Genomic DNA, 57,671 nt, shown 5'->3' on the forward strand with positions numbered 1-57,671 from the left:
TGCCAAACGCAGCGCAGGTTCGTTGGTGAAGACATTACTGGTATGCCAGAGAGTTTCCCCCTGCTGATGTAAAGCCTCAACCAGTTTAGGATGACAATGACCAAGAGCCGTCACTGCAATACCGCCAGCAAAATCAATGTATTCTTTGCCTTGCTGGTCCCATACACGGCTACCTTTCCCTTTTACCGGAATAAACTGCGCTGGTGCATAAACAGGCAAAATGACCTGATCAAATGTACTGCGATTTACTGCTAATTTATCTGCCATTGCGCGGTCCACCCTGATAAAAGATTTAGCTGCCAATTACTGACGCGTGAAAATATAATCACAAAATATGCATAAAAAATCACATGCAAGCAAACAAAAAAATCATTTTATGAAGGAGACTAACTCAACTGACTAATTTTTAAGGAAATTATCTAATAATTGATGACCCTGCTCACTGAGAATGCTTTCGGGATGGAACTGCACCCCCTCCAGCGGCAGCGTACGATGGCGAATGCCCATAATCTCATCCATCACCCCGTGTTGCTCTGTCCACGCCGTCAGCTCAAAACAATCGGGTAAAGAATCGGGGGCTATCACCAGAGAGTGATAGCGGGTTACCGTCAACGGTTGGTTAAGCCCACGAAAAACACCTTGACCGTTATGGCGAATTGCCGTGGTTTTGCCGTGCATCACTTGCCGCGCCCGCACAATACGCGCACCAAACGCCTGCCCCAAAGCCTGATGGCCCAGACACACTCCCAGTATGGGTAACTTACCGGCAAAATGACGAATAGCTGCGATAGAAATTCCAGCCTCGTTGGGGGTACAAGGGCCGGGGGAAATCACCAAATGAGTCGGTGATAAGTTTTCAATATCAGCCAGTTGTATTTCATCATTACGTTTCACTACCACCTCGGTGCCCAATTCACAAAAATATTGGTACAAGTTGTAGGTAAATGAGTCGTAATTATCGATCAATAACAGCATTTCATATCCAAAAAATGGTTAGCGTTTGCGCCCACCGGTAATTGACCCCAGAACTCCGCGCAAAATTTGCCGCCCCAGATCGCGAGCCATACTTTTGGCCGCCGTCTGGACGATACCATCACGCTTACCACCACGTGGGCCGGTTGAACCAAACAACAAATCATTCAGCCCATCCATCAAACCACCGCCCTCGTTTGCTGGTTGTTGAGGTGCCCCCGCGGGTCGGGAGGCTGATGTATCGCCTGCGGCGGCGTCACCCATGGTAGAGAAGCCGCCTGCGGATAACTTCTCATAAGCTGATTCGCGGTCCACCATTTCTTCGTAGCGACCATACAATGGCGAGTGATTAATGGCGTGATTTCGTGCTGCGGCATCCAATGCGCCCATTTTGGATTGCGGAGCAATCACCATAGCCCGTTCAACAACATTGGGCCGCCCTTTCTCATCAAGAAACGAAATGAGTGCTTCGCCAACACCAAGCTCGGTGATCACTTGTTCAGCACTGAATGCTGGATTGGCTCGCATGGTTTGTGCCGCAGCTTTCACCGCTTTTTGGTCTCGAGGGGTAAAAGCACGCAACGCATGCTGCACTCGGTTACCCAATTGCCCCAATATCTTATCAGGGATATCCAGTGGGTTTTGTGTCACGAAATAGATGCCAACCCCTTTTGAGCGAATTAGCCGCACCACTTGCTCGACTTTATCCACCAGCGCCGCAGGGGCATCAGTGAACAGCAAGTGGGCCTCGTCAAAGAAGAAGACCAACTTAGGCTTATCGACATCCCCCACTTCCGGCAATTGCTCGAAAAGTTCCGCCAGCAACCACAGCAGGAAAATGGCATACAGTTTGGGCTGATTGATGAGCCGGTCTGCCGCCAAAAGATTGATAACACCCTGCCCGTTGCCGTCAGTCTGCATTAAATCGTGAATATCCAGCATCGGTTCACCAAAGAATTGATTGGCACCCTGCTCTTCGAGGGTCAATAAACCGCGCTGAATAGCACCAATTGAGGCTGGCGTAATATTGCCGTATTGCGTGCGAAACTGTTTTGCATTGTCACCGACGTATTGCACGATAGCGCGCAAATCTTTCATGTCTAACAACAGTAGGCCGTTGTCGTCTGCAATCTTGAAGACCAGTTGCAATACACCGCTTTGCACTTCATTGAGATCAAGTAAACGCCCCAGCAGCAGTGGGCCGAGATCAGAAATGGTTGCCCGGATGGGGTGGCCTTTTTCAGCAAAAATATCCCAAGGCACAATAGGACATGCCTGTGGTTCCCAGTCAGTGATACCTATCGCGGCCAGCCGTGCTAGCAGTTTTTCTGACTCGACACCTTCCGCACCAATCCCAGATAAATCGCCTTTCACATCAGCCAGAAATACGGGTACGCCAATGCGAGAAAATTGCTCCGCCATTTTTTGTAAGGTAACGGTTTTACCTGTCCCCGTCGCTCCGGTAATCAAACCATGACGGTTTGCCAGTGCCGATAAAATGACTAAATCCTGTGCTGGTTGTGCTTTCGCGATAAGCAATGTTTCACTCATGGATCTTTACCCCAAGCTGAGTCAGATATTTGATTATAAGCAACCTATTTGGGCAGACGAGCTAATTTTCGGTGGGGATAGAATATTTACCCAAAGCCATTGGCGTTGCAGGTGGGCAGCAAGTGAACTTATCCCGATGAGCTTACAAACGTCAGTCATTCGGCTAAGTGGGCGTAGCTAACCCCCCGCAACGTCATGGACGAAGGATAATTTAGGGTAATACTTTTGCCGACAGAATAGTGATCGGCTTAACCGGCACATTCTGATACGGACCCACATTTTCGGTCTGAACCTGAGAGATTTTCTCTACTACGTCCATTCCCTTAACCACTTTGCCGAATACGGCATAACCAAAGTCACGCTGACCATGATCAAGGAAGGCGTTGTCCGCCACATTGATGAAGAACTGGCTGGTGGCGCTGTCTTTATCTGCGGTACGGGCCATAGAGATGGTGCCACGCAAATTGCGCAAGCCATTATCTGCTTCATTTTTGATGGGCGTTTTAGCAGTTTTCTGTTTGAAATCAGCCGTAAACCCGCCGCCCTGAACCATAAAGCCAGGAATGACACGGTGGAAAATGGTGTTGTTATAATAACCGTTGTTAACATAATCAACGAAGTTCTGTGTTGAAACCGGTGCCTTCTGGCTATTGAGCTCCAGCTCAATATTCCCAACTGACGTCGTTAATAACACATGAGGCTCACCGGCCGCTAAAGCAGCAGGCGCTACGGCGCTGAGGGAACAAAGGGCGATGAAGGTCACTAAAGTACGTTTGAACATTTACGGTTCCTTTCTGTGGGATGCGAACAGCGGAAAAGCGCTTTGATTCTAGAGAGCTACCCCGCTCAATGCCACCCATTTACGGATATTTACGTAACAGAATGCGCATTCTTGCTGAAAATCCGCAACTCAGGCAGATAAACAGTAAAACGGCGATTAATTAGCCAAAGTAAACCATATAGCTAATGACTGGCAGTAGTGAAATTCTGCGAGAGAGATCACGTCCTGCCTCTTTTTTTACCTCTTGCCTCACATTTTTGCGAGAAACATCGCATTTTGTTTCTGGTTAATCGTTAGTCTTCCAACCAAATGAGAGCGCTCTCATTTCTATTTTACCCATTTGGAGGCCTAAGATGAAAACCTTTAAAATTGCCATTATTGGTGGCGGCAGTAGCTATACCCCTGAGTTGGTTGATGGATTGATTCAACGTATTGACCAATTACCAGTCACCGAACTGGCTCTGGCTGATGTTGAGCTAGGTCGTCAAAAAGTGGAAATTATCGCGGCCCTAACGCGAAGAATGTTGGACCGCCATGGGTTGGATCAGGTGAAAGTCAGTGTTCACTTCTCCCTTGATACCGCTATCGAAGGGGCCAGTTTTGTTTTAACACAATTTCGTGTCGGCCAACTCCCTGCACGGGCAGCCGATGAGCGCTTGGGGCTAAAATATAATCTACTCGGCCAAGAAACTACGGGCGTAGGCGGCTTTGCCAAGGCGTTACGCACCATTCCGGTGATGCTCGATATCGCCGCACGCGTTGAAAAACTGGCCCCTGATGCTTGGATAATCAACTTCACCAATCCCGCCGGGATCGTGACTGAAGCGGTAACCCGCTATAGCAAAGCAAAAATCATCGGCCTGTGTAATGTGCCAATCAGCATGCACCATATGATTGCTAATTTACTGCAAGCACCGTATGAAGATATCCAACTGCGCTTTGCTGGCCTAAACCATATGGTCTGGGTGCATGAGGTTCTACAGCAGGGTAAGGATGTCACCGCCGATGTACTGGACATGCTGTGTGACGGTGCTTCGCTGACTATGAACAATATTAAAGAAGCGCCATGGCCGCCGGAGTTCCTGCGCGCAATGGGGGCGATTCCTTGCCCATACCATCGCTATTTTTACCAGACACAAGATATGCTGGCAGAAGAAAAGGCCGCCGCGGCTGAACGTGGTACGCGAGCAGAGCAAGTCATGCAAGTAGAAAAAGAGCTGTTTGACCTGTACGCTGACCCCCATCTGGACAGCAAACCTGAGCAACTGAGTTTCCGTGGCGGATCATTTTATTCCGAAGTCGCACTGGAACTTATTCGTGCAATTCATAATAATTTAGGTACGCAACTAGTTGTGAATACGACGAACCGGGGGGCGATTCGTGGCTTGTCTGATAGTTCAGTGGTAGAAACTAACTGTATTGTTGATGCGAAAGGTGCTCATCCACTCACTTTTGGCCCTTTACCGGTATCTATGCATGGACTCACTCAGCAAGTAAAAGCCTATGAACGTCTGACGATTGAAGCGGCTGTACATGGGGATCGCCGCAGTGCCTTGTTAGCGTTAGTGACTAATCCACTGATAGCTAACGCCAGTATTGCGCAACCGCTACTCGATGATGTTCTACAGGCAAATAAACCTTACTTGCCTCAGTTCACAGATCTGTAGCGATAAATTCATTATTGTGGCGGCTTTTATTTTTCACGGTCGCCTACGTTTCAACTTGGGAGTTAAAAATGGTAACACTGGAAGACGTCGCGGTATTAGCCGGGGTTTCCCGCGCTACGGTTTCCCGCGTGGTCAACGGTGATACCAATGTTAAAGCCCTGACTCGCGAAAAAGTCGAACAAGCCGTGGCAGTATTGGGATACACCCCCAATCCTGCTGCGCGCGCACTCGCTTCTAGCCAAAGCAATACGCTGGGGCTGGTGACCACCTCATATCGGGGGGGATTTTTTGGCGCACTGATGGATTTCGTGCAAACCGAAGCTGAATCTCAGGGTAAACAGTTGCTCGTGACTCAGGGGCGGGATAACGCAGATAAGGAGTGGCAGGCTATTCAGCGCCTGTATAACTTACGCTGCGACGGTTTAATTTTGCATGTCCGTTTTCTCAGTGACGAGAGATTACGCCAGCTCGCTACGGCTGGGCGGTCATTCGTCTTATTAGATAGGTTGGTTCCCGGCCTTGAAGCCCGTTGTGTCACTTTCGATCATCGTCGTGCCAGTCAAATGGCAACGCAGGTACTTATTGATGCTGGACACCGCCGCATTGCGTGCATCAGTGGTTCCGCCCAGCGCCATTCCAGTGAACTGCGTCGCCAAGGTTTTATTGACGCGATGCAATTGGCTGGTTTAGAACCTGTCGCCTGTGTGGAAGGGGTTTACGATCTGGAGAGTGGTCATCAGCGTGCTGATGAGATCCTTAAACAACCGCAACTGCCGACTGCCATTTATTGTTGTAACGAAGAAATGGCTATTGGTGCTTTGCTAGCGATTAATAAGCACCACTTGCAAGTGCCGCAAGATATTTCACTGCTTTGCTATGACAGTGGTGAGCGCGCCCCTTTTGTCAGCCCAGCATTAACCAGCTTGCATTTTCCCATCGTCGAAATGGCGCAATATGCCACACAATTACTGATTAACCCGCTCATTCCCCCCGTCAATTTCCCACCGGCCATCATCCAGCGCGATTCCGTTGCCCCACCTAAAATTTAAGGTGTTAATTTGTGACGCCTCACGATTATTCATAACTACATTTCATGTATTACATTAAAAGTTGGATGTAAATCACAAAAACTCACTATGCCTGTGCTAGGATCCGCGCCCTCAGTACTGAACTGGTTTGAACCCCATTTATGTATGTTCTTACTTATATTGTCTTAACACTATGCTGACACAGGCCCCATCTATGAATAACAGCAACCGCATTCGACTAACTTGGATCAGTTACTTTTCTTACGCCCTGACAGGTGCGTTAGTTATTGTCACCGGGATGGTGATGGGGAATATCGCAGAATATTTCAATCTGCCTATTGCCAGTATGAGTAACACATTTACGTTCCTTAACGCAGGTATCTTGATCTCTATTTTCCTCAATGCCTGGTTGATGGAAATCATTCCATTAAAGCGTCAGTTGGTGTTTGGTTTTATTCTGATGCTCATTGCCATTGCCGGATTGATGGTTGGCCATAGTCTGCTGGTCTTCTCCATCAGCATGTTTATCCTTGGGGTGGTCAGTGGGATCACCATGTCGATAGGCACCTTCTTGGTCACCCATATATATGAAGGCCGCCAACGCGGTTCACGCCTGCTGTTCACTGACTCATTTTTCAGCATGGCTGGGATGATTTTCCCGGTAGTAGCCGCCATGCTGCTGGCTCGCCATATTGAATGGTACTGGGTCTATGCATGTATTGGTTTACTGTATGTGGGGATTTTCGTGCTGACACTGTGCTCTGAATTCCCGGTTCTGGGCCATAAAGCTACTGACCAGAGCAAGCCTGTTGTGAAAGAGAAATGGGGCATTGGCGTACTGTTCCTGTCGATTGCCGCATTGTGTTATATCCTTGGACAACTCGGTTTCATCCAGTGGGTGCCTGAATACGCGACCAAAACCTTCAACATGGATATCAGCCAGGCAGGGCAATTGGTCAGTAATTTCTGGATCTCTTACATGATTGGGATGTGGGTATTCAGCTTTATCCTGCGCTTCTTCGACCTGCAACGTATCGTGACCATATTGGCGGCGCTGGCAACATTGGCGATGTATATGTTTGTCACTACCAATAACCCAGAACACCTGAGCTACTACATTCTGACGTTAGGTTTTGTCTCCAGTGCCATTTACACCACACTGATTACTCTGGGTTCACTGCAAACCAAGGTGTCTTCACCAAAACTGGTGAACTTCATTCTAACTTGCGGCACTGTTGGTACCATGCTCACTTTCGTGGTGACCGGCCCGATTGTGGCAAACAGTGGCGTTCATGCTGCACTGGCCACAGCCAATGGGCTGTATCTGACGGTATTTGTGATGTGTCTGATTCTTGGCTTCTTCACTAAACACCGCAGCCACGGTCACGTGACTCACTGATTGACCTGTTTTACTGCCCTACGATCCTTGTGGTTGTAGGGCACTCCCCGTCCTATTTGAAACTCATGTCTATTTGAAGTTAATGACTTCCTCTTGTCCCAAATATATTCGACTCTCTGCGGGTTGCGTCTTGGCGATCACCACACCATGACGAATTGAATAGCGTACTGGGACCTGCCGTCGTACCGCATCAAAACCACTGTCGGCGGGCAAAATAATCAGATTGGCGCTGTTGCCGGGTTGCACACCGTAATCCGATAAATTCAATGTTCTAGCACTGTGGGTGGTTATTAAATTCAGTCCATCATTGATTTGGCTGTATCCCATTAACTGGCAAATATGTAATCCCATATGTAGCACCTGCAACATATTGGCCGTGCCCAGTGGATACCACGGATCAAAGACATCGTCATGACCGAAACAGACATTAATCTCTGCCGCCAGCATCTCTTTAACTCGCGTAATACCGCGCCGCTTTGGATAAGTATCAAAGCGCCCTTGCAGATGAATGTTGACCAGCGGGTTAGCAACAAAGTTAATACCGGACATTTTCAACAAGCGGAATAATCGAGAAGCATAAGCGCCATTATAGGAATGCATTGCCGTGGTGTGGCTGGCGGTCACTCTCGCCCCCATGTTTTCCCGATGCGCCAATGCCGCCACGGTTTCAACAAAACGCGACTGTTCATCATCAATTTCATCACAATGCACATCCACCAGCCGCTGGTATTTTTGCGCCAGAGCAAAAGCAATGTGCAGTGATTCGACGCCATATTCGCGGGTAAATTCGAAGTGAGGAATGGCACCGACCACATCAGCACCCAGCCGCAGTGCTTCTTCCAGTAATGCCGCACCATCTGGATAGGAAAGAATTCCTTCTTGTGGGAACGCGACAATTTGCATATCGACCCACGGGCTGACTTCTTCTTTGACTTCCAGCATGGCACTCAGCGCCGTTAAGCTGGGATCTGACACATCCACATGGGTACGTACATGCTGAATTCCGTTGGCAATTTGCCATTTCAGTGTTTGCCATGCGCGCTGTTTAACATCTTCACGGGTCAGCATGGCTTTGCGCTCCGCCCAGCGCTCTATGCCCTCAAACAGAGTACCAGACTGGTTCCAACTTGGTTGCCCTGCGGTTTGGGTCGTATCCAGATGAATATGTGGCTCAATAAATGGCGGTAATGCCAACCCCCCCAATGCATCCAATACGCCAGTACCGCTAGCAAGCTGTTCCGGCTGTGGGGAAATGGCAGTAATCTTGCCGTCTGCAATGGCTATCTGCCATAACCCGACTTGCCCAACAAGACGCACATTATTGATTGTGGTGACTAAATGATGCTGTAAACATTGGCCCGCCATCGATGCCTCCAATATGAGTTAGTACTCTCGTCATCATAGATGAGTTATTGGCTTTAGCTTACCCCACTCACCGCAACTCGCCCGATTTTCTTTAAATAAAACACCATTTCAAAACTGAATCCATTCAGCTAAAGATGAGTAAAATCCGCAACTTATAAAAAACGTTAAAAATCATGCATCTACCACCTTAGAGGTATATAGGAGGCTAATTGATTTACATCAATAAATACGCTGTGTGGAAGATTAATGTGAGGGTAGAAAACTAAAATTTGAGGCAAAAATGAGCAAAGTCAAACTTGCCATCATCGGCAACGGTATGGTCGGCCACCGCTTTATTGAAGACCTATTGGATAAAGCAGATAAAGACCAATTTGAGATAACCGTATTTTGCGAAGAGCCACGCATCGCTTATGACCGGGTTCATCTTTCATCTTACTTTTCCCATCATACAGCTGAAGAACTGTCACTGGTTCGCGAAGGCTTTTATGAAAAACACGGTGTCAAAGTGCTGGTTGGTGAACGTGCCATTACCATCAACCGCACTGAGAAAGTTATCCATTCCAACAGCGGCCGTACTCTGTATTACGACAAGCTGATTATGGCAACGGGTTCTTACCCGTGGATCCCGCCCATTAAAGGTAGCGAGGGACAAGACTGCTTTGTCTATCGCACCATTGAAGATTTGAATGCCATCGAAGCTTGTACCCGCCGCAGTAAACGCGGGGCCGTCATTGGCGGCGGGCTGTTAGGGTTAGAGGCCGCAGGTGCGCTGAAAAGCTTGGGCGTTGAAACCCATGTGATTGAGTTTGCGCCCGTTTTAATGGCCGAACAGCTTGATCCGATGGGGGGCGACCAATTGCGCCAGAAAATTGAGCGCATGGGGGTGAAAGTCCACACCGGAAAAAATACCCAAGAGATTGTTCACTCGGGTAAAAACAGCCGCAAAACTATGCTGTTTGCCGATGGTACACAACTGGAAGTCGATTTCATCGTCTTCTCCACCGGTATTCGTCCACAAGACAAGCTGGCTCATCAATGCGGTTTAGCCACAGCACGCCGTGGTGGTATCGCCATTAATGACTATTGCCAGACTTCCGACCCAGATGTGTACGCCATTGGCGAATGTGCATCCTGGCAAGAACGCACTTTCGGGTTGGTCGCGCCAGGATACAAAATGGCACAAGTGACTGCCGACCATTTGCTGGGCCGCGAGAATGCTTTCCACGGTGCGGATATGAGCGCCAAACTGAAACTGCTGGGAGTTGATGTCGGCGGGATTGGTGATGCTCATGGCCGTACTGAAGGCGCCCGTAGCTATGTTTATCTGGATGAAAGTAAAGAAATTTATAAGCGTTTAGTGGTCAGTGCCGATAATAAGACCCTGTTAGGGGCCGTGCTGGTGGGTGATACCAGTGATTACGGCAATCTGCTGCAACTGGCTCTGAACAACATTGAGCTACCAGAAAACCCAGATAGCCTGATTTTACCCGCTCATGCTGGCAGCAAACCGGCGATGGGGGTTGATTCTCTGCCGGATACTGCACAAATTTGTTCCTGTTTTGACGTCACCAAAGGCGACATCATTCAAGCTATTGGTCAGGGCTGCCATACCGTTGCTGCGCTGAAATCCGCCACTAAAGCGGGTACGGGTTGCGGTGGCTGTATCCCACTGGTCACTCAAGTATTAAATGCAGAGCTTAGTAAACAAGGTATTGAAGTTAATCACCATTTATGTGAGCACTTCGCCTATTCTCGCCAAGAGCTATACCACCTGATTCGCGTCGAGGGGATTAAGAGCTTCGATGCTTTGCTGGAAAAATATGGCAAAGGTTACGGCTGCGAAGTGTGTAAACCGACCATCGGTTCGTTGCTGGCATCCTGCTGGAATGACTACATTTTAGCTCCGCAGCACATGCCATTGCAGGACACCAACGACAACTTCCTCGGCAATATCCAAAAAGACGGTACCTACTCGGTCATTCCGCGATCACCGGGCGGCGAGATCACGCCAGATGGCCTGTTAGCCATTGGCCGTATCGCCAAACAATACAATTTGTACACCAAACTGACCGGTTCTCAGCGAGTGGGGATGTTTGGCGCACAGAAAGATGACCTGCCGGCAATTTGGGCGCAACTGATTGAAGCGGGCTTTGAGACCGGGCATGCCTATGCCAAAGCATTGCGCATGGCGAAAACCTGTGTCGGTAGCACTTGGTGCCGCTATGGTGTGGGTGACAGCGTCGGCTTTGGTGTCGCGCTAGAGCATCGCTACAAAGGCATTCGTACACCACACAAAATGAAATTTGGGGTCTCTGGCTGTACCCGTGAATGTTCTGAAGCACAGGGTAAAGATGTGGGGATCATTGCTACCGAAAATGGCTGGAACCTGTATGTCTGCGGTAACGGTGGGATGAAGCCACGTCATGCGGACTTACTGGCGGCGGATCTCGATGAAGAGACTCTGATGCGCTACCTCGACCGCTTTATGATGTTCTATATCCGTACTGCCGATAAACTGCAACGCACCTCGGTTTGGCTGGAAAGCCTCGAAGGCGGTATTAACTACCTACGCGCCGTGATAATCGACGACAAACTGGGCATCAACGAGCAGTTAGAAACCGATATTGCCCGCCTGCGCGACAAAGTGACCTGCGAATGGAAAGCCACTGTCGAGAACCCTGCGGCACAAGTGCGTTTCGCCCACTTTATTAACAGCCCGCTACGCGACCCAAATGTACAAGTGGTGCGTGAGCGCGAACAACATCGCCCGGCACGCCCAGATGAACGCATCCCTGTCCGGGTACTGGAACTGGAGGATAACCTATGAGTCAGTGGATCCCACTTTGCCCATTAAACAACATTTTACCCGGTAGCGGTGTGTGTGGCCTGATTGGTGAGCATCAAGTCGCGGTTTTCCGCCCTTACGCTGACGAGCAGGTCTTCGCCATCAGCAATATCGACCCTTTTGCACAAGCTAGCGTGCTGTCTCGTGGGTTAATTGCCGAGCATCAAGGCGATTTATGGGTTGCCAGTCCACTGAAAAAGCAGCACTTCCGATTACATGATGGTTTGTGTATGGAAGATGAAACTCGCTCGGTTGCCCATTATGACGTGCGAGTCCGTGACGGCATTGTGCAAGTGAAATCCTGATAAATAACGGAAAAATCCAACTATAGCGGATTTAGACAACATAACTTTTGGACACATCCAATGTATAGCGACACCATCAATAAATGCGCGGCCAATGCGGCCCGAATCGTCAAACTGGCCAAAGAAAGCCCGTTAGGTTTTTGGATTGGCTCCGCCATGGCCGGTGCCTATGTTGGCCTTGGTATTATTCTGATTTTCACACTGGGTAACTTAATCGATCCCGCCTATCGTCCATTAGTGATGGGGGCAACTTTTGGTCTGGCGCTGACCTTGGTGATCATCGCCGGTTCTGAGTTATTCACCGGCCACACCATGTTCCTGACTTTCGGGGTTAAAGCCGGCACCATTAAATCCAGCCAGATGTGGGCGGTATTACCACAAACGTGGCTGGGGAACTTACTGGGTTCTGTTTTTGTCGCTCTGCTCTACTACTACGGTGGCGGCAGTTTACTTCCGGTTGACACTAGTTTGGTGCACACCGCCGCGCTGGCAAAAACCTCTGCGCCGGCTATGACCTTATTCTTCAAAGGTGTACTATGTAACTGGCTGGTTTGTCTGGCGATCTGGATGGCAATTCGTGTTGAAGGTGCAGCGAAATTTATCGCTATCTGGTGGTGTTTGCTGGCCTTTATTGCCTCTGGCTATGAACACTCCGTCGCCAACATGACCCTGTTCGCATTGTCTTGGTTTGGCAATCACAGCGAGGCTTACACCTTAAGTGGTATTGGCCACAACCTGCTGTGGGTCACGCTGGGGAACACCCTGTCTGGGGCTGTATTTATGGGGCTGGGCTACTGGTATGCCACCCCACGAGATCAGCGCCCACAACCTGCGGCAATCAATACACCACAGGCGGTTAAGCAGTAATAACTATGAATAACCAGCCCGCAGGGGCTGGTTTTGCCACACGCGGCCTTAACTTGAAGGATTGCCGATGGACTACTTCCCGATTTTCTGCCAACTGCAACACAAAGCCTGCCTGCTGGTCGGTGGTGGTGAAGTTGCTGAACGTAAAGCCCGCCTGCTGCTGGATGCGGGTGCCGCCGTCACCGTCAATGCTTGCGAATTTACACCGCAATTTTACGATTGGGCGGATGAGGGGAAACTTTCATTGGTTCATGGTGAGTTTTCGCCCGAACTGCTGGCTGAAAAGTGGCTGGTCATTGCGGCAACGGATCAAGTGGCCGTCAACGCATTAGTTTACCAAAGTGCCAACCAGCAGCGGGTATTTTGTAATGTGGTCGATGACCCCAAACGCACCAGCTTTATCATGCCGTCGATCATTGACCGCTCTCCTATCATGATTGCCATCTCTTCCGGCGGTAAAGCACCAGTATTGGCCCGACTACTGCGGGAAAAACTTGAAGCCATACTGCCACAACATTTGGGGCAACTGGCACAGTTGGCGGGCAATTTGCGCCAGCGTGTGAAACAACATTTTGCTGCAATGGTGGATCGACGCCGTTTTTGGGAAAAATTGCTAACCCATGACCGTTTGGCGCAATCACTGGCAAATGAGGATCAAGGACAAGTTGAGAAGCACATTGAGCAGTTATTTAACGCCCCACTGGCGGATCGTGGAGAAGTGGTGTTAGTTGGCGCGGGACCGGGCGATGCGGGTTTACTCACCTTGAAAGGTTTGCAGCAAATTCAGCAAGCCGATGTGGTGGTGTATGACCGGTTGGTTTCTGATGAAGTGATGAATCTGGTGCGCCGCGATGCCGAGCGGATTTTTGTTGGCAAATCATCGGGCCGCCACACTGTCCCTCAAGAGCAAATTAATCAAATTTTGTTGCAGCAAGCGCAGCAAGGAAAACGTGTGGTGCGCTTAAAAGGCGGCGACCCGTTTATTTTTGGTCGTGGTGGCGAGGAGTTGGAAACGCTAGCGAACGAGAATATTCCATTTTCAGTGGTTCCGGGCATCACCGCCGCTTCTGGCTGTTCTGCCTACAGTGGCATCCCACTGACTCACCGCGATCATGCACAAAGTGTACGGCTGATTACTGGCCACGCCAAGAAAGACAGTCAGTTAGATTGGGCTAATTTGGCGGCAGAAAAACAAACGCTGGTGTTCTATATGGGGCTATCGCAAGCCGGCGAGATCCAGCAGCAATTGATTCGACACGGCATGTCAGCCACAACACCGGTAGCGCTGGTTGAAAATGGTACTTCGCGACATCAGCGAGTTGTTAGTGGCGAACTGAGTCAATTGGCATTGCTTTCCCAGCAAGTGTGCAGCCCCAGCCTGATTATTGTTGGTAGCGTCGTCAGCTTACGTGAAAAACTGAATTGGTTTTCTAGTGCTGAACACGGTAAAGCCAAGGTAAAAGAAGCGGCTGAAAGCGTGGGTTAAGCGGAGTAAAGCAAGAAGGGGGAGTGCTCCCCCTTCAGATGATTTATTGACGAGCGCGTTTGACCTTACGGATGCGCGACAAAACCGATAGCTTCGTACACTTTCGCCAATGTATCTTGTGCTCGAGTACGTGCTTTCGCCGCCCCTTCACGCATCACTTCCTGCAAGAAGGCCTCGTCTTCACGATAAGTGTGATAACGCGCCTGCAACTCACTCAGCATGCCAGAAACCGCTTCAGCAACCGCACCTTTTAAATGACCATACATTTGGCCTTCAAACTGTGCTTCCAATTCAGTAATAGATTGGCCAGTTACACCAGACAGAATATCCAGCAAGTTAGAAACACCGGCTTTCTTCTCAGTGTCGTAGCGAATAACCGCGGGTTCGTCAGAATCGGTCATGGCGCGTTTAATCTTTTTCACGACTGACTTAGGATCTTCCAGTAATTCGATGACGTTATTACGGTTATCATCCGATTTAGACATTTTTTTGGTCGGATCCTGCAGCGACATTACTCGTGCACCGGCTTTAGGAATAAATGGCTCAGGAATTTTAAAGATATCGCCATACAGATTATTAAAGCGGTTGGCGATATCGCGGCTCAATTCCAGATGTTGTTTCTGGTCTTCACCTACCGGCACCTGATTAGTCTGATACAGCAAAATATCGGCCGCCATCAATACCGGGTAATCAAATAAACCGGCGTTAATGTTCTCAGCATAGCGAGCAGACTTATCTTTGAACTGGGTCATACGGCTCAATTCACCGAAATAGGTATAGCAATTCAGCGCCCAGCTCAGTTGAGAGTGCTCTGGCACATGAGATTGCACAAAAATGGTACTTTTCTTTGGATCAATGCCGCATGCCAGATAGAGAGCCAGAGTGTCTAAGGTTCTCTTTCTGAGTAATGCCGGATCTTGACGAGCAGTAATGGCATGCAGGTCAACGATGCAATAGATGCAATCATAATCATCTTGCATCTGTACCCACTGACGCAGTGCACCCATGTAATTGCCAATGGTCAATTCGCCGGACGGCTGCGCGCCGCTAAATACGATAGGCTTTATTGATTTATCGGATATAGCTGATTCAGTGGGTTTACTCATTTTATACTTCCTGATCTTTTAAAGATGACAGCCCGATGGCGGGCAACAGATCGGCAAAGTGATCCAGCACACAGTCCGGATGACTGGTGGCAATAGCTTCGCCGTAGTTATATCCATAGGTTAACCCAATACTTGGGCAACCCGCCGCCTGCGCGGCCATAATGTCATTACGCGAATCACCGACAAACAGCATTTCATGGGCGCGTAAGCCGAGTTTAGCCAATAACAAATACAGAGGGGCCGGATGGGGTTTCTTCACTACCACGTCGTCACCGCCGATAATGACGGAGAAATAATCGGCAATACCCAGTGACGCCAACAGCGGGGCAACAAACGGTGTAGGCTTATTGGTAATCAGCCCCATAGGCAAGCCAACGGCGGCCAGTTGTTCCAAGGTGGCTTTCACCTGTGGGAATAGCTGGCTTCCCTGCTCAACCGTCTTAGCATAATAATGGTCAAACAACTCGCGCATATGGGCAACCGCCTGCACATCTGGCTCACGGCCAGCCCAACGCAAAGCCCGCTCAACTAAGACATCAGCGCCATTACCAATCCAGGTCGACACCAAATCTTTACCGGCTGCCGGTAAGCCTTGGTGCTGCAACGCCATATCAATCGCACTGGCAAGACCCGGCGCACTATCGACTAACGTGCCATCTAGATCAAAAGCCACACCACGGATCGAATCAAATTTAGCCATTGGCAGACATCGCCAATTCACTGCGCATTGCATCAATGACCGCAGCATAATCTGGCTGATTAAAAATAGCGGATCCGGCGACAAACATATCCGCACCGGCGTCGGCTATTTGACGAATATTCTCTACCTTCACCCCGCCATCCACTTCTAAACGAATATCATAGCCGCTGTCATCAATGAGTTTACGCACTTGGCGTAACTTATTCAGCGTCTCGGGAATAAATGACTGCCCACCAAAACCTGGGTTTACCGACATCAACAAAATGACATCCAGCTTATCCATCACATAATCAAGATAGCTCAGAGGCGTGGCTGGGTTGAACACCAAGCCCGCCTTACAGCCACTCTCTTTGATGAGCTGCAAAGTGCGGTCAACATGTTCAGAGGCCTCTGGATGGAATGAAATATAGGTGGCTCCTGCTTTGGCAAAATCCGGGACAATACGGTCAACCGGTTTTACCATCAGATGCACATCAATCGGCGCAGTAATACCATAATCACGCAACGCCTTGCATACCATCGGGCCGATGGTCAGGTTAGGAACGTAATGATTGTCCATCACATCAAAATGCACAACATCAGCACCGGCGGCCAGCACCTTCTCAGTGTCTTCGCCCAAACGAGCAAAATCAGCTGACAGAATAGACGGGGCAATTAAAAACTTTTTCATCCGCTTCTCCAAACATGTCTCTTTGTTTTATGAAATGCCGGCAAAATTTAAATAATTAATTGATAAGTAATAACTTTATCATTATCTACGTTAGCTTTTTATTTCATAAATCATTGGGTTTGAATCTTTACCGAGCAGCAATATCCACTCAGCTATACAGCGCCAAAAGCTCGTTCACTTTACTACGGCCAAGGATATTACGGCTGATAGTACGACGCGCTTTGACCACATGCAGTGACGCCTGATGATACCAATCGCGCGTCAATTCTGTGTCGTGATTAGAAATCAGAACCGGGATCTTGTTCTCTGCAGAAAGCTGATAAGCAAGACGAGCCAGATTCTGTTGATCCGCAAGACCAAAATTATTGGTGTGATATGCCGTAAAATTAGCCGTCGCCGATAATGGCGCATACGGAGGATCGCAATAAACCACCGCCCCATGCACAGCTTTTAATAGCGTTTCCTGATAATGCTCACAAACAAAAACAGCATTTTGCGATTTTTCAGCAAACCAATACAGCTCTGACTCTGGGAAGTAAGGTCTTTTGTAACGACCAAAAGGCACATTGAATTCACCGCTCAAATTATAACGACACAGACCGTTATAACAATGGCGATTCAAGTAGAGAAATAATAATGCGCGGCGATAGGCATCGGTACTGGCGTTAAACTCTTGCCGCAGCAGGTAAAACTGTTCGGAATTATTGAAATCGCCAGTAAATAAAACGCGAGCATCCCGCACAAAATCATCGGTGCGGTCCTTCACGATATTGTAGAGGTTGATAAGATCGCTGTTGATATCGGCCAGTATGTAAGACTCATACTCAGTGTTAAGGAACACCGAACCCGCACCGACGAATGGCTCTATCAAGCAGTCTCCCGCTGGAAGATGGCGTCGTATGTCATCAACCAGCGGATATTTCCCACCAGCCCATTTTAAAAAAGCGCGGTTTTTCTTCATGCCGTCAGTTAGCTACTTAATAATTCAGAGCCGCAGATTGTACTCTGTTTCAGACAGCACATCAGCGCACAAATAAGAATGATTTATTTTTTAAGGTCTTGCTGTACTTGCTGTACAGGTTTAACCCACGGTTTTTTAGCCTGAACATCGGCTGGTAGTGTCGCAATCGCTCTTTTTGCCTCAGCAGAAGAAGCATAATTACCACTCACCAAGATGTACCAAGGCTTACCATCACGTTTAGTTTCATAGACATGATAGTCAGATAATTTTTGCTGCTTAGCATAGGCATTCAAGGTATCAGAACGTGATGCGCTGCTCAGTTGTATCGTAAAATGGCTACCCGGTGCATTTTTCAATGTACTGCTGCTACCCGTAGAACCCGATTTAGTGACCGCAGAGGCTGCCGGTGAAACTGCAGTTGTCGGCCCCTTATGACCAACAGTCGGTTGCTTGGTTGCTGTGGTGGCTTGTTTTTGCACTGGGTGAGTCGTTGCTTCCCGTGCCGTTGGCGCTTTCGCACCTTTCGAGCCAGAAACCGTTGCCGGTGCTGTCGGTAAGGTTGATACCTGACCGTCGTTCATGTTCTGAGACAAAGTATCGACTTGCCCTTGTGTCTGAGAAAGTGCATCAGACATGTTGCCCGGCAATTCAACACGCTGGGTCGGGCCATTTGCAGAAGACAGTGGCGCGGCCTCGGTCGGTGTCGGAGAGATAGGCGGAACACTAATATCTTGTGGCTGGGCTGTATTTCTCACGCCGTTGGCATCATGACCGTCGCTGGCATTGTTTGCCACACCGGGTTGTGTGTTGTTGCCGCTAGTGAGTGAAGCGGAATCTGACAGATTAATGTTTCTCGCCGCATCCACATTCGGATTCTGTTGGGATGCTTCATGCTCTGTCGGTGCCTTAAGCGCTGAACCGATGGCAATAATGATCAACAACAACACCAAAATGCCGATACCAATCATCATATGTTGGCGCGAAACCGCAAGCTTAGGCCCAGTCGAAGCACGACGGGCACGAGTAGGACGACGGTCACTGCTATCTGGCTTCAGATCGTCTTCCGGTTTTAAATCATCCATCTAAACCCTCCAACTAGAGGCAAAAGCCTACCGCCGTTATCACTGCGGCCCGGCTGATTGATTTTACTGGCTGCAAACGGGCTAGACCGCCCGTAGCAAAGGAATATGATGTTCTTATGATACAGCATCATAGAGCTTATGAGCATAGAACTTATAAACATTGAGTTATAAACATTGGGTTATAAACACAGGTTTATGAATACCGTCTTATGCCACTTCCTATTACTGGCAATCAGCTATCGACGCCAGCACTATATCATGTGCAATACCGCTACGGATTTCTGACTTCCCTATCGCCGTTGGCAGCACCAAACGAAGTTCGCCTGCCAACACTTTTTTATCTCGCATCATATGCGGCAGATAGGATTCTGGCGTCATTTCCTGCGGCCCACAGACGGGTAGACCGGCACGTAAAAGTAGTTTCTTGATACGCTCAATATCACCGGCAGAGAATTGGCCCAACCGGTAAGACGTATGCGCGGCCATCATCATGCCAGCAGCAACAGCTTCCCCGTGTAGCCATACGCCATAACCCATTTCGGCCTCAATGGCATGGCCATAAGTATGACCCAAATTGAGTAAAGCGCGCATTCCGCTCGTTTCATGTTCATCTGCGGCAACAACATCGGCTTTTAATTCGCAGCAACGGCGTATGCAGTAGGCTAAAGCCGACATATCTAGTGCGAGTAATGCGTCGATATTATCTTCTAACCACGAGAAGAAATCAGCGTCAAGAATGATACCGTATTTGATAACTTCAGCCAGCCCGGAAGCAAGCTCGCGTGGAGGGAGGGTTTTGAGACAATTAAGGTCAATCACCACCGATGCGGGCTGGTAGAAAGCACCAATCATGTTCTTGCCCAATGGATGGTTCACTGCGGTTTTACCACCGACAGAAGAATCCACTTGAGAAAGTAAGGTGGTAGGAACTTGAATAAAGCGAACACCGCGCTGATAACAAGCTGCGGCAAAACCGGTCAGGTCGCCTACTACACCGCCACCTAAGGCAACAAGCGTAGTATCACGACCGTGCGGTTTCTCCAGAAGGGCAGAAAATACCTGCTCCAGTACGCTGAGAGATTTATACTGTTCACCATCAGGTAAAATCACCTGATCGACTTTGATACCGCGTTGTTCCAACACCGTCCGGAGCGAATCCAGATAGAGTGGAGCCAGCGTTTGGTTAGTGACCAGCATGACTTGATCACCCGCTTTTAACGGCTCAAAAGAAGCCGGATTATCAAACAATCCAGCAGCTATCGTAATCGGGTAGCTACGCTCCCCTAACGTGACAGTAATCTTCTCCATGTCGCGCCCAGTAACCTTCTTAACTTACGCCCGCGGGCATTAGTAAAATGCTAAAATCAGTTACTTTCCAGCATGTTGATAATCTGGTTAGCAACAACTTTCGCGCTTTGATCGTCAGTGCGGATGGTGACATCTGCAATTTCTTCGTACAACGGATTACGTTCTCTTGCCAGTGCTTCTAACACTTCACGTGGAGGCGAATCAACCTGTAGCAACGGACGTTTTTTGTCACGCTGTGTCCGGGCCAACTGCTTCTCGATAGTGGTTTCTAAATACACCACAACGCCACGGGCTGACAAACGGTTACGGGTTTCTCTGGATTTAACAGAGCCACCACCGGTTGCCAGAACAATGCCTTGTTTTTCCGTCAGTTCATTAATCACTTTTTCTTCACGATCGCGGAAACCTTCTTCGCCTTCCACGTCGAATACCCAGCCCACGTCAGCTCCGGTACGTCGCTCAATTTCTTGATCAGAGTCGAAAAACTCCATATTGAGTTGCTGAGCTAACTGACGACCAATAGTGCTTTTGCCGGCACCCATAGGCCCAACCAGAAAGATATTGCGTTTCTCTGCCATGTTTTTGGTATTACTAAGACTATTCGTTAATGATAACCCGCCCCGCCAATCAAATTAGCGGCGGGACCTAAACTGAAACCTCATGAGCGATAGTGCGAGATCAGACTGAAAATTATCTCAGCACTTCTGGTAGTTTGGCAACCGAATAAATCGTTGTACACGTCGTGGGAGGGAAACCATACGTTTTTATCGGCGTATCAACGTTATTAAAAACCTCGGAGCTCAATTCGGTAACCCTTGTAAGCTAAATCTGACGCAGCGTCAAATTTAGAAGCCTCCTATCACACAAAAAGTTGCAGAAAGTCACCAAGATTGGTCTGTTTTTAGAAAACAGCACTTCGTCAGGCTCAAGCGCTGATTAACCTTGGCGTAATGAAAATGACTAACTCTCGCCGACTTTGTTGTTGAGCATCTTGTTTAAACAGTGCACCCAGCCAAGGGATCTCGGCCAAGAGTGGGACTTTATTCACACCTTGACTGCTTTTTTGCTGGAAAATCCCACCCAACACAATGGTTTCGCCATCTTTGACGGTGATTTGAGTTTTTATCTCCTGCTTATCTATTAATAATGTTTCACTATCACCTCGCTTCATTGCCATGCCCGGCATATTTTGGCTGATTTTCAAGTCTAGAGTAATTTTGCCATTACGCAGTATTTTCGGGGTAACTTCCATCCCCAGTACCGCCTCTTTAAATTCAGTCGTTGCCGCCCCTTTTTTACCCTTTGAGACGGTATAAGGGATATCGGAGCCTTGCTTGATACTGGCCGTTTGTTGATGTGACGTCACCAAGCGAGGGCTGGCAATAATATCGACCTGATTTTCTTGCTCTAATGCACTTAGCTCCAGCTCCAGCAACCGCCCACCGATGCGAGCGACATTGAATCCTACACTGACCGCGCTATTGGGTAGCGGCAAGTTGACATTAAAATCGCTCATTCTAAGTGAAGTATTCGGTTTCTCGTCCCCCATTCCCCAGCGCACACCCAGCTCTTGTAAGTTCTCACGGCTGATAGTCACAATATGGGCCGCTAACTGCACTTGCTGTAAAGGCAAATCCATTTCTAATAGCCAACTTTTCAATAATGCTAATGATGCGGGAGTATCGCGAATTAATAATGTATTTGTACGTTTATCTACCACCACACTACCCAGAGGAGAGAGTAGCCCTCCCTCGGCAAGATCTAAACTCTCGGCGACCTGTTCAGCATCGGCGTGTTGCAAGGCCATTGTCAGATTGCTTAGGGACTGCGGAGCCGCCTTTTGTTTATCTCGCAACTGCCTTTCTTCAATATCCTGTTCTGTGAACACCATCATCACCGCCCCCTCACGTTCAACTTTCAGGCGACTCATGCGTAAGACCGTAGCCAATGCTTGCTCCCAAGGGATATCAACGAGCCTCAAACTAAGATTGCCACCAACATCGGCCGCAATAACTAAATTCAATTGCCGATAATCAGCCAGTGCCTGCAACACCATAGAAACGGGTGCGTCCTGAAATGCTAAAGTCACTGGCTCGTTGGCTGTTGTACTATGGGAGACGGTGCTTGTGAGTAACATCATGATAAACAAAAGAAGAGGTGATTTTTTCTGAGCGGTATCAAGCGCGAAAGAAAGGCGACTCTTAATACTGATTTTATAAATATCCATCAGGTTAATTCCTTTTAATGCTGATTTTTAAAGCGAGTTCTTAATTAACGCATTGATAACACCACGGCTCCAGTTCCCTCTGAGCACGAACTGTCTGGGTTAGCATGTTGCAAAATGACTTGCCGCTCGCTCGCACTAATATGGGTCACTTGCCAATCTGGCAGCAACTGCGTTGTTATCACGACCTTTTGCCACTGACCTTCTGGCCGCTTTACCCAACCAGAGTGGTAATCTTCGCCACGCACAATACCCTGTAACTGCCATGTCGCAAGATTCTCTCGTCCATCATTACAAGACACCGCCGACACGGGTTGAAAAGGGTCACGCCCGATATCTGATGATAATGATGCGGCGTACGCGAGAGGACCCCATATAACCGCCAGCAATAATCCCCCCACGACCACCCTGCGGTTACAATTATTCACGCATTTCTCCCGCCAGATATTCTTTCAAATTGAGTTTCACTATTAGTGCCGAGTGATCGCGCATAATCCCAATTAACTGGATCTGGACAGGCGATGTGATTGCCGATAGCTGGTTAAGTAAGTGAAGTAACCCATCAAAATTAACCCGCAAAGTCGCATGCCACTGCTGGTATTTGACGGAGCCCGCTGCGGCCTCAACCTCTAGTTCAGTTTGTCGCTGCCAATCAACCACCCGCCCACCATACGGCGTAATCCATAAACCGACCCAATGAGCCATTGGGTTTGATGGTTGCCATGACCTTTCTGTTGCGCTTAATGTCGCGATTTGCTGTTGCAGGTGGGGCAACGATGGTAACTGCGCCAATGCTGACTGTTGATGCTCAATTTGCTGTTGATGCTCGACTATTTTATCGGTTGCGCGTTGTTGTAGTTGCCACTCAGGGCGCAAGATACCGCCATAAATCATCATGCTAATCAACCCAAGCCCGCCCCACAGGTATAAACAAATCTGCCATCCAGGCCGGTCTATCCAGCGTTGAAGCTGCTTATTCATCCTGATTCCCCTTATCCAGCCAGTTAGCGCGAACCACAAAGCGAAAATTACCGTCATCTTGTTGAATAATCTTGTGTAAACGCACATTGGCCAACAATGGCATACGACCCAACTGCACCAAAAAGGCATTAATAGCGGCATAGTCTTGGCTGATCGCTTCAAAAATCAGTTTTTCACTTTGCGGTATGACACTAACCAACCAGCAGCTATCCGGTATTTGCTGTGATAGTTGCTGTAATAGCGTTGAGTACCGTCGTGCGGGTTGGTGCACTTGCCGATAAAACTGCAAGCGCTGCTCTGCTTGCTGCAATTGAACCATTGCTTGCTGCACCTTTTGGTGGTGCTGACTCAATTCGTTTTGCTGTTGTACGAGTGCCGCCAAGCGCCCCTGCTGATTGAGGTGCTCTTTGTGTGACTGCATCAATATCCCCCCCAGCACCAAGCCAAAAAGAGTGCATTGGCACAACCCGATATTGCGCCAAAATCGATAGCGCGTTAACTGGCGCTCGGTACGCCATGATGAAAAATTAACCTGATACATCAGGCGTCCGCCGGGCGCAATGCCAGCCCTCCCGCCAAAGTAAATGCCGAGGGCAAAGACGGCAAAGGCGGCTGATACTGGGTAAATGCGGTAAAAGGGGACCAAGCGGTTGTATTTTCAGGAAGAGGTTCATCTACTGTGCTGCTGTAATAGATAGCCAAAGGCACACGACTTTCGCCGGAATAGACAACATTTTGCTTGGGATAACGAGATCGCAGTTGTGCCAATAATGTCGATAGTGGGTTGCTCCCTTGCGGCAAAAGGGCTTCAGAGCTGCCCTCATCTAAGTCAATGGCGGCCACACCAAAGTCAAACGGCAGATCACTGGACGATACCCACAACCACTCATTTGCCAAACGATGAACCAAGTAATATGCCCCCGATAGCCCTGCAGCAGTCGCCATGTAGCGCAGAGCGCAAGGGGTGATATCAATGACGTGCGAAGGCAGGTCGGCTTGATGTAAGCAGGTTTGCCATTGCTGAACTTCTAACAGGCGAGCAGCAGTCATCAACAACTCACCACCGGATGTGCTTACAGCCCGGTAATCCAACGCTAATTCTTGACGATTGACCGGGAATAATCGACTGGCGGCAGCGCTAATATAGCCCTCTTGCTCGGGTTCACGCATCCGGCTATCTGGTGTAGGAAGTGATTGTTGCAAGATACGCTGGGCAGGTAATGCAATTCGTAATGAAATATGTCGTGGTAATTGTTTGCGCAATAATTTGAGTTTGTCGCTAACAATGTCTGGCTGTTGTAAAATACCTTCGTGCCAAACACCAGAAGGTAAGGTTTGAGACCACCAATAGCGTAGTTGCCAGCCATAGCGGCGCCTGACAACAGCCAGTGCGCGTATAGCCTCCATTTGAATATCTAGCCCAACCTGCCAATATTGTGAGTACATCTTGGTCGACCTCCGTGTCGAGAGAGAATAAAAGAACGTATCCATGTTACGGGCTTGCCTTTATACTACGGCGCGGTTGTTTATAAACTGCCCAATTGACATTGAATGGGAAATCTCAGGTGAAGTTCGTAAAGTATTTTTTGATCCTTGTAGTGTGTTGCATTTTACTGGGAGCAGCCTCGATATTTGGCCTGTACAAATATATTGAGCCTCAGCTACCCGATGTTGCCACACTGAAAGATGTCCGGCTGCAAACACCAATGTTGGTGTATAGCGCCGAAGGCGAATTGATCGCTCAATACGGTGAAAAACGCCGTATCCCTTTGACATTAAAACAAATCCCACCAGAAATGGTGCATGCGTTTATTGCCACAGAAGATAGCCGATTCTATGAGCATCATGGTGTGGATCCTGTGGGTATCCTGCGTGCAGCCTCTATTGCCATGGTTTCGGGTCGCGCCTCCCAAGGGGCAAGTACCATTACCCAGCAATTAGCGCGAAACTTTTTCTTAAGCCCGGAACGAACCTTGATGCGTAAAATCAAGGAAGCTTTTCTGGCTATTCGTATTGAACAGTTACTGACGAAAGATGAAATTCTTGAGCTGTATCTGAACAAGATTTATCTGGGCTACCGCGCTTATGGCGTCGGTGCTGCTGCACAGGTTTATTTCGGCAAAGATGTCAGTGAATTAACACTCAGCCAGATGGCGATGATTGCCGGATTGCCGAAAGCACCGTCAACCTTCAACCCGCTCTATTCGCACGACCGAGCGGTTGCACGCCGCAATGTGGTGTTATCGCGCATGCTGGATGAGAAATATATCACTCAGGCGCAATACGATCAGGCGCGCAGTGAAGAGTTGGTCGCCAACTACCACGCTCCGCAAATTGCTTTTTCTGCCCCTTACCTGTCAGAAATGGTACGTCAGGAGATGATTAAGCGTTACGGTGAAAACGCGTATACCGATGGTTATCAGGTCTATACCACCATCACCAGAAAGCTCCAATTAGCTGCCGTTGACTCTTTACGCGCCAACGTCTTGGCGTATGACATGCGCCATGGTTATCGCGGCCCATCCAATGTGTTATGGAAAGTGGGTGAAAGCGCGTGGAGTCATGAGCAAATTATCGATTCGCTGAAAACCTTGCCAGTTTATGGCCCACTCTTACCTGCAGTGGTCACTCAAGCGAATCCTGAGCAAGCCACCGCCATATTGGCGGATGGGAGCAACGTAACGCTACCGATGGCCGGTATGCGTTGGGCACGTCCGTTTAAATCGGATAATGCTCAAGGACCAACCCCGAAGAAAGTCACGGATGTAGTTCAGCCGGGCCAGCAAATTTGGGTGAGAAAAGTAGACGACAATTGGTGGCTGGCCCAAGTGCCAGATGTCAACTCGGCTCTGGTTTCTATCGACCCGAATAATGGTGCAATTAAGGCATTGGTGGGCGGTTTTGACTTTAACCAAAGTAAATTTAACCGTGTAACTCAAGCATTGCGTCAGGTCGGGTCCAATATCAAACCGTTCCTGTATACCGCAGCGATGGACAAAGGCCTAACTTTGGCAAGCATTCTCAATGACTTGCCGATTACACGTTGGGATGCTGGTGCGGGTACAGACTGGCGACCAAAGAACTCACCACCGACTTATGACGGCCCTATTCGTTTGCGCCAAGGCTTAGGCCAATCTAAGAACGTGGTTATGGTGCGAGCCATGCGTGCCATGGGTGTTGATTATGCCGCTGAGTACCTGCAACGCTTTGGTTTCCCAGCACAAAACATTGTGCATTCGGAGTCACTGGCATTAGGTTCCGCGTCATTTACACCATTGCAGCTCGTACGTGGTTATGCGGTGTTGGCAAACGGGGGCTATTTGGTCGATCCGTATTTCATCACCAAAATCACTGATGACGTCGGCAATGTGCTGTTTGAAGCCAAACCAAAGATTGTTTGTGAAGAGTGCAATTTGCCCGTTATTTACGGTGATACTCAACGTTCTGTCGTGCTATCCGACGATAATACTGAAAACGTTGCGACCTCACAGACCAATAGCGCTAGCAATGTTCCGATGCCGGAACTTGAGCAAGTGACGCCAGCCCAAGCGAAGCTCAACAATGATGAGCAATATGCTCCTCATGTCATCAGCACTCCGCTGGCTTTCTTGATGCGCGATGCATTGAACTCCAACATCTTCGGGGAACCGGGTTGGATGGGGACAGGCTGGCGTGCGGGGCGTGATTTGAAACGCAGAGATATTGGCGGTAAAACCGGGACGACCAACAACTCGAAAGATGCTTGGTTCTCTGGTTATGGCCCAGATACCGTGACTTCAGTTTGGATTGGCTTTGATGACCATCGCCGTGACTTAGGGCGCAGTACGGCATCTGGAGCAATACCAGACCAGATTTCTGGGGCAGAGGGTGGGGCAAAGAGTGCCCAACCCGCATGGGATGACTTTATGAAAGCGGCACTTGAAGGGCTGCCGGAAAAACAAGTCCCACCGCCACCTGGTATCGTCAGTGTCGTTATCGATAAACAAACGGGTAAGCTATCCACTGGTGGGCCAGGCAGCCGCTCAGAGTACTTTATCGAAGGGACGCAACCGACTGAGTATTCAGTGCATGAAGCGGGCACAACATTGATGGACAACGGCCAGACTCACGAATTGTTCTGATGATGTCGCGTGATGCTAATGGCTGAACGGTCATTAGCGCCAAAATAAAAGCCGGGAAATCGAAAGATCTTCCCGGCTTTTTATAGGGTCCCGCTTAATATCAAGTGATACCCATTTCATTAAAAAATGCCTGAGCCAGAAATAGCGCACTGACATTACGCGCCTCACTAAAGCCGGGTTGATCAAGCAGCGCCATCATATTCGCAATAGGCCAACGCACTTGTGGCATTGGCTCAGGCTCGTCACCCTCCAGACTTTGAGGATAAAGGCCCTGCGCGATAACCACATTCATTTTGCTAGAGAAGTAGGACGGTGCCATCGTCAGTTTCCTGAGATAATCAAAACGCTTGGCTCCAAACCCAACCTCCTCCATCAATTCGCGGTTCGCCGCTTCTAGTACACCTTCGCCGGGATCAATAAGCCCTTTTGGAAAGCCCAGCTCATACTCTTCTATACCGACGGCATATTCGCGGATCAGCAGTAAATCATTGCCGATCACCGGCACAATCATCACCGCTTCACGGTTCGATGGCCGCATACGTTCATAGACACGTTGTACGCCATTGCTGAACTCGAGATCTACCGCTTCAACAGTAAACAAGCGAGAGTGGGCAACCGTTTCTATTTTAAGTATTTTAGGTTTTTGCAGGTGTTTCATGATAGCCCCAAATTAAAAACTCGCTGCCTATCAAACACACATCAGGATAATCCGCGCCATATTATGGTTACTTAATAAGCCACTTTTTTCCTGTTGGTATTAACCAGACACTTTATACTGGAATTTATTAGAACTTGATCACATTGTGCGTTAATGAGAACCTTTATCGCAATGTCAGTTAGATATAATTTACCTGTTTTTAACATGACAGCGAGTTTAGTCAAGATTCCACCGGTTAATTTTCACCCCATCCCAGCTCAATACACGTTAAAACTTGTGTTTGAAAATAGGATTATGCTGATATTACCGATGTTTTAGCCTTGCTATCCTTATCGGTCTACGGGCAGTCGAAGAGCACTTGTATTAGGTTATTTGATGAATAATAGCTGGCGACATGCTAGTTCACTTAATAACTCTGCTATATGACTCTGCACTGTGTTTATGCATAATATGATGCATTCTTTCATAGAGTTGACGTCAGTCAGGGGCGCTCGGATGGGGATGGGATGAGCACAATAGTCTTAATCTTGGCCTTACTGCTGACCAGCCTGATCGCAGTAGGCTTGTGGTGGTGGTTTCGATCCCGGCGCCCTACCCCCGTAACCGCAACCTTGCTGTTCGCAAAACCCACTCATCGTAAACTGACCCGAGAAGAGCGGGTTAACATTGAGAACTACCTACTCAACCAGCAAGATAAACTTGGCTTTAAACCCCAGCCAAGTTTTGATGCCCGCACTCTGACCACTAGCGAAAGCTCTTCCGCAAAGCTGACTCTAACGCCCCAGAGTGACAATGTTTATGCGGTGACTCGTGCAATCACTCGCTATGGCGTGGCGACTGATGAACCCAATAAATGGCGCTATTATCTGGATTCAATTGAAGTCCACCTGCCCGCGTCGTGGGAACAATACATTACTCAGGATAATGACGTAGAGCTTATCCAAACCCAGACAATTCCTTTGGTGATTTCCCTCAACGGCCATACGCTTAAAAATCATCAATCGGAAGCCACTTATCAACCGATTTTGCCGTCTGTCGCACAAAATGCATCAATTCGTAAAGCCGACAGCGAACACATTGAACTGCTTAATATTCGTAAAGAAACACCAGAAGAATATGCCCTGCACGGTTCTAATGGCCTAAAAGAAGCAGGGGCAATTTGTTTGGCGTTGCTTTTGCTGTTTTTCGCACTAACCGGCCCGGCAGTAACACTCCCATGGTTGGTTGTTGTGGCTGCCACCTTAACCGGTTGGGCCTGCTGGAATATGTTTCGCCCACTATCTCAAAAAGATCTGCGTGAGGTTCATTGCTTGAGTGGCATCCCTAAACGCTGGGGGTTATTCGGCGAGTCAAACCAAGGTCAGATGAACAATATCTCTCTGGGGATTGTTGATCTGATTTATCCCGCTCATTGGGGGCCTTATTTTGCTCATGATCTGGGCAAAAAGACCAATATTGATATCTACCTCAATCGTCAGGTTGTCCGTCAGGGGCCTTTTTTGTCTCTGCATGACGAAATGAAACATTTTCCATTGCAGCGTTGGGGTAAAAATCTGACGCTCGTAGCAGGCTCTCTGTTGGTGATGGGGTTATTACTGATTTATGTCCCACTTGGCCTGCCACTGAAATTGAGTGTCGCCTGGTTGCAAGGGGCACAAAGCCAGCAGGTCACCAGCATTGAAGCGCTGGAAAAAATGCCATTACGCATTGGTGATATGTTAAAAGCGCAGGGCACCGGTATGTGCTATGTGCCGCCCAATACCCAAAGCCCGCACAATTTTGTTTTTACCCCTTTTGATTGCTCTGGGATCTATTGGAACAAAGCCGCCCCTTTGCCGCAGCCAGAATCAGAGACCATTGAAAAGGCCGCGGCACTCGTGGCTACCGTCAATCAACAATTACACCCTCAAGGCACGGATACCAACGTCAACCCACAACTGGCTACCGCAATTGAGAAGTCCGGTATGATTTTGCTGGATAACTTTGCTGATATTGTCCTAAAAACACAGGCATTATGCAGTGGCGATACTGACTGTATCCGCCTGAAAAATGCACTGATCAATTTGGGCAATGCCAAAAATTGGTCGAGCCTAGTCAAACGGGCGCAATCGGGTACGTTGAAAGGCATGAATGTATTGTTACGCCCAGTCAGTGCAGATGCACTGGAAAATTTGGTGAAAACAGCCACTTCATCCTTTGTTTACCGTGAAACGCATTTGGCAACAGAAGCCTTAAACAGCCCGCCACCGGGGGGGTTCTTGATCACCAGTGACGAGGGCAAGCAACTCGTCAGCCATCCTGTGCCTTCAGTGCCCTTATTTGATTACAGTGCACTGGAACAGTGGCGCGAATTACAGCGGCTCTCTGGGTTGCTGCTCAATACCCCCTTTAAAGCCGAAGGTATCATCACCAATATCACAACCGACGCCAATGGCACGCGTCATATCGCGTTACACAGCGAGCCAGATATCATAACGCTCGGCCGTTATCTCGGCACCAGCCTATTACTGCTGGTGTTGATTGTCTGCTTAGTGGTGAACACCACCTTGTTAATTCAGCGCATCCTAAAGAATCGTAGCCGTATGGATAATATTCAACGCTACTATGACAATTGCTTTAGCCAAACCCTCGCCCCAACATCATTCCTCCGTTAGCGCTTTTTCGTTTATCATTAGTATTATTTATCACCAAAGTTGTGATTGTGGAGTCGCTATGCCCCCTGAATTTAATTGGCAAGAAATTGATACCGTGTTGCTGGATATGGATGGCACTCTGCTGGATTTGGAGTTCGACAGCCATTTCTGGTTAAAGCAGGTACCGGAAACACTTAGCCAGCATCGGGGCATCCCGCTGGATCAGGCGCATAAAATTATTCATGATGAATATCTTGCTGTGCAACATACCTTAAATTGGTATTGCTTCGATTACTGGAGTGAGCGGCTGGACTTAGACATTTATGCCATGACCACGCAAGCCGGGAGCCGAGTGCGGTTGCGTGAAGATACCAAGCCATTTTTAACCCGTTTGCGCGAACGTGGCCTGCAAACCATTTTGCTTACCAATGCCCATCCACACAGCCTGGCGGTAAAAATGGAGCATACGGCCCTCGACCAGCACCTTGATTTATTACTTTCCACCCATACATTTGGGTATCCAAAGGAAGATCAACGTCTGTGGCAAGCTGTCACTCAGCATACAGGGCTGAATCCAGCCAGAACCTTATTTGTCGATGACAGCGAAACAATTTTGGATGCCGCGCGCACCTTTGGTATCCGCTACTGTCTGGGAATAGAAAATCCGGATTCCAGTTGTGCTGATAAAACCTTTCACAGCCATCCAGCAATCAATGACTACCGCAAGTTATTGCCTGCATTGCAGTTACGTTATTCATAAAGTGAATGCAGCCAACACCGCCGTGGCTTCAAGTACAAAGGGTATGCAGGAGGAATATGCATGAAAGAGAAACCAACCTCTGACGAATCGGTTCGGCTGGACAAATGGCTTTGGGCTGCCCGGTTTTATAAAACCAGAGCGATAGCGCGGGAAATGGTCGATGGCGGCAAAGTCCATTACAACGGGCAGCGCGGAAAACCAAGTAAGCTGGTGGAGCTGAATGCTGAAATCCGTCTGCGTCAGGGCAATGACGAACGCACCGTGCGGGTCTTGGCGCTCAACAGCCAGCGCCGGGGGGCCAGTGAAGCACAAGCTTTATACGAAGAAACCGAGGCCAGCATTGCCAACCGCGAAAAAGTGGCGCAGGCGCGTAAATTAAATGCCCTGACCATGCCACACCCGGACCGGCGACCGGATAAAAAAGAGCGTCGCAACCTGATCAAATTTAAACAAGGCGAGCCAGAGTAAGTCGCCGCCCAAATGAGAGAAAACTATGTCTAATCACGACCAGTTACACCGCTATCTGTTTGCTAACCATGCTGTGCGCGGTGAACTCGTTTCAGTTAATGAAACCTACCAGCAGGTATTAGCCAACCATGATTACCCACCCGCGGTACAAAAACTGCTAGGCGAAATGTTGGTCGCGACCAGTTTGCTAACCGCTACCCTCAAATTTGACGGGGATATCACCGTACAATTACAGGGCGGTGATGGCCCGCTATCACTGGCAGTCATTAACGGCAATAACCAGCAAGAAATGCGCGGTGTTGCCCGTTTTAAAGGCGAAATCAGCGATGAAAGCACCCTAAAAGAGATGGTCGGCAATGGTTATCTGGTCATCACCATTACCCCCGCTCAAGGTGAGCGTTATCAGGGTGTCGTCGCACTGGAAGGTGAGACCATTGCAGCCTGTCTGGAAAATTATTTCATGCAGTCTGAACAGCTACCTACTCGTCTGTTTATCCGTACCGGCAGCGTAGAAGGGAAAGCCGCTGCAGGCGGGATGCTGTTGCAAGTACTGCCAGCGCAAGAGCGCAATGAAGATGAGTTTGACCATCTGGCACAACTGACCACCACCATTAAGGCTGAGGAGCTATTTACGCTGCCAGCCAATGAAGTGCTGTATCGTTTATACCATCAGGAAGAAGTGACGTTATATGAGCCACAAAATGTCAGTTTCCGCTGCACCTGTTCTCGTGAACGTTGTGCTGATGCATTAGTAACATTGTCTGAAGATGACGTGAAAGAAATGCTTGAGCAGGATGGTAATATCGATATGCATTGCGAATATTGCGGCAATCACTACCTGTTTGATGCTGTGGATATTGCCACCCTAAAAAATGGGAATAGCCCTTCTTCAGAGCAAATTCATTAATTCTTGTAATACTTGGTTGGGTGCTGACTCGTGCCCAGCCATTCCTTCTCGCGTTTCACTCTTGCTACAATCCGTGTTCTATCTCTCATAACCCAGCGAAAAGTAGGCCATATGTCAAAATATTTGATAGCTATCGCTGTTAATCAGAGATGAGGATTTACAATCGCTGGTAGAAAATTGACGATCCAGGAGTTATGACATGAGTGTTAAAGGAATTACCCCGCAGGAGCTCGCCGCCTATGGCATCCATAACGTCAGCGAGATTGTTTACAACCCAAGCTATGATTTACTGTTCCAGGAAGAGACCAAACCCACGCTGGAAGGATACGAGCGCGGAACCCTCACCACCACAGGAGCAATAGCGGTCGATACTGGTATCTTTACCGGCCGTTCGCCAAAAGATAAATATATTGTTCGCGACGATATCACTCGGGATACCGTGTGGTGGGCCGATCAGGGCAAAGGCAAAAATGATAACAAGCCACTGAGCCAAGAAACCTGGAACCACCTAAAAGGGTTGGTTACCAAGCAACTGTCAGGCAAGCGTCTGTTTGTTGTTGATACCTTCTGCGGTGCTAATGCCGATACTCGTCTACAAGTTCGCTTCGTCACTGAAGTGGCTTGGCAAGCACATTTCGTTAAAAACATGTTTATCCGCCCATCGGATGAAGAATTGGCCCACTTCGAGCCTGATTTTATCGTCATGAATGGGGCTAAATGCACGAATCCGAATTGGAAAGAGCAAGGTCTGAATTCTGAGAACTTTGTTGCCTTTAACCTGACAGAACGTATGCAGCTGATTGGCGGCACATGGTATGGCGGTGAAATGAAGAAAGGTATGTTCTCCATGATGAACTACCTGTTGCCACTGAAAGGCATTGCGTCCATGCACTGTTCGGCCAACGTTGGTGAAAATGGGGATGTCGCCATTTTCTTCGGCTTGTCCGGTACCGGTAAAACCACCTTGTCCACAGATCCGAAACGCAAGTTGATTGGCGATGATGAACACGGTTGGGATGATGACGGTGTATTTAACTTTGAAGGGGGTTGTTACGCCAAAACCATCAAGTTATCCGAAGAAGCAGAACCCGATATTTATCATGCAATTAAACGTGATGCGCTGTTGGAAAACGTGGTTGTGTTGGCCGACGGAACTGTTGATTTCAATGACGGTTCCAAAACTGAAAACACCCGTGTCTCTTACCCGATTTACCACATCGAAAATATCGTTAAACCGGTCTCTAAAGCGGGCCACGCCACCAAGGTTATTTTCCTGACGGCCGATGCTTTTGGTGTCTTGCCTCCGGTATCTCGCTTGACGGCAAATCAAACCCAGTATCACTTCCTGTCTGGCTTTACGGCCAAACTTGCTGGTACTGAGCGCGGTGTCACCGAGCCGACTCCCACCTTCTCGGCCTGCTTTGGCGCAGCATTCTTGTCACTGCACCCAACGCAATATGCAGAAGTGCTGGTCAAGCGCATGCAAGCCGTGGGTGCACAGGCTTATCTGGTCAATACGGGCTGGAATGGTACTGGCAAACGGATTTCTATCAAGGATACCCGCGGTATTATCGATGCCATTCTGAATGGTGAAATTGATAAAGCCGAAACATTTACCTTACCAATCTTCGATCTGGCTGTGCCAATGTCATTACCGGGCGTGGACCCAGATATCCTCGACCCACGTGATACTTATGCGGATGTCGCACAGTGGCAAGAGAAAGCCGAAGATTTGGCGAAGCGCTTTACCACTAACTTTGATAAATATACCGATACCCCTGCTGGGGCTGCACTGGTCAGTGCAGGGCCAAAAATCTAAGTTAGTTTAAGATTGTTATATTACGAAGGGGCACAATGTGCCCCTTTTGTTTTTCTGCGGGAGTCGATTTAGCATTTTGGTGGTGAGGGCGGATTGGGGATGAGTTCGGCAGTCTGATTCGGTCGGCATAAGATTGGCAACAACCGTCTCTCCGCTAACTCAACCGCCAAAGGGGTCACAAGCGCGTGACCCCTCCTGGAATCCTCGCGCTTACGTATGGATGCGAATCGCGCTGGCTCGTCAGCCCGAAAGATGCAGAAGGTTTACCCATAGGGTAATATTTCGGCGCAAGCCGCAGATGCAGGAGGGCCTGATTGCCCTCCTGCTCGGTTGAGTCGACTGGGATTCACTGGTCACTGAACGGCTATCAACCGAAACTAAACACCACAAACTCAATATCAGCTATTCCCCACTACCGCAGGCAATCTCGGCTTCACATCTAACGGCAATGGAATATATGCCCGGATCCGCAACCCGCCACGCTCGCTGGTGCCAATATCTAACGAACCGGCATGGGCATCAATAATCCGCTGTACAATTGCCAGCCCCAGCCCAGTGCCACTGGTGCTACGCGCACTGTCACCACGCACAAAAGGCTGGAACAGGTGCTTTAAATCTTCCGGCTTAATACCGGGGCCATCATCTTCCACCTGGAACCAAGCCCGCTGAAGCTCGGTGCCGCTGCTGACTTTTATCCAACCATTACCGTAACGAGCGGCATTCACTACCATATTCGCCAAAGCGCGCTTAATCGATAATGGATGAATATCCACAATGACCTCACCTGCGCATAAATCTGTTTCAATCACCCGCTCATAACCACTTTCTGCGGCAATGACTTCACCTAATACCGCATTAAGATCGCTCGGCTCGGTCGGCATCTCCTGCCCTGTGCGCAAATAATCGATAAATTGCTCGATAATGGCATTGCACTCTTCAATATCTTTATTGATGGACTCGGACAGATAACCGTCGTCTTCACTCATCATTTCCGTCGCCAGACGAATGCGAGTCAACGGTGTCCGTAAATCATGGCTGACCCCAGCCATCAGTAAGGTTCGGTCATCCGCCAGCAACTTCACGCCAGCCGCCATTTGGTTAAATGCCCGGGTAACTGAACGCACCTCCGAAGCGCCATATTCTCGTAACGGAGGCGGAATAATGCCCTTACCAACTTGTAAAGCCGCATGTTCCAGCTCAACCAAGGGTCGATTTTGAATACGGATAAACAGCCAGGCACCACCGACAGCCAGCAACATAATGGCTAAGGTATAGCGGAACAGTGGCGAGAAATCACCCTGATGGATTTCAGTTAATGGCACCCGCACCCAGATATCCGGCGACAACCACGTCTTCAGCCAGACGACCGGCGAGTTTTTATTAACTTCAACACGAACATCCGTTGGCCCACCCAACTGCTGGGCCATCTGATCACTGAGAAATTTGTAATGCTGTGCCCAACGCAGGCCACTTTCCTCTGCCGCAGCATTGGTATAAAGCGAAATCCCCAATTCACGGTAAATCTCACGCCGAAACGCCGGCGGGACTTCAAGTAGCGTGCCATCTTCCAATTGCAGTCGGTCAGTCATCAGCATACGAACTTCGTAGGCCAACACTTTATTAAACTGCTGCAAACTGGGCAAAATGGCGAAATTCAGCACCACCAAATAGGTTGTAACCAAGCTGACAAACAGCAAGGTCACAATCAACAATAAGGTTCGGGCAAATGAGCTACGTGGAGAAAAGCGCCATCGCCTCATGCTTTACTGCCGTCCGGTACAAATACGTAGCCCAAGCCCCAAACGGTTTGGATATAGCGCGGATGCGCTGGATCTTCTTCTACCATACGGCGCAGACGTGAAATCTGTACGTCGATAGAACGTTCCATTGCACTGTATTCACGGCCACGTGCCAAATTCATCAGTTTATCGCGCGATAACGGCTCACGCGGGTGGCTCACCAAGGCTTTCAGCACCGCAAATTCACCGCTGGTCAATGGCATAGGTTCATCTTCACGAAACATCTCACGAGTACCGAGATTCAATTTAAACTTACCAAAAGCAATCACTGCTTCTTCTTGTGAAGGTGCACCTGGTAATTCATTTGCCTGACGACGTAATACAGCACGGATACGTGCCAGCAATTCGCGAGGGTTGAAAGGTTTAGGAATGTAATCATCCGCACCAATTTCCAGCCCGACGATGCGGTCAACTTCTTCACCCTTTGCCGTAACCATAATGATGGGCATTGGGTTGCTCTGGCTACGCAGACGGCGGCAGATAGACAGGCCGTCTTCACCCGGCAACATCAGGTCAAGTACCATCAGGTGGAATGACTCACGGGTTAGCAAGCGATCCATCTGTTCAGCATTGGCAACACTGCGCACCTGAAAACCTTGCTCTGTCAGGTAACGTTCCAACAGCGCACGTAGGCGCATATCGTCATCAACGACCAGAATCTTGTGATTCTCTTGCATTTTATTACTCCCAAAGGCCGTATTGCCCGAATCTGCACATTGTTAGAAAAACTCACTCTAACAGACAGCTATTTATGGTATATATTCTAGTCGAAATTGTTACAAAGCTTATTGTTGTGCCTAATTATCAACACTTTCGTCAAATGGGCGATAGCGAATCTCTAAAATCCAGTAGGTCGCTTCACCATTAGGTGTCTGAACCGTCACCTCATCATCCACCTGTTTACCGATTAAGGCACGAGCCACCGGTGAATCGATAGAAATCCATTTTTTTGCCGGATCAAACTCATCTGGGCCAACCAGACGGAAGATACGCTGTTCTTCTACTTCATTTTCTACCCGCACCCACGCCCCAAAATAGACTTTCCCTTCCTGACGCGGGTCCGGGTCGACTATTTTCAGCACCTCAAGGCGTTTGGTCAAAAAACGCACCCGACGGTCAATTTCTCGCAGCCGTTTCTTGCCATAGATATATTCGGCATTTTCCGAACGGTCACCCATAGCCGCCGCTTCAGAGACCGCCTGAGTCACGACCGGTCGCTCTTCACGCCACAAATAATGCAGCTCACGATCCAACGCCTGCCAGCCTTCACGGGTAATGTAGTTGCTTTTAGCCATAAAATTATCCAATTATCCCTTGAGGATAGATACATCTACTATACCCTATGTTTTTACCGATAAGTTCGGGTTACCTCAAGCCTGACGACCTCTCTACTGGCAATTTATCGGCGCAATCCGTATAACTATCCTCTGCCATTTTTCCTACTCACTAATTGATACCAGACTTATGAATGAACAACTGAGCCGCATTATTGCAAGCGAACTACAGGCACGCCCGGAGCAAGTTGACGCCGCGATACGTCTGCTGGATGAAGGTAATACCGTGCCCTTTATTTCACGGTATCGTAAGGAAGTTACCGGCGGGTTGGATGATACCCAGTTGCGCCAGTTGGAAAGCCGTTTGGGCTATCTGCGCGAACTTGAAGATCGCCGCCAAACCATTCTTAAATCAATTGAAGATCAAGGCAAGCTCACCGAACAACTGGCCAGTGCCATCAATGGCACCATGAGTAAAACCGAGCTAGAAGATTTATACCTCCCTTATAAACCCAAGCGCCGAACCCGCGGGCAGATTGCTATTGAAGCCGGTCTGGAGCCATTGGCAGACAGCTTATGGAATGACCCACAGCAAGACCCTGAACACGTTGCCCAAGCCTATATAGATGCTGACAAAGGTGTCGCAGATACCAAAGCAGCACTGGATGGCGCGCGCTATATCTTGATGGAACGCTTTGCTGAAGACGCGACATTGCTGGCGAAAGTGCGCCAATACTTGTGGAAAAACGCGCATTTAGTATCAAAAGTGGTGGAAGGTAAAGAGCAGGAAGGCGCTAAATTCCGCGATTACTTTGATCACCATGAACCTATCGCCCAAGTCCCTTCCCACCGTGCGCTGGCAATGTTCCGTGGCCGTAATGAAGGTGTGCTGCAACTGGCGCTGAATCCTGATCCACAGTTTGACGAACCGCCTCGCGAAAGTCAGGGTGAACAGATAATCATCAACCACCTCGATTTGCGACTCAATAACGCCCCTGCGGACACTTGGCGTAAAGCCGTAGTCAACTGGACATGGCGTATCAAAGTGCTGCTGCATTTGGAAACCGAGCTAATGAGTACCCTGCGTGAGCGGGCGGAAGATGAAGCCATCAATGTGTTCGCCCGCAATATGCAGGATTTGCTGATGGCAGCACCGGCAGGCATGCGCGCGACCATGGGTCTCGATCCCGGCCTACGTACCGGGGTGAAAGTGGCGGTGGTTGACGCCACCGGCAAGCTGGTTGCTTTCGATACCATCTACCCTCACACCGGGCAAGCCGCCAAAGCTGCGGCTGTGGTAGCGGCCTTGTGTATCAAACATCAGGTTGAATTGGTCGCTATCGGGAACGGCACCGCGTCGCGGGAAACGGAGCGCTTCTTCACCGAACTGCAACAACAATATCCGGCAGTGACGGCGCAAAAAGTGATTGTCAGTGAAGCTGGGGCATCGGTTTACTCCGCTTCTGAGCTGGCCGCGTTGGAGTTCCCGGATCTGGATGTGTCTATCCGTGGTGCAGTTTCTATCGCCCGTCGCTTGCAAGACCCGCTGGCCGAATTGGTTAAAATCGATCCGAAATCCATTGGGGTCGGCCAATATCAGCACGATGTCAGCCAAAGTCAATTGGCGAAAAAGCTAGATGCGGTAGTAGAAGACTGCGTTAACGCCGTGGGGGTGGATTTGAATACTGCGTCCGTGCCTTTATTGACTCGTGTGGCCGGTTTAACCCGCATGATGGCGCAGAATATCGTCAACTGGCGTGATGAAAATGGTCGTTTCCATAACCGTGACCAATTACTGAAAGTCAGCCGCTTGGGGCCAAAAGCTTTTGAGCAGTGTGCTGGTTTCTTACGTATTAATCACGGAGATAACCCACTGGATGCCTCTACGGTGCATCCTGAGGCTTACCCGGTCGTCGAGCGCATTTTGGCGGCAACAGAGCAAGCATTGCAGGACTTAATGGGTAATGCTGCAGCCTTGCGTAATCTTAATCCACGAGACTTCACGACTGAGCGTTTTGGCGTGCCTACCGTTACAGATATCCTGCGCGAGTTAGAAAAACCAGGCCGCGATCCGCGCCCTGAGTTTAAAACCGCCACCTTTGCCGAAGGTGTTGAGACACTCAATGACCTGACACCGGGCATGATCCTTGAAGGTTCGGTCACGAACGTGACGAACTTTGGTGCTTTTGTGGACATTGGTGTTCATCAAGATGGTCTGGTGCATATCTCGTCACTGGCCGATAAGTTTGTTGATGACCCGCACAAGGTGGTTAAAGCCGGTGATATCGTCAAAGTGAAAGTGATGGAAGTGGATTTGCAGCGCAAACGTATTGCGCTAACCATGCGCCTTGATGAACAGCCGGGTGAAGGAGGTTCGCGTCGGGGTAATGCTGGCGAGAACCGTGCTAACACTCAGAATGATAATCGCGGTGCTAGCCGCCCACGTAATAGCCATAACAGCAGTGATTCAAATAACCGTCCACCAGCCAAAGGGCGAGCAGACAGCAATTCTGGCGGAAACAGCGCCATGAGTGATGCGCTAGCTGCGGCGTTTAAAAAGCGCTGATATCTCAACTAGGGCCACATTTTGTGGCCCTTTTTATCGGTGAATTCATAAGAATTCGCGGCAACACCCATAATGTTGAGCCTTTAAAATTGTAAGATTATTTTTTTAAATTAATTAGCACGCAATTCTTTTTTCGGCGCTATCGTCGTAAAAACCAGAAATCAATCTGACTTATTTAACATTATCTTTAACATACTAAAGAGTTTATTGGGTCAATATTGTTAATTTATAAATAATTACAATAACACTCTACAAATTAATTAAAAATCGAATGTTATTTGATTCCAATCATAGTGAAGCGAGTATGTTAATTATCAGTATTTTACAATATATACATTAACTTATACCCCATAGATTTCGAGTAACAGGAAAGCGGCAACGAAATGAACACCAAGGAGTTCAGATAACTCAATGGCTTGGGTGAATGATGGCAGTCACCACGCCTATCACTTGGAAGATAAAGGGAATAAAATAAACATCCAGTTAACTGATTTAACTCATTATTTGCATTTGCGATCATGCTGATTTGGTGGTAAAACAAGCATAAATAAAAATCAGACTCATTAATTATAAAGATAGAATCGTAATGAATACTTACTTTTGAGTATTTGGCCTTAGTTGAATATAAAAACGATTCTCACTATTATTATTTGACTCATTACTTCTTAATGTGAAATTACTCTCATTCTGGTACGCCATTAAGTCATACCCCGAAATCTCAAACACAAAGGGTAAATAGAGGCTTCTATGCATCTTATTCCACAGCGTTCCTACAAAATTGTTGGCTTCTCACCTGAAATTAGCCCAGCTTATCGGCAGAAGTTATTGTCTCTGGGTATGCTACCCGGTTCTTCATTTAATGTTGTCCGTCTTGCACCATTGGGTGACCCCATCCAAATAGAAACCCGTCGGGTCAGTTTGGTGGTACGTAAAAAAGATTTAGACCTGCTGACGCTCGACCTGCAACCCTGACAATTCAGGTCAACCTCTTGTTCTGGTTGCAAGGTGAGATGTCAACGTCACCCTGCGCTGTCTGATGTTAATTTATCGATATCACGTTGGATCATGAAAGCACTCACAATCGGCCTTATCGGCAACCCTAATGCGGGTAAAACCACTCTTTTCAACCAGTTAACTGGCGCTCGTCAACGAGTGGGCAACTGGGCCGGGGTCACGGTTGAGCGCAAAGAAGGCCATTTTAGTACCCCACAGCATCAGGTGACCTTGGTTGACCTACCGGGGACGTACTCGCTGACCACGATTTCTGAGCAAACCTCGCTGGATGAGCAAATAGCCTGCCACTATATTCTGAGTGGCGAAGCTGACCTGCTGATCAACGTGATTGATGCCGCCAATTTGGAGCGTAATCTCTACCTGACATTGCAACTGCTTGAGCTCGGTATCCCCTGTATTGTCGCGCTCAACATGCTAGATATTGCGAAAAGCCAGCATATTGATATTGATATCGCAGCGCTCTCTCAGCAACTCGGCTGCCCGGTCATTCCGCTGGTGTCCACCCGTGGGCGCGGTATCAATGAATTAAAAAACTGTATTGATGAGTTTCAACCCATCACTTTTAAGGCTTTGGTTAACTACCCGCCAGTACTGCTCCACGAAGTGGATAAACTGGTACAGAACATGCCGGGATCTTGGCCGATTCAACAACGCCGTTGGCTGGCGCTGCAAATTCTGGAAGGGGATATCTACAGCCTAGCGCGTGCGGGTGTCGCGCCATCTCAGGTTGAGCAAGCACGTGAAAATCTGCGACAAAATCAGCACGAAGATCCGGAACTGGTGATTGCTGATGCCCGCTATCAAAGTATCGCGCGTATCTGCGATATCGTCGGTAACTCGCAGCAGGCAGAGCCAAATCGCCTGACACAAGCACTGGATAAAGTGATTCTTAACCGTTGGTTAGGTGTCCCTATCTTCTTGTTTGTTATGTATTTAATGTTCGTCTTAGCCATCAATATCGGCGGAGCATTGCAGCCGATATTTGATATTGGCTCTGCCGCTATCTTTATCCAAGGGCTGCAATGGGTCGGTTATACCCTGCATTTCCCACAGTGGCTGACCATCTTTTTGGCCCAAGGTGTTGGTGGTGGTATCAACACCGTGCTGCCACTCGTGCCGCAGATAGGCATGATGTATTTGTTCCTCTCCTTTTTGGAAGACTCCGGTTATATGGCCCGTGCGGCATTCGTGATGGACCGGCTAATGCAAGCGCTGGGGTTACCGGGTAAATCATTTGTACCGCTGATTGTTGGCTTTGGCTGCAATGTGCCTTCAATTATGGGCGCACGAACCTTGGATGCCCAACGCGAGCGCTTGATCACCATCATGATGGCCCCCTTTATGTCCTGTGGCGCACGGTTGGCGATTTTTGCGGTATTTGCAGCCGCATTCTTCGGCCAAGATGGGGCCAGCATCGTCTTCTCGCTCTATTTATTGGGCATTGCTGTCGCCATCCTCACCGGCTTAGTCCTGAAATACACCATCATGCGCGGTGAAGCCTCTCCCTTTGTGATGGAATTACCGGTTTACCATGTCCCGCATCTGAAGAGCTTGTTATTACAGACTTGGCAGCGGCTGAAAGGCTTTGTCCTGCGAGCAGGGAAGGTGATTGTAGTCGCCAGTATTTTTATTGGTGGTCTAAATAGTTTCTCTTTCAGCGGCAAACCTGTCGATAGTATCAATGACTCTGCGCTGGCATCGGTCAGTAAGGTACTCACCCCCCTCCTCACCCCAATGGGAGTCCATAGCGATAACTGGCAGGCGACGGTAGGGTTAGTGACCGGTGCGATGGCCAAAGAAGTGGTGGTAGGGACACTGAATACCCTTTACACCGCCGAGCAGATTAAAAATGAGCCTTTTGATGCTGAAAACTTCAATTTACTGGGTGAATTGGCCGGGGCGGTTGATACCACATGGCAGGGTTTAAAAGAGACATTTAGCCTCAGTGTATTATCGAACCCAATTGAAGCCAGTAAAGGCGACGGTGAGATGGCCGCAGGCTCAATGGGGATGATGAGCAGTAAGTTCGGTTCCAGTGTTTCTGCCTACAGTTATCTGATTTTCGTGCTGCTGTATGTACCTTGTGTCTCGGTCATGGGGGCTATTGCACGAGAAACCAGCCGGGGCTGGATGACCTTCTCAATACTGTGGGGGCTAAATGTGGCTTATTCGCTGGCAACGCTGTTTTATCAAGCAGCCACCTTCCGCGATCACCCACAGCAGAGCTTAGGGATAATGGCGTTGGTCATAATAATTAATGCGGTGATCTTGTTTGGCTTACGCCGTGCACGTAGCCGGGTCACAGTGAGATTACAAAGTAGTGCGCCCGCCAGTTGCTGCCAAAAATCAAGCAGTGACTGTCACTAATGGATAAGGTCTGAATAGGAGGCGCTATGGCAAGCCTACTGCAATTGCGCGATGCAATCGCCCTCAGCGGCAGCGCTGATGCCCATCAGCTAAGTCATCAACTGAATATGCCTTTGCCTCTGGTCGAGGCGATGCTGGAAAAACTGGCCGCGATGGGTAAGATTGAACGCGTTGAGCAAGATAATGGCGGCTGCCTGAGCGGCAGTTGTCAGCGTTGCCCTGAAGGGCAAAACCTGTGCAGTACCGTGATTTATCAGTTGAAAACCGCCGATTAAAACACGGTACTGGCCGTACTCACTATTTCAGTTGCTGGGCGAAGTCCACGACTAAGTTTGAAAAATCATCTGGGTGGGAAACAAAGGGAGCATGGGCAGCTCCTTGCATCACCACGGATTGTGTCTTTGGCCATGCACTGTCTAACAATGCAGCCACTTTGCGCGGGACTAACCCATCCAAATAACCATAAATGCGCAAGAAAGGCACCGAGCACGCGGCCAACCCTTGACGCAAATCTGCCGTGCGCAGAATTTCCAATCCCCCCGTCAATACTTCCACCTCTGGCATTTGATGTTGTAGCACCACGGCTTTCAACAAACGGGCATCCTGACGAGCACTTTCTGTTCCCAAAGTTTGCAATGCCAGAAAACGTTCAACCGTGCGCTGAAAATCCTCGCTGAGTTGTTGCTCAAACCCAGCCAACACGTCGGGCCGAATCCCCGGCCACTCATCGTGCGCGGTAAAGCAGGGAGAAGAAGAGACGGTTATCAGCCCCTGAACACGCTCAGGGTGGCGTAAGGCTATCTCACTGGCAACCAATCCACCCATCGACCAACCAAGCCACAAAGCTTGTTGTGGCGCTTGTTGTAATACAATTTCAGCCATATCAGACAGTGACATTGCAGAAAAATCTTTACTGCGCCCATAGCCGGGAAGATCCACTAAGTGCAGGCGAAAATGCGGCGCAAGTCTGTCAATGATGCAATGCCACACACCAGCATTCAGCCCCCATCCGTGCAGTAGCACAAGATCGCGACTGCCTTCGCCACAGATGTTCCAATAAAGTTGTTTCATGCGTTAGGATCCTGTCACCGGAGTTTTTCATCAAGGAAGATGTCTATGCTAACAATCGTCAGCCCGTGTTGGCTATGCCAGCAGCCGTTATATCATCCCAAGAATGGCATTTGTTGCTACTGCCGCCGTCATCTGCCTCCCTTACCTCCCTGCTGCCCTCGCTGCGGCTTGCCGAGTCACAATACTGCGTTACCCTGTGGCCGGTGCCTGAATACCCCTCCACGCTGGGAAAGCCTAACCTTCGTTAGCGATTACACTCCCCCATTGAATCAGCTCATAAAAAAGCTAAAATTTCACGGGGCGACCCCATTGGCACCAATACTGGCTCGTCTATTATTGCTACGTTGGCTTGATGACTGGCGCGCAGGTAAGGTCATCAAACCGGATAGAATCATCAGTGTGCCACTACACCGTTGGCGCTGCTGGCGACGTGGCTATAACCAAACAGATCTGTTAGCCCGACCATTAGCCCACTGGTTGGGCTGCCACTATAGCCATATGACCTTACAGCGCACGCGGGCAACCCCCGCCCAGCAACAATTGAACGCCACGGCGCGGCGTAAAAATATGCGAGGAATTTTTCGCTGTCGGGAGTCAGTTCAGGGTCAACATATTGCTTTGCTGGATGATGTTGTGACAACTGGCAGTACAATTAATGAGATTGCCAAGTTACTCTGGGCTGAGGGGATTGCCTCATTGCAGGTTTGGTGTCTCTGCCGAACCTTGTAGTCACCCTAACAATGGGCGTATTATAACCGACAAGAATAGTCAACTATTGAGCAGATGCCATGATCACAATAACAGACGCAGCACAATCTCATTTTGCCAAACTGTTGGCAAACCAAGAAGAAGGCACCCAAATCCGCGTATTTGTTATCAACCCCGGTACGCCAACCGCAGAATGCGGTGTGTCTTACTGTCCGCCAGATGCGGTTGAGGCAACAGATACTGAACTGAAGTTTGAGCAACTGTCAGCCTATGTTGATGAACTTAGCGTGCCTTATCTGGAAGACGCTGAAATTGACTTCGTCACTGACCAATTAGGCTCGCAGCTCACACTGAAAGCACCTAATGCCAAAATGCGTAAAGTGGATGACAATGCGCCACTGATGGAGCGGGTTGAGTATGTTCTGCAATCGCAAATTAACCCACAACTGGCAGGCCACGGTGGTCGTGTGACCTTGATGGAAATCACACCAGATGCGCTGGCTATCCTGCAATTTGGTGGCGGTTGTAACGGCTGTTCCATGGTCGATGTCACCCTAAAAGAAGGCATCGAGAAAGAACTGTTGCAGAAATTCCCAGAATTGAAAGGCGTGAGAGATTTGACCGAGCATCAGCGTGGCGAGCACTCTTACTACTAATTATTAGCCTTCGTCCTTGGCGTTACAGCGGTGTTAGCTGCACTCACGCACCCGAATCACTGACCTGTGTCAGCTCATCGGGATTTGCTCGCTGGCTGCCTTGCTGTAACACCAATGACTTTGGCTAATCTCTTTCTTCTTACTAGGCGACAGCGATGTTAGCTGCACTCACGCACCCGAATCTCTGACCTGTGTCAGCTCATCGGGATTTGCTCGCTGCCTGCCTTGCTGTAACACCAATGACTTTGGCTAATCTCTTTCTTCTTACTAGGCGACAGCGATGTTAGCTGCACTCACGCACCCGAATCTCTGACCTGTGTCAGCTCATCGGGATTTGCTCGCTGGCTGCCTTGCTGTAACACCAATGACTTTGGCTAATCTCTTTATTCTTACTAGGAGACAGCGATGTTAGCTGCACTCACGCACCCGAATCACTGACCTGTGTCAGCTCATCGGGATTTGCTCGCTGGCTGCCTTGCTGTAACACCAATGACTTTGGCTAATCTCTTTTGGCTGACAAGATGAGATGCAAAACAAAGGGGAAGCGCCGCTAAGTGCGATTCCCCTTTCACTTGTTAATCAAAAAATCAGGCTAATATTACCCCGCCGAAACGTTCTTGCGCCGCTTATCCAAATCTTTCAATAAACGATTAACTTGGCTGTCAGCAAACATCTCTTCCAATGTTGCCGTCAACTTACGTCGCCAGTTTGGATATTCATCACTGGTTCCGGGGATGTTAACGGGTGCCGCCATGTCCAGCCAATCTTCCGGTTGCAAACCCAGTAACGCGCTAGCACTGTCTGCTACATAACGTTGCAGTCCACGGTTAAGAACCGGGCTCATTGCCAGCAACGACGCTTTATGACCCACTTTCTTCGGTACGCAATCATAATGATGCAGCCCTTCCAGCAAGCCTTGCTTCGCCCGCTCTCTATCAAGATAAAGCTGCTTTAATATCTGTTGATCCGGATAAAGCCCCAGCTTATTCCCTAACGTCAAATCATCTCCCTGCCAATAACCGCGCAGTGTCGGCAGGTCATGGGTGGTAATGGTTGCCATTGCTTGTACCGGATACGACTGTGGTGCACGGAAAGTATTCTCACTGTCATGCTCAAAATAGAGCACTTTGTAGGAATACACGCCGCTGTCGCGCAATTTACCCACAATCTCGACGGGAACCGTACCTAAATCCTCGCCAATCACCATACAGCGATGGCGCTGACTCTCCAGAGCCAATATTGCCAGCAGGTCATCTACCGGATATTTGACATAAGCACCTTGGTCGGCGGTTTGCCCATAAGGGATCCACCATAGGCGCAATAAAGCCATCACATGGTCAATGCGCAAAGCACCACAGCTAGTCATATTCGCGCGCAGCAAATCAATGAATGGCTGATAAGCACGTGCAACCATGACGTGAGGATCCATCGGTGGCAATCCCCAGTTCTGGCCCAATGGCCCTAAAATATCGGGCGGCGCACCCACCGACGCTTTAAGGCAATACAGTTCGCGATCACACCAGGTTTCAGCACCACCTTCTGCTACACCCACGGCCAAATCACGGTACAAACCCAGTGGCATTTTTCGCGCCTGACTGGCGCGGAAGCAGTCATCAAACTGGCTGGCTGCCAACCACTGCAACCACAGATAGAAATTCACTTCATTGGCATGTTCACGACAAAACTCAGCCACTGCATTGCTGTGACCGTCACGATATTCGTCCGGCCATACTGGCCAACCCCACATCATTGGGTCATTTTTGCTCAAATGAGCGTGCAAGGCATCAAAAGCGGCTTGTTGATGCAGGCTACTGCCCCCTTGCTCAACAAACTTATGAAATGCCTGTACCCGCGTATCTTTTGCTTTACGAGCAGTAAATAGTGGGAAGGCCAGACGCAGGGCGCTCAATTTAAGTTGCATAACTTGCGGATAATCAACCCATTCACTAGCTCGAATATGGGTCAGCACTCGCTGTATCTCTGGTTGATGCCACCACTTTTGCGCAGCTTCGCTGTGCTGGAATTCATCCACGCTGTTAACGTCGATATAAATTACATTCAGCCAACGCCGGGATGAGGGGCTGTAAGGGCTGGCGCTCTGTGGATTGGCCGGATACAGCGCATGAATCGGATTTAAACCGATAAAGGCACCACCGCGCTCCCCCACCTGTTCCAGCATCTGGTTTAAATCACCAAAATCGCCAATACCCCAGTTACGTTCAGACCGCAGGGTATAGAGCTGAACACAGGCTCCCCAAAGCTTTTTTCCAGCCAGTAAAGCATCTGGCTCATAGCAACGTTTCGGAGCGACGATAACTGAGCACAACCACTGCTGTAAGCCCTGTTCTAGCACCAAACGATGATAGCCTTGCGGTAAAGATGCAGGTAGCGTCAGTGTTTTTTTCGCGCTAATGCGCCCTTGGTGCAACTCACCTTTTTCTGTCTGTAGCTGCCAGTGATAATCACCTGAACCCGCCATTGGCAACTGCATTGGGCTGCCAAAAGTAAAGACTTTTACCACCGGTAATGGTGCTTTTTCTGTCTGAGTATCATGGGGCGCATGTGTACGCCCCATCGCCGCCAACAACTGCTGCTTGGTTTCCGGCAAAATAGCTTGCGGTTTACCATGCGCATTAATATAGCTGGCGGCAATCCCTGCCAGTGTCGCTGCTTGATCGAGCGATTTACGATCCATGCAGTCTTCTCCTTAACGTTTGGCTTGCCAGATTCGCTGTTGATAATCACGAATTGAACGGTCAGAACTGAACATCCCTACCCGTGCAGTGTTAAGGATGGTACGACGAGTCCATTCCTTTTTATCGCGGTACAGGGCATCAATTTTCTTCTGGGCCTGACAATATGAAGCAAAATCAGCCAGTACCAGATAAGGGTCTCCCCCTTCCAACAAGCTATGCAACATCATGTCAAATGCGTGCTTGTCGCCATCACTAAATGCCCCACTGGCTAATTCATCCAGAATACTTTTCAGATGTGCGTCAGTTTTTAGATACTTTTGTGGTTTGTAGCCCTTCGCCAGAATCGCTTTGACTTGCTCAACGGTATTACCAAAAATAAAGATATTTTCGTCACCTACCTGTTCAGCAATTTCGACATTAGCCCCATCCAATGTGCCAACCGTCAATGCACCATTTAGCGCCAACTTCATATTACCCGTACCGGAGGCTTCTTTGCCGGCGGTGGAAATCTGCTCAGACACATCCGCGGCAGGGATCATCAATTCCGCGACTGAAACACGATAATCAGGAATGAAGACCACTTTCAGACGATCTTTGACGATCGGGTCATTATTGATCTTCTCAGCCGCTTGGTTAATAGCATAAATAATATTTTTGGCTAAATAATAACCCGGCGCAGCTTTGGCACCAAACAGGAACACTCGCGGGGCCATATCCAAGTTCGGATTATCACGAACCTGGCGGTACAACGACAGAATATGCAATAGGTTCAGATGCTGACGCTTATATTCATGCAGCCGCTTAATCTGCACATCAAAGATAGCATCCGGATTAATGGTGATTCCCATGACGCGCTGAACATATTCAGCGAGCTTAACTTTGTTGTCATATTTAATCTGCTGATAGCGTTGGCAAAAGGTCTTATCTTCAGCAAAAGACTCAAGCCCGGCTAATGCATCTAAATTATTCGCCCATTCGACTTTTAGTGTTTCATCGATGAGCGACGAAAGTGCTGGGTTACATTGCTTCAGCCAGCGGCGTGGCGTTATGCCATTAGTCACATTATGGAATTTATTTGGCCACAATTGATAATATTCAGGAAACAGATCTTTGATAACCAAATCAGAGTGCAACTGTGCCACACCATTGACTGCAAAACCGCTCACGACACACAAGTTCGCCATTCGCACTTGCTTATTGTGGTGAACCGCCAGCTTGGCCCATACCTCGTCATCCCCCGGCCACTGCTTATCTACCTGTTTTTTAAACTGCGCATTGATCTGCTTGATGATGACAAAATGGCGTGGCAGCAAGCTGCGTACCAGTTTTTCGTCCCAGCACTCTAGCGCTTCTGGCATCAGAGTATGATTGGTGTAAGCGAAGGTTTTACTGGTAATTGCCCAAGCCGCATCCCAATCTAACTGGTGCTCATCCAGCAGCACGCGCAGCATTTCAGGGATAGCGATAGTCGGGTGGGTATCATTTAGCTGAATCACTTCATAATCTGGCAGTTCAGCCAATTTACGCCCCGCCAGATGGTGCTTACGCAAAATATCGGCCACAGAGCATGCGCATTGGAAATATTGCTGCATTAAGCGTAAGCGCTTACCCGCCAGATGATTATCATTCGGGTACAGTACTTTGGTCAGTTTTTCTGCTTCAACGCCGCTTTTCTCTGCAAGCAGGAATTTACCGTCATTAAAGTCAGTTAAATCAAATGGATGCTGGTGAGTCGCCTGCCATAAACGCAACGGTTGTGTTACGCCATTACGAAAGCCCAGCACCGGCAAGTCCCAAGCTTCGCCGCGGAAGGTAAAAGCCGGACGCCATAACTGGCGGCCATCAGCTTGTTTCTCGAGCTTGCCACCAAAACCGACATCCACCGCCAGCGCTGCGTTATGGCGGAACCACGGATAGCTTTCGCGCTGCCAATTATCCGGCGCTTCCTGTTGCTTACATTCACTGAAAGATTGGCGGAACAAACCATACTGATAATTCAGGCCATAACCTGTGGCGGGTTGCTCAACGGTCGCCATTGAATCAAGAAAACAGGCCGCAAGGCGCCCCAAGCCACCATTACCCAATGCAGGATCGGTTTCCTGCTCCAACAAATCACTCAAATTCACCTGTTGCTCGGCCAACAGCGCCTCGACCTGATCATACCAACCTAGGTTAATCAGGTTATTTGCGGTTAAGCGACCAATTAAAAACTCCATCGAAATGTAGTTAACATGACGCTGTACTTTTTGGGTTTCACTGGGTGCTGGCTGGGCCGACAACTGTTCGGCTAAGGCTGCGCTGACAGCTTCCCACCACTGGTGTTGGGTCATTTGCTGTGCAGAGCTTAAGCCAAAGCGCTGCCACTGGCGGGTCAGTGCGGCCAGGAAATCGTCCTTTTTAAGCATAGGCTGTGACATAGGGAAGTCTCTATCCTGTGAGTGGGGTAATGGTAATGTTACCCATATCCTGCCAATGAGAACTAACAAGAGCATCATCCTGCCGAGGGATTAGCTGGGGATGAGTCGCAGGGCGTAGCTAAAATTGTGATCCGGTGCAACTTACAGCCATAGGAAACATTAACTCTATTGCAATAAGATGTCCGTTATCAGACCTTAGCAGTGCTGATTAATTACGAGGCTAAAAATAATTACTCTTATGAATGCCTGTAACATTTCACTACAAATGGACATATCAATCGTCAGGACATCTTCTCACCGGACCTCTTTTAAACCGGACACAGCATGCTGATCCCATCAAAACTGAGCCGCCCGGTACGGCTGCAAAATACCGTGATACGCGACCGCTTGCTGGTGAAGTTATCCGGTGTCGCAAACTATCGCCTGACATTGATAAATTGTCCGGCTGGCTACGGCAAAACCACGCTGATCGCTCAGTGGGCGGCAGACCAGTCGAATCTTGGCTGGTATTCTCTGGATGAAAGTGACAATCAGCCAGAGCGTTTCGCGACCTATCTGATCGCCGCTGTACAATTGGCGACTGCGGGGCATTGCAATAAAAGCGAAGCCATCAGCCAAAAACATCAATACGCCAGTCTTTCCGCGCTGTTTGCCCAGTTATTCATCGAATTGTCTGATTGGCATGGCCCACTCTATCTGGTCATCGATGATTATCATCTGATAACCAATGATGCCATTCATGAAGCCATGCGTTTTTTCCTGCGCCATCAGCCAGAGAATTTGACGCTGATTCTGCTTTCTCGCACCTTGCCGCCATTGGGTATTGCTAACCTGCGGGTTCGTGACCAGTTGCTGGAATTGGGGATGCAACAACTGGCATTTAACCATCAGGAAGCACAGCAATTCTTTGATTACCGCCTGTCCGTACCGCTGGAACAAGGCGATAGCAGCCGCCTGTGTGATGAAGTTGAAGGCTGGGCAACAGCGCTGCAATTGATTGCGCTATCCTCACGTCAACCCAACTCTTCAGCACAAAAATCGGCAAAACGTCTGGCGGGGCTGAATGCCAGCCATTTGTCAGATTATTTGGTCGATGAAGTCTTGGATCAGGTTGACAGTGATGCCCGCGCCTTCCTGCTGCGCTGCTCGGTATTACGCTCCATGAATGATGCCCTGATTGTGCGCCTAACAGGGGAAGATAATGGCCAGCAACGGCTGGAAGAATTAGAGCGGCAAGGGTTGTTTATCCATCGTATGGATGACAGTGGCGAATGGTTCTGCTTCCATCCACTGTTTGCCACTTTCCTGCGCCAGCGCTGCCAGTGGGAATTGGCGCTGGAACTCCCTGAACTGCACCATTCGGCAGCCGAGGGTTGGATGGCGCTGGGTTACCCGGCTGAAGCTATCCACCACGCACTGGCGGCTGGTGATGTCGGTATGCTGCGCGATATTTTGCTACAACATGCCTGGGCGCTATTTAATCACAGCGAGTTGGCGCTACTGGAACAATGTTTGGTCGCCCTGCCCTACTCTCTGTTGGTACAAAACCCTGAATTGGCCTTACTACAGGCTTGGTTGGCACAAAGCCAACATCGCTATGGCGAGGTCAATACGTTGCTTGAACGCGCGGAGTCAGCGATGCAGGAGCGCAAAATTCCAATTGATGAAATTTTGCGGGCTGAATTTGATGCATTGCGTGCTCAGGTGGCTATCAATGCTGGCAAGCCGGATGAAGCCGAGAAGTTGGCTACAGATGCACTGAAGTACCTGCCGATGGCAAACTTTTACAGCCGGATTGTTGCCACCTCTGTCACGGGTGAAGTTCACCATTGCAAAGGGGAACTGAGCCGGGCGCTACCAATGATGCAGCAAACAGAGCAAATGGCGCGGCGCCACGAAGCTTATCACTATGCTTTGTGGGCGTTATTGCAACAAAGTGAAATTCTGATTGCGCAGGGGTTCCTGCAAGCTGCCTACGAAACACAAGATAAGGCTTTTGATTTGATTCATGAGCAGCATCTTGAACAATTACCGATGCATGAATTTTTACTGCGTATTCGCTCTCAGGTTTTGTGGTCGTGGTCTCGGCTGGATGAAGCCGAAGAAGCCGCGCGTAAGGGGATCGAGATTCTGGTCAACTACCAGCCACAGCAGCAATTACAGTGCCTGGCGATGCTGGCAAAATGTTCGCTAGCGCGCGGAGATCTGGATAACGCCAATATGTATATTCAGCGTTGTGAGGCGCTGCAACACGGTAGCCAGTATCACCTCGACTGGATAACCAATGCAGACAAACCGAGGGTCATTCACTGGCAGATGACCGGTGATAAAGTCGCGGCGGCCAATTGGCTGCGTCAGGCAGAAAAACCGGGTATGGCGGATAATCACTTTTTGCAGGGTCAGTGGCGCAATATCGCCCGAATACAAATTATGTTGGGCCGTTATAATGAAGCGGAAGTGGTACTGGACGAGCTGAATGAAAATGCCCGCCGCTTACGTTTAACCAGCGACCTTAACCGTAACTTATTGTTAAGTAATATTCTTTACTGGCAAACCGAACGTAAAAGCGAAGCACAAAAAACACTGATTGAGTCACTATCGCTCGCCAATCGCACTGGCTTTATCAGCCACTTTGTAATTGAAGGTGAGGCGATGGCACAACAGCTTCGGCAACTGATTCAGCTAAATGCATTACCCGAGTTGGAACAGCACCGCGCCCAGCGGATCCTAAAAGACATTAATCAGCATCATCGGCATAAGTTTGCTCACTTTGATGAGATATTCGTCGATAAGTTGCTCACGCATCCACAAGTACCAGAGCTTATCCGCACCAGCCCACTCACCCAACGCGAGTGGCAAGTATTGGGGCTGATTTACTCCGGCTACAGTAATGATCAGATTGCCGGTGAGCTGGAGGTGGCAGCCACTACCATTAAAACGCATATCCGCAATTTGTATCAAAAACTGGGGGTTGCCCACCGTCAAGAAGCGGTGCAGCAAGCGCAGCGATTATTGCAAATGATGGGGTATGTTTAAGTCGCAGGGTGAATACACCCTGCTTTTCATCTCCTCTATAACGATGAGTTGGCTCTCTACGTTAGAATGTTTTCGCTCATATCAATGATCCTCTCACAATATTCATGAAGAATATTAATATTTCTTATCTCACTTTTAATCCTTCCGCTCTCTATTTCTGCTTCCTTACCCACAAAGTCATTCTCTTTCTCCCTCAATGTATTAACAATTAAATCAATATATTTTATTCTCTCATCTGGATTATACGGAGCATGTTTTTTAGTGATTATATTTCTTTTTATCTCATCTAAATCATTAGAAATTAAACCAGCCTGTTTCCGATCAAATGCAATATTTAATTCATTGAGATAAAGTAACCTTGCATTCTTCGATATGTCACTTAAATGTTGCGAAGTGGATTCTGAGCTTCCTTCACCTGAGGTTATTTCAACCCCCATTCTTCTTATTATGTTATTGCATTGGGTTAACAAATCTAATTTCTCTATTTCTTTTACTATGGGTTCAATATAATTTCGCCGCTCTATCCTATTATAGTTAGGATAATCCTTTCCTTCCAAAATACTTCTTAATATATCATCAATCCTTGCCATTACCTTCGTCATCTCAGAATATGGACATGCGGTATAATGATGACTAATCTTAAAATTAATAATATTCTAACTTATATTTTCCCCATATTCATCAAAAGTGATTTCTATTAATTCGCGCTCTTTTTCATTCAGGGGAATATCCAATCTAGGAACCCCATCAACGCTTATCATAAACCGTTCAATCTGGCTTTTGTATATATTAGTTATCAGCGTCGCATGATAACTTTTTTTATCATACTCATTCGCAATTGACCATTCATCAATCAGTTTAGTTAATTCATGTTTAATGAGGTCTTCTCTTGTTATTTCCTCATGCTCTCTCCTATTTTTATTTATAGGGAAACCACAAAGATCATTGTCTGCCTTGCTTATCACTGTAGCAATGTTAAATGTTGATTGTTCTATTATCTCTTTATCCGTATCCGTTAACCAACACTGCTCAGGATTTATCTTTAAAAATTTACCATTGCATGTTATTTCTATACATCTTATTTTTTCATCATTACTTCCATAATGAATAAAAAAAACTCATATTATCTTTTAAGTCATCAGGGAGTAACTTATCGAAAAGAGTTAATATTTTAATTGGGCTGTGCTCAAGATGATTTTCATATATAGACTTATTCAAGCTAAATAGCGCATGACTTTTTGTATCAAGACACAATAGCTTTCTTAAGAAATCAATAATCGCCTCTTTTAATGTTAATTGCGGTTTAAAGTTTTCGGGGTCGTTTTGAAGAGAATTCAAATCATTGATATTTAACTTATGATTGGAAAAGTATCCTGTGGTTATATCATCCATATAAATACCTCTTAGCTTATTTCATGTAATCCTATCCCTTCACATCGGAGAGTTCTTTTATAAAGCCCCTTAATTTATAAAATAGACACATTGAATATGATAGACATAACCCTATATAACTTGTTGGTTTTTATTAACTCAAAATCGCTTACAATGGCGTATAAATATGACTCATCTGCATTAGGGCAAAAAAATGGAGCAGTTTGAAACAATTAGCATTGAGCAAGCACATACCCGCCTGAAAGATAAACAGGCGGTTTTAGTCGATATCCGCGATCCGCAAAGTTATGAGGCAGGCCACGCCCCCGAGGCATTCCATCTGACCAATAGCAGCTTGCATACCTTTATGCAGCAAACCGATTTTGAGCAGCCTGTCATGGTGATGTGCTATCACGGAAACAGCAGTAAAGGTGCTGCACAGTATCTACTTCAGCAAGGTTTCGAGGCCGTATACAGTATTGATGGTGGGTTTGAAGCTTGGGCCAAGAACTATCCACAAGAAATCATTCGTGAAAATGCCTGATCTTTATTGTTCGTTTATGACCAGGCATTCGCAACGAACAAACAAATTATGATATTTTTAAGCACTTCAATCGTATTCAGAATATCTATACCTAACGTCATTGAAGTTGCAGGAAGGCGGCAAGCAAACGAACCTCGATGAGCTGACGCAAATCAGTGATTACGGTGAGTGAACGTAGATAACACCCCTGCGGCTTTAAGTACGCAGGGTATAGGCGGTAATTAAAATATGATTCGTGTCATCGCAATATCTAATCTACGTCTGGCGCAGGCCTTTGTTGATTATATGGCCACCCGCAATGTGGCACTGGAAGCTCGCCCTGATGATCAGGGCGCCGAAATTTGGCTCGCCGATGATGAGCAATTATCTTTGGTACAACATGAGCTGGAACAGTTTTTACTGGATCCTCTTAATCCGCGTTATCAGGCCGCCAGTTGGCAGTCGGGTAATCTGCATTCTAATTTAACCTATCAGCGTTTTTCCTATCTCCAAACGATTCGCAGTCAAGCGGGGCCGCTGACCCTGAGTGTCATGATACTGTCCATTGCTATCTATATTCTGATGCAAATTGTCGGGGATGCCACCGTGATGTCCTGGTTGGCTTGGCCCCGCGATAGCAGCCAGTATCTGCAAATCTGGCGTTGGGGTAGCCATGCCTTATTGCACTTTTCACTGCTGCATATTCTGTTTAATCTGATGTGGTGGTGGTATCTGGCCGGGCAGATGGAAAAACGGCTTGGCACCGGCAAGCTGCTGGTATTAACTATTGTTTCAGCCTTATTTAGTGGCTGGGGGCAATCGCTGTTTAGCGGTGTGAATTTCGGCGGCCTTTCGGGTGTGGTCTATGCCTTAATGGGTTATGTCTGGCTGACCGGCGAACGTGCGCCTGAGCGCGGTATCTCATTGCCTCGCGGTTTGATGGCTTTCTCTGTTCTCTGGCTGGTTGCCGGATATTTCGATATTTTAGGTTTATCAATTGCCAATGCAGCTCATGTTTCAGGTCTGATTATTGGGTTACTGATGGCATTTTGGGATACGCGCAATAGCGCTAAAACCGCACAATAACTGCCTGAAGCAATCAGGCGCATTAGGGGATTATCGTGAAGCAAACGCAGCGACATGATGCGATTATTGAATTGGTACGCCAACAGGGTTACGTCAGTACTGAAGAGTTAGTGGAGCATTTTGCCGTCAGCCCGCAGACCATCCGACGCGATTTAAATGACTTGGCGGATCAAAACAAAATTCACCGCCATCATGGTGGGGCAGCATTACCTTCCAGTTCAGTCAATGCGGCTTATAACGACCGTAAAGTGATGTGGTCGGAAGAAAAAGCGCGTATTGCTCAACGCGTTGCCAGCCAGATCCCCGATGGTGCAACATTATTTATCGATATCGGTACCACGCCTGAAGCTGTCGCTCACGCCCTGATGAACCATAAGGGCCTGCGAGTGGTGACGAATAATTTGAACGTCGCCACATTGCTGA

General features: G+C 48.5%; 50 protein-coding genes (2 of these 50 cut by a window edge). 23 read left to right on the plus strand and 27 right to left on the minus strand.

The features are described from left to right. From argD to ppiA, 4 genes are all read right to left on the minus strand, one after another. A protein-coding gene (argD, locus tag HUZ92_RS09010; protein ID WP_050099575.1) for a bifunctional acetylornithine/succinyldiaminopimelate transaminase crosses the window boundary here: on the minus strand, nt 1–267 show its 5' portion. It extends 954 nt beyond the left edge of the window; the window shows 267 of its 1,221 coding nt (coding positions 1–267); the start codon lies at nt 265–267; its stop codon lies off the left edge, out of view. A gap of 132 nt (nt 268–399) precedes the next feature. Continuing rightward, the gene (locus tag HUZ92_RS09015) at nt 400–975 is read right to left on the minus strand and encodes an aminodeoxychorismate synthase component II (RefSeq protein WP_050099574.1); all 576 of its coding nucleotides are present in this window, start codon (nt 973–975) and stop codon (nt 400–402) included. An 18-nt stretch (nt 976–993) separates the two neighbouring features. Further along, on the minus strand, nt 994–2,523 hold the full coding sequence (locus tag HUZ92_RS09020) for a helicase HerA-like domain-containing protein (protein WP_050099573.1): 1,530 nt from the start codon (nt 2,521–2,523) through the stop codon (nt 994–996). Between the two features lie 211 nt (nt 2,524–2,734). Then, nucleotides 2,735–3,304, minus strand: a complete 570-nt coding sequence (ppiA, locus tag HUZ92_RS09025; RefSeq protein WP_050099572.1) for a peptidylprolyl isomerase A — start codon at nt 3,302–3,304, stop codon at nt 2,735–2,737. A gap of 353 nt (nt 3,305–3,657) precedes the next feature. Here ppiA and HUZ92_RS09030 point away from each other — a divergent pair, with 353 nt between their 5' ends. From HUZ92_RS09030 to tsgA, 3 genes are all read left to right on the plus strand, one after another. Continuing rightward, nucleotides 3,658–4,971 (plus strand): 6-phospho-beta-glucosidase, encoded by a 1,314-nt coding sequence (locus HUZ92_RS09030; RefSeq protein ID WP_050099571.1) that lies wholly within the window; start codon nt 3,658–3,660, stop codon nt 4,969–4,971. 68 nt (nt 4,972–5,039) lie between these two features. Further along, on the plus strand, nt 5,040–6,020 hold the full coding sequence (locus HUZ92_RS09035) for a LacI family DNA-binding transcriptional regulator (RefSeq protein WP_050099570.1): 981 nt from the start codon (nt 5,040–5,042) through the stop codon (nt 6,018–6,020). A 193-nt stretch (nt 6,021–6,213) separates the two neighbouring features. Then, nucleotides 6,214–7,398: an MFS transporter TsgA gene (tsgA, locus tag HUZ92_RS09040; protein WP_050099569.1), complete on the plus strand. Its 1,185-nt coding sequence runs from the start codon at nt 6,214–6,216 to the stop codon at nt 7,396–7,398. 69 nt (nt 7,399–7,467) lie between these two features. Here the strand turns inward: tsgA and HUZ92_RS09045 are convergent, their stop codons facing one another. Then, nucleotides 7,468–8,763 (minus strand): cytosine deaminase, encoded by a 1,296-nt coding sequence (locus HUZ92_RS09045; RefSeq protein ID WP_050139998.1) that lies wholly within the window; start codon nt 8,761–8,763, stop codon nt 7,468–7,470. 280 nt (nt 8,764–9,043) lie between these two features. On the opposite strand from HUZ92_RS09045, the gene nirB reads away from it, so the two are divergent. From nirB to cysG, 4 genes are all read left to right on the plus strand, one after another. Next, complete coding sequence (nirB, locus tag HUZ92_RS09050; RefSeq protein WP_050139999.1) at nt 9,044–11,590, plus strand: nitrite reductase large subunit NirB; 2,547 nt, start codon at nt 9,044–9,046, stop codon at nt 11,588–11,590. Further along, nucleotides 11,587–11,913: a nitrite reductase small subunit NirD gene (gene nirD, locus HUZ92_RS09055; protein WP_145579489.1), complete on the plus strand. Its 327-nt coding sequence runs from the start codon at nt 11,587–11,589 to the stop codon at nt 11,911–11,913. The genes nirB and nirD overlap by 4 nt, the downstream gene beginning before the upstream one ends. A gap of 60 nt (nt 11,914–11,973) precedes the next feature. After that, nucleotides 11,974–12,780, plus strand: a complete 807-nt coding sequence (gene nirC / locus HUZ92_RS09060; RefSeq protein WP_050099565.1) for a nitrite transporter NirC — start codon at nt 11,974–11,976, stop codon at nt 12,778–12,780. A 67-nt stretch (nt 12,781–12,847) separates the two neighbouring features. After that, entirely contained in the window at nt 12,848–14,266 is a 1,419-nt protein-coding gene (gene cysG, locus HUZ92_RS09065; protein WP_145579490.1) for a siroheme synthase CysG, read from the plus strand. 65 nt (nt 14,267–14,331) lie between these two features. Here cysG and trpS read toward each other — a convergent pair whose 3' ends face one another. From trpS to pilM, 12 genes are all read right to left on the minus strand, one after another. After that, a complete protein-coding gene (gene trpS, locus HUZ92_RS09070; protein WP_050099563.1) occupies nt 14,332–15,372 on the minus strand; it encodes a tryptophan--tRNA ligase in 1,041 nt (346 codons plus the stop codon). A 1-nt stretch (nt 15,373) separates the two neighbouring features. Then, nucleotides 15,374–16,072 (minus strand): phosphoglycolate phosphatase, encoded by a 699-nt coding sequence (locus HUZ92_RS09075; protein WP_050295741.1) that lies wholly within the window; start codon nt 16,070–16,072, stop codon nt 15,374–15,376. Continuing rightward, nucleotides 16,065–16,742 (minus strand): ribulose-phosphate 3-epimerase, encoded by a 678-nt coding sequence (gene rpe, locus HUZ92_RS09080; RefSeq protein ID WP_050099561.1) that lies wholly within the window; start codon nt 16,740–16,742, stop codon nt 16,065–16,067. The genes HUZ92_RS09075 and rpe overlap by 8 nt, the downstream gene beginning before the upstream one ends. 148 nt (nt 16,743–16,890) lie before the next feature. Further along, on the minus strand, nt 16,891–17,703 hold the full coding sequence (dam, locus tag HUZ92_RS09085; RefSeq protein ID WP_050099560.1) for an adenine-specific DNA-methyltransferase: 813 nt from the start codon (nt 17,701–17,703) through the stop codon (nt 16,891–16,893). An 83-nt stretch (nt 17,704–17,786) separates the two neighbouring features. Then, nucleotides 17,787–18,785, minus strand: a complete 999-nt coding sequence (locus tag HUZ92_RS09090; protein WP_050099559.1) for an SPOR domain-containing protein — start codon at nt 18,783–18,785, stop codon at nt 17,787–17,789. A gap of 222 nt (nt 18,786–19,007) precedes the next feature. Further along, complete coding sequence (gene aroB / locus HUZ92_RS09095) at nt 19,008–20,093, minus strand: 3-dehydroquinate synthase (RefSeq protein ID WP_050099558.1); 1,086 nt, start codon at nt 20,091–20,093, stop codon at nt 19,008–19,010. A 56-nt stretch (nt 20,094–20,149) separates the two neighbouring features. Then, nucleotides 20,150–20,671, minus strand: a complete 522-nt coding sequence (aroK, locus tag HUZ92_RS09100; RefSeq protein ID WP_005271698.1) for a shikimate kinase AroK — start codon at nt 20,669–20,671, stop codon at nt 20,150–20,152. A gap of 347 nt (nt 20,672–21,018) precedes the next feature. After that, nucleotides 21,019–22,233, minus strand: a complete 1,215-nt coding sequence (gene hofQ / locus HUZ92_RS09105; protein WP_174846822.1) for a DNA uptake porin HofQ — start codon at nt 22,231–22,233, stop codon at nt 21,019–21,021. Nucleotides 22,234–22,364: 131 nt separating this feature from the next. Next, nucleotides 22,365–22,745 carry a DNA utilization family protein gene (locus HUZ92_RS09110; protein WP_072087705.1) on the minus strand — a complete coding sequence of 127 codons (381 nt, stop codon included), beginning with the start codon at nt 22,743–22,745 and terminating at the stop codon, nt 22,365–22,367. Beyond that, nucleotides 22,738–23,298 carry a hypothetical protein gene (locus HUZ92_RS09115; RefSeq protein ID WP_050140003.1) on the minus strand — a complete coding sequence of 187 codons (561 nt, stop codon included), beginning with the start codon at nt 23,296–23,298 and terminating at the stop codon, nt 22,738–22,740. Before HUZ92_RS09115 ends, HUZ92_RS09110 begins: the two co-directional genes overlap by 8 nt. Further along, nucleotides 23,291–23,839: a PilN domain-containing protein gene (locus HUZ92_RS09120; protein WP_050099555.1), complete on the minus strand. Its 549-nt coding sequence runs from the start codon at nt 23,837–23,839 to the stop codon at nt 23,291–23,293. The genes HUZ92_RS09115 and HUZ92_RS09120 overlap by 8 nt, the downstream gene beginning before the upstream one ends. Then, on the minus strand, nt 23,839–24,744 hold the full coding sequence (gene pilM / locus HUZ92_RS09125) for a type IV pilus biogenesis protein PilM (protein ID WP_050099554.1): 906 nt from the start codon (nt 24,742–24,744) through the stop codon (nt 23,839–23,841). The genes HUZ92_RS09120 and pilM overlap by 1 nt, the downstream gene beginning before the upstream one ends. A gap of 119 nt (nt 24,745–24,863) precedes the next feature. On the opposite strand from pilM, the gene mrcA reads away from it, so the two are divergent. Further along, entirely contained in the window at nt 24,864–27,419 is a 2,556-nt protein-coding gene (mrcA, locus tag HUZ92_RS09130; protein ID WP_050140004.1) for a peptidoglycan glycosyltransferase/peptidoglycan DD-transpeptidase MrcA, read from the plus strand. 100 nt (nt 27,420–27,519) lie between these two features. On the opposite strand, the gene nudE is transcribed toward mrcA, so the two are convergent. Next, nucleotides 27,520–28,077, minus strand: a complete 558-nt coding sequence (gene nudE, locus HUZ92_RS09135; RefSeq protein ID WP_050140005.1) for an ADP compounds hydrolase NudE — start codon at nt 28,075–28,077, stop codon at nt 27,520–27,522. 506 nt (nt 28,078–28,583) lie between these two features. On the opposite strand from nudE, the gene HUZ92_RS09140 reads away from it, so the two are divergent. The 5 genes from HUZ92_RS09140 (at nt 28,584) to pckA (ending at nt 34,664) form a co-directional block, all read left to right on the plus strand. Continuing rightward, nucleotides 28,584–30,731, plus strand: coding sequence for an intracellular growth attenuator family protein (locus HUZ92_RS09140; RefSeq protein WP_145579491.1), 2,148 nt, complete (start codon nt 28,584–28,586; stop codon nt 30,729–30,731). A 58-nt stretch (nt 30,732–30,789) separates the two neighbouring features. Next, nucleotides 30,790–31,470 carry a GMP/IMP nucleotidase gene (yrfG, locus tag HUZ92_RS09145; RefSeq protein ID WP_050099550.1) on the plus strand — a complete coding sequence of 227 codons (681 nt, stop codon included), beginning with the start codon at nt 30,790–30,792 and terminating at the stop codon, nt 31,468–31,470. A gap of 60 nt (nt 31,471–31,530) precedes the next feature. Beyond that, on the plus strand, nt 31,531–31,938 hold the full coding sequence (gene hslR / locus HUZ92_RS09150) for a ribosome-associated heat shock protein Hsp15 (RefSeq protein WP_145579492.1): 408 nt from the start codon (nt 31,531–31,533) through the stop codon (nt 31,936–31,938). Between the two features lie 25 nt (nt 31,939–31,963). Beyond that, nucleotides 31,964–32,845, plus strand: coding sequence for an Hsp33 family molecular chaperone HslO (gene hslO, locus HUZ92_RS09155; RefSeq protein ID WP_050099548.1), 882 nt, complete (start codon nt 31,964–31,966; stop codon nt 32,843–32,845). 199 nt (nt 32,846–33,044) lie between these two features. Beyond that, nucleotides 33,045–34,664: a phosphoenolpyruvate carboxykinase (ATP) gene (gene pckA, locus HUZ92_RS09160; protein ID WP_145579493.1), complete on the plus strand. Its 1,620-nt coding sequence runs from the start codon at nt 33,045–33,047 to the stop codon at nt 34,662–34,664. A 398-nt stretch (nt 34,665–35,062) separates the two neighbouring features. On the opposite strand, the gene envZ is transcribed toward pckA, so the two are convergent. From envZ to greB, 3 genes are all read right to left on the minus strand, one after another. Next, nucleotides 35,063–36,424 (minus strand): two-component system sensor histidine kinase EnvZ, encoded by a 1,362-nt coding sequence (envZ, locus tag HUZ92_RS09165; protein WP_050099546.1) that lies wholly within the window; start codon nt 36,422–36,424, stop codon nt 35,063–35,065. Continuing rightward, nucleotides 36,421–37,140: an osmolarity response regulator transcription factor OmpR gene (gene ompR / locus HUZ92_RS09170; RefSeq protein WP_004709363.1), complete on the minus strand. Its 720-nt coding sequence runs from the start codon at nt 37,138–37,140 to the stop codon at nt 36,421–36,423. Before ompR ends, envZ begins: the two co-directional genes overlap by 4 nt. A gap of 120 nt (nt 37,141–37,260) precedes the next feature. Then, entirely contained in the window at nt 37,261–37,758 is a 498-nt protein-coding gene (gene greB, locus HUZ92_RS09175) for a transcription elongation factor GreB (RefSeq protein ID WP_050099545.1), read from the minus strand. Nucleotides 37,759–37,927: 169 nt separating this feature from the next. Here greB and HUZ92_RS09180 point away from each other — a divergent pair, with 169 nt between their 5' ends. The 4 genes from HUZ92_RS09180 (at nt 37,928) to HUZ92_RS09195 (ending at nt 43,959) form a co-directional block, all read left to right on the plus strand. After that, entirely contained in the window at nt 37,928–40,303 is a 2,376-nt protein-coding gene (locus tag HUZ92_RS09180) for a Tex family protein (RefSeq protein ID WP_050099544.1), read from the plus strand. A gap of 747 nt (nt 40,304–41,050) precedes the next feature. Further along, nucleotides 41,051–41,275 carry a ferrous iron transporter A gene (gene feoA / locus HUZ92_RS09185; protein WP_004702177.1) on the plus strand — a complete coding sequence of 75 codons (225 nt, stop codon included), beginning with the start codon at nt 41,051–41,053 and terminating at the stop codon, nt 41,273–41,275. Nucleotides 41,276–41,368: 93 nt separating this feature from the next. Then, nucleotides 41,369–43,684 carry a Fe(2+) transporter permease subunit FeoB gene (gene feoB, locus HUZ92_RS09190; RefSeq protein WP_050099543.1) on the plus strand — a complete coding sequence of 772 codons (2,316 nt, stop codon included), beginning with the start codon at nt 41,369–41,371 and terminating at the stop codon, nt 43,682–43,684. A gap of 26 nt (nt 43,685–43,710) precedes the next feature. After that, nucleotides 43,711–43,959 (plus strand): FeoC-like transcriptional regulator, encoded by a 249-nt coding sequence (locus tag HUZ92_RS09195; protein WP_050099542.1) that lies wholly within the window; start codon nt 43,711–43,713, stop codon nt 43,957–43,959. Nucleotides 43,960–43,981: 22 nt separating this feature from the next. Here HUZ92_RS09195 and bioH read toward each other — a convergent pair whose 3' ends face one another. Continuing rightward, nucleotides 43,982–44,755, minus strand: coding sequence for a pimeloyl-ACP methyl ester esterase BioH (gene bioH / locus HUZ92_RS09200; protein WP_050295735.1), 774 nt, complete (start codon nt 44,753–44,755; stop codon nt 43,982–43,984). A gap of 45 nt (nt 44,756–44,800) precedes the next feature. On the opposite strand from bioH, the gene gntX reads away from it, so the two are divergent. Both gntX and nfuA read left to right on the plus strand, forming a co-directional pair. Continuing rightward, nucleotides 44,801–45,484: a DNA utilization protein GntX gene (gene gntX, locus HUZ92_RS09205; RefSeq protein ID WP_050099540.1), complete on the plus strand. Its 684-nt coding sequence runs from the start codon at nt 44,801–44,803 to the stop codon at nt 45,482–45,484. A 59-nt stretch (nt 45,485–45,543) separates the two neighbouring features. After that, nucleotides 45,544–46,119 (plus strand): Fe-S biogenesis protein NfuA, encoded by a 576-nt coding sequence (nfuA, locus tag HUZ92_RS09210; protein ID WP_050099539.1) that lies wholly within the window; start codon nt 45,544–45,546, stop codon nt 46,117–46,119. Between the two features lie 598 nt (nt 46,120–46,717). On the opposite strand, the gene malQ is transcribed toward nfuA, so the two are convergent. After that, nucleotides 46,718–48,814, minus strand: a complete 2,097-nt coding sequence (gene malQ, locus HUZ92_RS09215) for a 4-alpha-glucanotransferase (RefSeq protein WP_050099538.1) — start codon at nt 48,812–48,814, stop codon at nt 46,718–46,720. A gap of 12 nt (nt 48,815–48,826) precedes the next feature. Next, complete coding sequence (gene malP / locus HUZ92_RS09220; RefSeq protein WP_145579494.1) at nt 48,827–51,232, minus strand: maltodextrin phosphorylase; 2,406 nt, start codon at nt 51,230–51,232, stop codon at nt 48,827–48,829. Between the two features lie 324 nt (nt 51,233–51,556). Here malP and malT point away from each other — a divergent pair, with 324 nt between their 5' ends. Next, nucleotides 51,557–54,268 carry an HTH-type transcriptional regulator MalT gene (gene malT / locus HUZ92_RS09225; RefSeq protein WP_050099536.1) on the plus strand — a complete coding sequence of 904 codons (2,712 nt, stop codon included), beginning with the start codon at nt 51,557–51,559 and terminating at the stop codon, nt 54,266–54,268. Between the two features lie 56 nt (nt 54,269–54,324). On the opposite strand, the gene HUZ92_RS09230 is transcribed toward malT, so the two are convergent. From HUZ92_RS09230 to HUZ92_RS09240, 3 genes are all read right to left on the minus strand, one after another. After that, on the minus strand, nt 54,325–54,858 hold the full coding sequence (locus HUZ92_RS09230) for a hypothetical protein (RefSeq protein WP_145579495.1): 534 nt from the start codon (nt 54,856–54,858) through the stop codon (nt 54,325–54,327). A gap of 66 nt (nt 54,859–54,924) precedes the next feature. After that, nucleotides 54,925–55,233, minus strand: a complete 309-nt coding sequence (locus HUZ92_RS09235; protein WP_145579496.1) for a hypothetical protein — start codon at nt 55,231–55,233, stop codon at nt 54,925–54,927. A 127-nt stretch (nt 55,234–55,360) separates the two neighbouring features. Further along, the gene (locus tag HUZ92_RS09240; protein ID WP_145579497.1) at nt 55,361–55,660 is read right to left on the minus strand and encodes a hypothetical protein; all 300 of its coding nucleotides are present in this window, start codon (nt 55,658–55,660) and stop codon (nt 55,361–55,363) included. Between the two features lie 193 nt (nt 55,661–55,853). Between HUZ92_RS09240 and glpE the strand changes: the two genes are divergently transcribed. The 3 genes from glpE to HUZ92_RS09255 form a co-directional block, all read left to right on the plus strand. After that, nucleotides 55,854–56,183, plus strand: coding sequence for a thiosulfate sulfurtransferase GlpE (gene glpE / locus HUZ92_RS09245; RefSeq protein WP_050099534.1), 330 nt, complete (start codon nt 55,854–55,856; stop codon nt 56,181–56,183). 228 nt (nt 56,184–56,411) lie between these two features. Beyond that, nucleotides 56,412–57,248 (plus strand): rhomboid family intramembrane serine protease GlpG, encoded by an 837-nt coding sequence (glpG, locus tag HUZ92_RS09250; RefSeq protein ID WP_050099533.1) that lies wholly within the window; start codon nt 56,412–56,414, stop codon nt 57,246–57,248. A gap of 35 nt (nt 57,249–57,283) precedes the next feature. Continuing rightward, nucleotides 57,284–57,671, plus strand: the 5' portion of a protein-coding gene (locus HUZ92_RS09255; protein WP_050099532.1) for a DeoR/GlpR family transcriptional regulator. It continues 371 nt past the right edge of the window; only the first 388 of its 759 coding nucleotides appear in the window; its start codon is at nt 57,284–57,286; its stop codon lies off the right edge, out of view.

Source organism: Yersinia vastinensis, assembly GCF_902726565.1.
Lineage (GTDB): Bacteria > Pseudomonadota > Gammaproteobacteria > Enterobacterales > Enterobacteriaceae > Yersinia > Yersinia vastinensis.

Coding starts and splice junctions, on each gene's coding strand:
- HUZ92_RS09015 (WP_050099574.1), bottom strand. CDS start 975: ATGCTGTTATTGATCGATAATTACGACTCATTTACCTACAACTTGTAC.
- HUZ92_RS09020 (WP_050099573.1), bottom strand. CDS start 2,523: ATGAGTGAAACATTGCTTATCGCGAAAGCACAACCAGCACAGGATTTA.
- ppiA (WP_050099572.1), bottom strand. CDS start 3,304: ATGTTCAAACGTACTTTAGTGACCTTCATCGCCCTTTGTTCCCTCAGC.
- HUZ92_RS09030 (WP_050099571.1), top strand. CDS start 3,658: ATGAAAACCTTTAAAATTGCCATTATTGGTGGCGGCAGTAGCTATACC.
- HUZ92_RS09035 (WP_050099570.1), top strand. CDS start 5,040: ATGGTAACACTGGAAGACGTCGCGGTATTAGCCGGGGTTTCCCGCGCT.
- tsgA (WP_050099569.1), top strand. CDS start 6,214: ATGAATAACAGCAACCGCATTCGACTAACTTGGATCAGTTACTTTTCT.
- HUZ92_RS09045 (WP_050139998.1), bottom strand. CDS start 8,763: ATGGCGGGCCAATGTTTACAGCATCATTTAGTCACCACAATCAATAAT.
- nirB (WP_050139999.1), top strand. CDS start 9,044: ATGAGCAAAGTCAAACTTGCCATCATCGGCAACGGTATGGTCGGCCAC.
- nirD (WP_145579489.1), top strand. CDS start 11,587: ATGAGTCAGTGGATCCCACTTTGCCCATTAAACAACATTTTACCCGGT.
- nirC (WP_050099565.1), top strand. CDS start 11,974: ATGTATAGCGACACCATCAATAAATGCGCGGCCAATGCGGCCCGAATC.
- cysG (WP_145579490.1), top strand. CDS start 12,848: ATGGACTACTTCCCGATTTTCTGCCAACTGCAACACAAAGCCTGCCTG.
- trpS (WP_050099563.1), bottom strand. CDS start 15,372: ATGAGTAAACCCACTGAATCAGCTATATCCGATAAATCAATAAAGCCT.
- HUZ92_RS09075 (WP_050295741.1), bottom strand. CDS start 16,072: ATGGCTAAATTTGATTCGATCCGTGGTGTGGCTTTTGATCTAGATGGC.
- rpe (WP_050099561.1), bottom strand. CDS start 16,742: ATGAAAAAGTTTTTAATTGCCCCGTCTATTCTGTCAGCTGATTTTGCT.
- dam (WP_050099560.1), bottom strand. CDS start 17,703: ATGAAGAAAAACCGCGCTTTTTTAAAATGGGCTGGTGGGAAATATCCG.
- HUZ92_RS09090 (WP_050099559.1), bottom strand. CDS start 18,785: ATGGATGATTTAAAACCGGAAGACGATCTGAAGCCAGATAGCAGTGAC.
- aroB (WP_050099558.1), bottom strand. CDS start 20,093: ATGGAGAAGATTACTGTCACGTTAGGGGAGCGTAGCTACCCGATTACG.
- aroK (WP_005271698.1), bottom strand. CDS start 20,671: ATGGCAGAGAAACGCAATATCTTTCTGGTTGGGCCTATGGGTGCCGGC.
- hofQ (WP_174846822.1), bottom strand. CDS start 22,233: ATGATGTTACTCACAAGCACCGTCTCCCATAGTACAACAGCCAACGAG.
- HUZ92_RS09115 (WP_050140003.1), bottom strand. CDS start 23,298: ATGAATAAGCAGCTTCAACGCTGGATAGACCGGCCTGGATGGCAGATT.
- HUZ92_RS09120 (WP_050099555.1), bottom strand. CDS start 23,839: ATGTATCAGGTTAATTTTTCATCATGGCGTACCGAGCGCCAGTTAACG.
- pilM (WP_050099554.1), bottom strand. CDS start 24,744: ATGTACTCACAATATTGGCAGGTTGGGCTAGATATTCAAATGGAGGCT.
- nudE (WP_050140005.1), bottom strand. CDS start 28,077: ATGAAACACCTGCAAAAACCTAAAATACTTAAAATAGAAACGGTTGCC.
- HUZ92_RS09140 (WP_145579491.1), top strand. CDS start 28,584: ATGAGCACAATAGTCTTAATCTTGGCCTTACTGCTGACCAGCCTGATC.
- yrfG (WP_050099550.1), top strand. CDS start 30,790: ATGCCCCCTGAATTTAATTGGCAAGAAATTGATACCGTGTTGCTGGAT.
- hslR (WP_145579492.1), top strand. CDS start 31,531: ATGAAAGAGAAACCAACCTCTGACGAATCGGTTCGGCTGGACAAATGG.
- hslO (WP_050099548.1), top strand. CDS start 31,964: ATGTCTAATCACGACCAGTTACACCGCTATCTGTTTGCTAACCATGCT.
- pckA (WP_145579493.1), top strand. CDS start 33,045: ATGAGTGTTAAAGGAATTACCCCGCAGGAGCTCGCCGCCTATGGCATC.
- envZ (WP_050099546.1), bottom strand. CDS start 36,424: ATGAGGCGATGGCGCTTTTCTCCACGTAGCTCATTTGCCCGAACCTTA.
- ompR (WP_004709363.1), bottom strand. CDS start 37,140: ATGCAAGAGAATCACAAGATTCTGGTCGTTGATGACGATATGCGCCTA.
- greB (WP_050099545.1), bottom strand. CDS start 37,758: ATGGCTAAAAGCAACTACATTACCCGTGAAGGCTGGCAGGCGTTGGAT.
- HUZ92_RS09180 (WP_050099544.1), top strand. CDS start 37,928: ATGAATGAACAACTGAGCCGCATTATTGCAAGCGAACTACAGGCACGC.
- feoA (WP_004702177.1), top strand. CDS start 41,051: ATGCATCTTATTCCACAGCGTTCCTACAAAATTGTTGGCTTCTCACCT.
- feoB (WP_050099543.1), top strand. CDS start 41,369: ATGAAAGCACTCACAATCGGCCTTATCGGCAACCCTAATGCGGGTAAA.
- HUZ92_RS09195 (WP_050099542.1), top strand. CDS start 43,711: ATGGCAAGCCTACTGCAATTGCGCGATGCAATCGCCCTCAGCGGCAGC.
- bioH (WP_050295735.1), bottom strand. CDS start 44,755: ATGAAACAACTTTATTGGAACATCTGTGGCGAAGGCAGTCGCGATCTT.
- gntX (WP_050099540.1), top strand. CDS start 44,801: ATGCTAACAATCGTCAGCCCGTGTTGGCTATGCCAGCAGCCGTTATAT.
- nfuA (WP_050099539.1), top strand. CDS start 45,544: ATGATCACAATAACAGACGCAGCACAATCTCATTTTGCCAAACTGTTG.
- malQ (WP_050099538.1), bottom strand. CDS start 48,814: ATGGATCGTAAATCGCTCGATCAAGCAGCGACACTGGCAGGGATTGCC.
- malP (WP_145579494.1), bottom strand. CDS start 51,232: ATGTCACAGCCTATGCTTAAAAAGGACGATTTCCTGGCCGCACTGACC.
- malT (WP_050099536.1), top strand. CDS start 51,557: ATGCTGATCCCATCAAAACTGAGCCGCCCGGTACGGCTGCAAAATACC.
- HUZ92_RS09230 (WP_145579495.1), bottom strand. CDS start 54,858: ATGGCAAGGATTGATGATATATTAAGAAGTATTTTGGAAGGAAAGGAT.
- HUZ92_RS09240 (WP_145579497.1), bottom strand. CDS start 55,660: ATGGATGATATAACCACAGGATACTTTTCCAATCATAAGTTAAATATC.
- glpE (WP_050099534.1), top strand. CDS start 55,854: ATGGAGCAGTTTGAAACAATTAGCATTGAGCAAGCACATACCCGCCTG.
- glpG (WP_050099533.1), top strand. CDS start 56,412: ATGATTCGTGTCATCGCAATATCTAATCTACGTCTGGCGCAGGCCTTT.